The organism is Gammaproteobacteria bacterium (genome assembly GCA_035501935.1).
Classification (GTDB): Bacteria; Pseudomonadota; Gammaproteobacteria; order JAJPIJ01; family JAJPIJ01; genus JAJPIJ01.
Genome location: DATJVC010000025.1, coordinates 111,956 through 169,626, shown reverse-complemented (window position 1 = coordinate 169,626; position 57,671 = coordinate 111,956). Strand labels below are relative to the sequence as shown.

Here is a 57,671-nt window from a genome sequence, read left to right as displayed (position 1 = left end):
CGTCTCATGCGGATGGTCTCCCCGCGCTGCGATTCATCCATACGTAGACGTCATTCAAGTCCGGCTGGCGCAGGGCCAGCGCGCGCACCGGCGCCGGCAATTGCCGCTGCCAGTCAGCGAGCGCGGTCATGCCGTCCCGCACCCGGAACTGGAGATGATTGCCGTCCTGGATGAAATCGCCGAGGAGGGGTTGGAGGTGCGCGATGATGGGTTCCGGCTCGTCGGCGGTGATTTCGAGGATCGAGGTCGCCAGGGATTGTGTGAGTTCCGCGGGCTTGCCGCTGCCGATGATTTCCCCGTGGCTCATGAACACCACGCGATCGCAATCCACGGCCTCTTCCAGATAGTGCGTGGTCAGCACGACGGTCACGCCCTGCTCCTGCCGCAGGCGGGCGAGGAAACGCCAGATGGCACGGCGGTTGATGACGTCCAGTCCTATGGTCGGTTCGTCGAGGAACAGCACGCGCGGGCGGTGCAGAACGCCGCGGGCGATGTCGAGCGCGCGGCGCATGCCGCCGGACAGCGCCGCCACGAGCACGCGGCGCTTGGGGCCGAGATCGAACAATTTCAGCAATTCATCCATGCGCTGCCGCACCAGATCAGGCGGCAGGTCATACATGGCGCCGGCAAATTGCAGGTTCTCCTCGACGCTCAAGCTGCGATCCAGCGCCGATTCCTGAAACACCAGGCCGATGCGGGCGCGCACCGCCACCGGACGGGCAAGGATGTCCCGGCCGGCGACGATGGCCGTGCCGTTGCTGGGGCGGATGAGCGTGGACAGCATGTGCAGGGTGGTGGTCTTGCCGGAACCGTTGCGGCCGAGCAGGCCGAAAAATTCGCCTTCCGCAATCTCCAAATCCAGTCCGGCGACGGCGACCTGGCCGCCATAGCATTTGCGCAGGTTGCGGGTCTGGATGGCCGGTGCCTTGGGAGCGGCGGTGTTCATATCTCCGCCATTCTAACAAACAGTAGCGGCCGGCCGTCACCGTTAAGCCGCTGCGGTATACTTTGCACACATGCGCTGGCTGTCCTCGCTTAAAAGTGTGTTGCTGGCCCAGGAACTGGCCTTCCTGTTCCTGGTGGCCGTGACGGGCGCACTGGGCGGCACCTGGGCGTATTTCTGGCAGAAAAACTCCGCTGAATTGGTGCGCTTGAATGAGCTGACCTATCTCTCGCAGCAGATCCGCGGCGACCTGTTCCGCCAGATCAAGGAGGTCCTCTATGCCCGGATGGTGGAGAATCCGGAGGCCTTCGAACTTTACGGCAGCTATTCGCGTTTGATGGACCGGCACTTCATCGATTTGCGCCAGCAGGCCGATCGGCAGGATGAGCGGCAGGCCATCGATGGACTGCAGCAGGCCTACCGCGTCTTGCAGAGCGATATGAACCACATTTTTTCCGATCCCTATCTGCCCACGCAGACCGTGCGCATCAAGGTGCTCGATCCGCGTTACGAGGAGGAACTGGTCGGAGGTTTCGAGGCGGCATTGTCGAAATTCGCGAGTGTCATCCACGGTGAGCATCAGGTGATTGATCAGACGCTGCAGCGCTGGACGCAAATCGCCCCCATTGTCCTTCCGCTGCCGATCCTGCTGGCACTGACCTTGATTGTGATGGCGCGCCGCTGGCTCCAGCGCGGATTCGTGGGACCCATGGCCGCAGTGATGGCGGGCGCGCAGCGAATCAGCCGCGACGAATTGCAACAACCCATTCCGGAGCAGGGCGTGGATGAGATGGTGGATTTGGCGCGCACCGTCAACCACATGGCCGGTGAATTGCTGCGCAGCCGCGATGCATTGGTGGAGAGTGAGAAGAACAGCGCCCTGGGCGCCCTGGTGCCGGTCGTCGCGCATAACATCCGTAATCCACTGGCGAGCATCCGCGCCAGCGCCCAGCTGCTGGATCATGCCGACCAACCCGGTGAGATCGCCGAGATCAAGCACGCCATCGTGGATACCGTGGATCGGCTGGGGCGCTGGGTCAGCGCGCTGGTGTCGTATCTGCATCCGCTCAAGCCCGCCCCGGCACGGCGGCATCCCACGCAACTCCTCGAGGCCGCGCTGACCTTGCTGCAGCCGCGCCTGACCGAGAAAAAGATATTGATCGAGAGGGGGGCATGGGACACGGGGGCGATGGTCATCGTGGATGCCGATCTGATGGAGCAGGCCTTCTATGGGTTATTATCGAACGCCGTGGACGCCTCGCCGGTGGCGGGCACGCTTACACTGGCCGCGGCGATGCGCGGCGCTGATTATGAAATCATCATTGCCGATCAGGGGGCGGGCATGCCGTTCCTTCCGGAACCCAGGGGACTGAAGCCGGGTCCCAGCACCAAACGCTTCGGCACGGGATTGGGGATACCGGTGGCCTTCAAGGTCTGCAAGGCACATGGGTGGCAGCTGGAATTCCAGCGCAACGAACCCACGGGCACACGGGTCGTCATCACCGCCCCATTGGCGCCCGTTCACTGAGATGAAGAGGATTGGGAGCGATGCAAGTCCTGATTGTTGAAGACGAGGAGTTGTTCGCCAGAGCGGTGCTGAAGCGGCTCACCAAGGAGGGTTATCAATGCCATCATGCCAACACGCTGGAGCGCGCCAGTGCGTACTGCAAGGATAATCAACCCGATTTGATTCTGCTCGACATGCGGCTGCCGGACGGTTCCGGGCTCGATTTCCTGGCCAAGCTGCGCAACGGACTGGGGCCGGAGGTGCCGGTGCTGGTCTTGTCCGCTTATGGCGAGCTTGAGGACGCCGTGGCGGCGATGAAACTGAACGCCCTGGATTATCTCAAGAAGCCGATAGACCTCGATGAATTGGTGGTCAACGTTCAGAAGGTGTTGTCGAAGGCCGAACTGACCCGCAGTCTGGTCTATTCGCGCAAGCGCGAACGCAGCGCCAAGGCGGAAAATCCGGGGCAGTTTTTTCTCGGTGATTGCGAACCCATCCGTGATTTCCGCAGGCAGGCCGAGCGTATCGGCGCGCTGGTGGCCACTCCCGACGTCGTGCCGCCGACCGTGCTCATCCAGGGCGAGACCGGCACCGGCAAGGACGTGGCCGCACGCCTGCTGCACAGCCTGAGCGCGCGCCGCGATCGGCCCTTCGTGCACATGGACTGCGCCGCGCTGCCGAAGGATTTGATCGAAGCGGAGTTGTTCGGCCATGAGAAGGGCGCCTTCACCAGCGCCCACGTCGAGCGCACCGGCCTCATCGAGGCGGCCGAGGATGGCACGCTGTTTCTGGATGAGATCGGCGAGATCCCGCCGGAGTTGCAGGTCAAGCTGCTGGCGGTGCTGGAGCGGCGCACGCTGCGTCGAGTGGGCAGCACCCATGAGCGTCCGGTCCGTTGCTGGTTCATAGCCGCCACCAACCGCGACATGGAGACGATGGTCAAGGAGGGGCGGTTGCGCTCGGATCTTTATTTCCGTCTGAACGTGCTGACCATCAAGATGCCGCCGCTGCGCGATCGCGGCGATGATATTTTGCTGCTGGCGCGCGAGTTCGCCAAACAGACGGCGGCGCGCTATGGCCGGCGCGAACCGCAATTCGAGCCGGAGGCGCTGGAGGCGCTGCGTCGTTATCACTGGCCGGGCAACGTGCGCGAGCTCAGGCACCTCATTGAACGCGTGGTGCTGCTCTCCGGCGGCGGCCCGATCAAGGCCGCGACCTTGATGTTGAGCACGCCCGCAGCCACCACCCCATCCGTGGATGCGGCCCTGGATGGCATGAGCCTGGAGGCCGCCGAGAAATTATTGATTGAACGCGCGCTCAAGCGCACCAATAACAATGTTTCAGAAGCCGCGCGCCAACTGGGGATCACGCGCATGATCATGCGCACGCGCATGAAAAAGTACGGTTTCGCATAGCTGGCTTCTCCATGCGTCTTTCCCTCCGGTGGGGCGTTGAAATGGCGTGGCGGAGCGGGAAGTGATATGGCGGCGGATACCCAGTCGTGCGAAAATGATTTTGAAGGGGGCCCTGAATCAGCCGGAATCCTTTCAGGCCTTATTGAATTTCAATAAAATATCATCATTAACAATGGGTTATACTGCATAAGCATGAGTGCCGTACCTACCGTGGTTCTGATTTTCGGCCTGGTCTTTGGTTTTCTATCGCTTGGCTACGTGGCGTATGCCATGTGGCGGTTGAGCCAGTTCAAGGCCCTGGTGCCACAGCCCGGTGTCACTGCCTTGCCGCCCGTCACGATTTTAAAGCCCGTCTGCGGATTGGACACGGGGCTTTATGAAAACCTGCGTTCGTTCTGCGAACAGGATTATCCGCAATACCAAATCGTGTTCGGCGTGCGCGAAACATCCGACCCCGCGGTGGCCGTCGTACGCCGGTTGATGAAGGAATATCCGCACCGCGATCTCGGCTTGGTGGTGAACGCCACGGTAATTGGCAGCAACTACAAGGTCAGCAATCTTGCCAATATGACCCATGCCGCGAGGCACGACATCCTGGTGATCGCCGACAGCGACATGAAGGTTGAAAAAAATTACCTGCGGGCACTGGCGATCGAGTTCGCCGATCCCGGTGTGGGGGCGGTGACCTGCCTGTACCGTGGCGTGGCCGCAGGGGGCCTGGCCTCGCGCTTGAGCGCGATGGCAATCAATGAATGGTTCCTGCCGTCGGTGCTGGTGGCCCTGCGTTTCAGGAAACTTGATTTCTGTTTCGGCTCCACGATGGCGGTACGCCGCGAGGCGCTCGCGGCCACCGGCGGATTCGCGCCCCTGGCGTCGCTGCTGGCCGATGATCACATGCTCGGCAAGCGCATCAGCGGCGCCGGATACAAGGTGGTTTTGTGTCCGTATATCGTGGACAACATCGTTTCCGAACCCGATTTCAAATCGGCCTTCAGGCACGAATTGCGCTGGGCCCGCACAATACTGTCTCTGGAACCGGTGGGTTACGCCTGCTCCGCGATTACTTATGCCGTGCCCGTCACGCTTTTTTGCGCGGTCTTGAGCACCTGGGCGGGGCGTCTGGAAACCTCGGCCTGGGGCCTCGCCGGCGCCGCCGTCTGCCTGCGGATGCTCATGCACTTCATCGCGCGGTGGCGGCTCCACATCCGCGAGCCGGCCACACCGTGGCTGTCGCCGGTGCGCGATCTGCTGGGATTTTTTGTCTGGGCGATGAGTTTCCTCGGACGCGGCGTCTCCTGGCGCGGCCGGCGGTTTTCCATTGACAAAGGCGGTCAACTTTTTTCTCAACAAGGGGTGTAAAGCCCATGATGAAGACACTCTTCCTGAATCCGCCCTCCTATGAGGGTTTTGACGGCGGCGCCGGGTCGCGCTATCAGGCCAAGCGCGAGATCCGTTCCTTCTGGTATCCGACCTGGCTGGCGCAGCCGGCGGCGCTGATTCCGGGCAGCAAACTGATCGATGCCCCCGCACGCGGACTGTCCCTGGAGCAAATCATCCCGATGGCCCGCAATTTCGAGATGGTGGTGCTGCACACCAGCACGCCCTCATTCGGCAACGACATCAAGGTGGCCGAGGCGCTCAAGGCGGCAAATCCGGAACTCAAGGTGGGGTTTGTCGGCGCTCACGTGGCGATGGCGCCGGAGCAATCGCTGCTGGCCTCGCCGGCCATTGATTACGTGGGCCATGCGGAATTCGATTTCACCATCAAGGAAATCGCCGAAGGCAGGCCGATGGCCGAGGTGCAGGGCGTCACTTACCGCAAGGACGGGCAGGCCGTGCGCAATCCGGAGCGGCCCATCCTCCATGACATGAACCAGCTGCCGTGGGTGGTGGACGTCTATCATCGCGATTTGGTCATCGAGGATTACTTCATCGGCTACCTGCTGCATCCCTATGTGTCGTTGTACACCGGCAGGGGCTGCAAGTCGCGCTGCACCTTCTGCCTCTGGCCGCAGACCATCGGCGGACACAAATACCGCACCCGCAGCGCCGGCAACGTGGTGGCGGAAATCGCGCACGCCAAAAAGCTCTTCCCCCAGGTCAGGGAATTTTTCTTCGATGACGACACCTTCACCGACGACCTGAAGCGCGCCGAGGAAATCGCCCGCGGGCTCGGCAAGCTGGGCGTCACATGGTCGTGCAACGCCAAGGCCAATGTTCCCTACGAGACCCTCAAGGTCATGCATGACAATGGTCTGCGTCTTTTGCTCGTTGGCTACGAAACCGGCAACCAGCAGATCCTTTTCAACATCAAGAAGGGCATGCGCGTGGAATTCGCGCGCCGCTTCACGGCCGATTGCAACAAACTCGGCATCACCATCCACGGCACCTTCATCATGGGCCTGCCGGGCGAGACGCGAGAGACGATCGAAGAAACCATCCGCTTCGCGCAGGAGATCAACCCGCATACCATTCAGGTGTCCATCGCCGCGCCCTATCCAGGCACGGCACTCTACAAACAGGCGGTGGAAAACGGCTGGCTGCTGGAGCAGGGCAAGCACCTGGTGCAGACCGAGGGCTTTCAGATCAGCTCGCTGAATTACCCGCATCTCAGCAAGGAGGAGATTTTCGAGGCGGTCGCCGAGTTCTACAAGCGGTTTTATTTCCGGCCGCGCAAGATTGCCGCCATCACGTGGGAGATGCTGAAGAGCTGGGAAATGATGAAGCGCCGCCTGCGCGAAGGCGTGGAATTCATGCACTTCCTGCGCGCGCGTGGAGGCGAGGCCTGAACAAGCCGCCATTACCTGTGAAGTCCTCTTGAGTTTTCAGATCGGTCGCCGGCCGCGGGTCTTGCGAAATCTTCCGTGATGAAACGCAGCCTGTACCTTGTTGCCCTGCTGGGATTGTTGCTCGCGCTGGCGTTGATTGCCCACCACGGCTTTAACAACGTGGCGCAGGCTTTTCTTGCCGTCGGTTGGGGCGTATTCGCGGTCGCGGCATTCCATTTCATTCCGCTGTTTTTTTCCGTGTGCGCCTGGCAGCGGGTCATGCACCGTGTGTGGCCGGCAGATTACACGTATTTTCTGCAGGCGCGGCTGGTGCGCGAGGCCGTCAACAACCTGCTGCCGGCCGGACAGGTGGGCGGCGATCTCGTGGGCGCGCGGTTGCTCACTTTTAATGGTGCACCGGCGGCGTCCGCCACTGCCGGTGTGGTCATCGACATGACGCTGGAGTTGCTGACGCAGTTAATCTTCACCTTCATGGGATTGTTTCTGGTAATGGTGCGGGGCGGTCATGACGGCGAGCTTTTACGGCTCTCGGCCGGCGTGGGGGTGGCGGTGCTGGCGATTGGCGGCTATGTCATCGCGCAGCGTTATGGCCTGTTCAAAATCATCGAACGCCTGCTGCAGATCACCGCGGCGCAGCTCAACCAGCCGGCGCTGGGGGTATTTTCCAATCTGCACGAGGAGGTGCAGGGGTTTTACCGCGATCGGCGCACATGGCTCTCCGCCGCGCCTTATCACTTCGTGTCCTGGCTGGTCGGCGTCGGTGAGATCTGGCTGGCTCTGCATTTGATGGGCGTCGAACCGGGCTGGGCCGCCTGCATGGTCATTGAGAGCCTGGGACAGGCGGTGCGCAGCGCGGGTTTCATCGTGCCCGGCGCACTGGGCGTGCAGGAGGGCGGACTGATTTTCATCGGCGGCTGGTATGGGCTGGATCCCAGCCATGCCCTGGCGTTGTCGCTCGTCAAACGCGTGCGCGAATTCCTGCTGGGTTTGCCCATGTTGATATTCTGGCATCATCTGGAAAGCCGCCGCTGGCTGGCGCGCCGGCTGGAAATGGTCGGCGGTTGAATATGCAGTGGCCATCTCTGAAAACCACCGCGCCCTATACCTCATGGACGCACCGGCTGGCCCGTTATTTCGTCCAGCCCCTCGTCCACACCCCCGTGACTCCCAATCACCTGACCACGTTGCGTTTCCTGAGCGGACTTTTGGCCTGCGTCGCATTCGGATACGGTACTCGCAGCGGCGAAATATGGGGCGGCGTGTGGTGGGTGGTTTCCGCCTTTATGGATCGCGCCGATGGCGAACTGGCGCGCCTGTCAGGCAGGAGCAGCCCGGCCGGTCATGCCTACGACTATTTCACCGACGTCATCCTGAACGCGCTGCTGTTTCTTTCCATAGGGTTGGGGCTGCGCCACTCCCATCTTGGCGCATGGGCCGTGCTGTTGGGGCTGGTGGCCGGGATCGCGGTTGCCGTCGCCTCGGTGTGGTCGGAGCGGCTGGAGAAATTCGACGGCAGCGGGAGGAAGGCCTACACGGGCGTGGCCGGATTCGATTTCGACGATGCGCTGTATCTATTCGGGCCGCTGGCCTGGCTGGAATGGCTTGAACCGGTGCTGATTGCCGCCGCCATCTGCTCGCCGGTGATCGCGCTCCTGACCTGGCGGCGGCTCTCGCACCTGCGGCTGCTCAATGCAGCTTCAGGCGGGGTTTAGTGCGCCGGCTGAGGAGATTAGCCAGCGTCTTCAAGGTGACGGGCCACCAGCCCTGTATGGCCAGCAGGTGCATCTTGTACAGGGATAAATACGCCAGCCTCGCCAGCAGGCCCTCCATGTAGAAGGTCCCCGCGCGCCCCATCAGATTGCCCATGAGATTGCCGATGGTGCTGTGGTGGCTCAGATTGATGAGCGAGCCGAAGTCATGATAGCGGTATTCCGGCAGGCGGGCCCCGCCGCGCAGGCGGAGTTCGATGGATTTCACCAACAGTGAGGCCTGCTGATGCGCGGCCTGTGCGCGCGGCGGCACCAGGGATTTGCCGTCACCAAGCGGGCAGGCGGCGCAGTCGCCCAGGGCAAATATGTTTTCATCGCGGGTGGTCTGCAGCGTGGGACGGACCGATAGTTGATTGATGTGGTTCGTCTCGAGTCCATCCAGGTTCTTCAGCACCTCCGGTGCCTTGATGCCGGCGGCCCAGATTTTGATTTCGGCGGGGATGAATTTGCCGCTCTGGGTGTGGAAGCCCTCGGCGGTGGCGCGCGTCACCCGTTCGCCGGTCATGACTTGAATGTTGATGTCCTTGAGAAGTCTCTCGGTCTCCGCCGATATCCGCTCAGGCAGGCCGGGCAGCACGCGCGTCGCACCCTCGACCAGATTGATGCGTATGTCGCGCTCCGGATCGATGCGCTCAAGCCCGAAGGAGACCAGCTGCCGCACGGCGCTATGGAGTTCGGCGGCCAACTCGACGCCGGTCGCGCCGGCGCCGGCGATGGCGATGTGCAATTGACCGGGCCGCAGCGGTGCTTCCTGGGCGTTGGCCTGATAGCAGCGGTACAGCAGATGGCGGTGGAAGTGGTCCGCCTGCTCGCGGGTGTCCAGCGTCTGGCAATGTTCGCGCACGCCGGGGACACTGTAGTCATGGGTCAGGCTGCCGATGCAGACCACCAGTGTGTCGTAGTGGAACTTGCGGCGGGGAATGAATTCCTGGCCCTGCTCGTCGAACGAGGGGGACAGGATCAGGGCCTTGCCGGCGCGATCGATGGTCTCCAGCGACCCCAGACGGAAGCGAAAGTGGTTCCAGTGCGCGTAGGCGAGGTAATTGAGTTCATCCTCGTTGGCATTCAAGGTGCCGGCCGCAACCTCGTGCAGCAGCGGCTTCCAGATGTGCACGGGCGTGCGATCAACCAGCGTCACGTCCGCCAGGCCCCGGCGGCCGAGGCGACGGCCCAGTCGCACGGCCAATTCAAAGCCGCCCGCGCCACCGCCTACCACGATGATTTGATGCCGTGTCCCGGCCGCGGGCTGATCCCTGCTCCGGTCGGAATCCATGAGAAATATCCCGTGAAAAAAGAGGCGCGTATAATAACCAATCCCATCCCGCACCGCGAGAAGAAGAGGGCCTTGTGGACGAAAAATCGCAGGTCGAATTGGAGGCGGCGGCCTTCCGGCATCTGCTGGAGCATTTGCGCAGGCGCACGGACGTCCAGAACATCGATCTCATGAATCTGGCCGGTTTCTGCCGCAATTGCCTGTCGAACTGGTATCTCGCCGCCGCCGAGGAGCGCGGAGTGAAGCTGACGAAGGACGAGGCCAGGACCGCGGTCTATGGCATGCCCTACGAAGAATGGAAGGCGAAATACCAGAAAGAGGCCACGCCGGAACAGATGGCTGTGCGTACCGGTTTGAATCACGAACACTGAAAACGATCCGAAGTCGACGGGACGCACACGCATGCGTGGGCGGGCCTGTTTGCGGATGTCTGAGCATGCGGACCGAAACAACAAGAAAAAAAGCAATCGGCGCTCGCGAGCTGCCGCTCATCATTCTTGCCGGCATGATGGCCGCCTGCGCGCTGCAAACCTATCAGCCCAAGCCGCTTGATCCGGAGGCCCTGCCCTCGGCATATGCCGCGCGCAATCTTGCCCGCAGCGACCTGCGTGATTTCCTCCGGCAGCGGGGCGTTCCCGTCTCCCGGTGGCCTTTGCCCGCATGGGATCGGCGGGCGCTGGCCGCGGCTGCGCTGTATTACCGCCCGGAGCCCGCGGAGGCGCGCGCCGGCGTGGCCGTGGCCGAGGCGCAGGTGCAGACGGCCCGCGGACTCCCCAACCCTGAAGTGAATCCACAGTTGGAGCATCACAGCGACACCAACGGGCAACCCACGCTATGGAGCGCCGGCGCGGCATTCAGCTGGCTATTCGAACGCCCGGCCAAGCGGGCCGCGAGGATCGCGCAAGCCGAGGCCGCCGTCGAAACGGCCAGGCTGGCCGAGGTCGCGCAGTCATGGCCTGTCAGGCGTGAGGTGAGTGAACAACTGTTGGATTATTTCGATGCTGCGACACGGCAGACGCTGCTGCAGGACCAGGCGCGGGTGCAGGAGGAGGCCGTGCGGCTGCTTGAACGCCGCGCCGAATTTGGCGAAGCCAACCAATTTGAGGTCAGCGCCACGCGCCTGGATCTGCAGCGGACACGGCTCACGCTCGGCGCCGCCGGCGCCCAGATGCGGAATGCCAGGGTGGCGCTCGCGGGCGCGCTGGCAGTGCCCGGGAGCGCGATCGACGGGTTGAATCTTTCCCTGGATATTTTCCGGCATCTGCCACCGGAGAATGCGATTCCGCAACCCGCGCTGCAAAAGCAGGCCCTGACCGGACGCGCCGACATCCGGCGGCAATTGCAGCAGTACCTGGTGGCCGAGGCGGCGTTGCGCACGGAAATCGAGAAACAATACCCGGACGTGACGTTGAATCCCGGATATCTGTTTGATCAAACCGACAACATCTGGACACTGGCCGCCACCCTGGCGTTGCCGCTCCTCAACCGCAACGAGGGGCCGATCGCAGAGGCCCAGGCCCAACGTGAACAGGAGGCGCGCCGGTTCGAATCCCTGCAATCACAGGTAATCACCCAATTGGAACGGGAACACAGCGCCTACCTCGCGGCGCGCGCGGCGGCCGAGACCGCCACGCCGCTGCTCACGGAACTGGCGGCGCAAGAAGACAAGATCAAACATCAAATTCAACTGGAGGAGGCCGATCAGTTGGTGCTGATCCGGGCCCGGCTGGAGACGCTGGGCACGGCATTGGCGGATCATGAACTGCGCATACAGGCATGGCGCAGCTTTCTGAACATGGAGGATGCGGTGCAGGATTATTTGCTTGAACATATCGACCACGTCGGATCATCGCCATGAAAAAACCATCTTCTTGGCCGCTGCTTTTTATTATTGCGCTCGTAATGGGGATATGGGCGTGGCATGGGCGGATCTCGCGAACCGTGGGAGATGTCTGGCCCGACAAGGGCTCCAAGGAGGCCGCTGAGGGCCGCCCGACGAGCGGGGCGGCGGAGCCTGAACCGGCGTCGCGCGTCCGGCGGGTGGATGGATTGCCCGCAATCCAGATAACGGCGGATGAGCAGCAGCAGACGGGCGTGCAACTGGTGGAACTCACGGCGCAAACGCGCGCCATCGAGTCAAAGGCCTCGGCTAAAGTCGTCGACATTCAACCGCTGGTGGAGGCCCAGGCCAATCATCATGCCGCGCTTTTGGAGCGGGAGACTTTGCGCGACAGTGTCAGCATGGAAGTCGGCAACGTCGGGCGTCTGCGCGTGTTGCACGGCGAGGACGCGGCGGTGTCCGGCCGTCAATTGCGGGAAGCCGAGGCGCAGTTGATCGCTGATCAAGGCCGGCTCGCGAGCGTGGAGCAGCGCCTGCAGGACCTGCATAATCAGCTCGAACAGCAGTGGGGCGGGACAGTGGCGGCCATGGCCCTGGCGGATTCCGGCGACCCGTTGGAAAATTTCATCACGCATCGTGAACTGCTGTTGCTGGTGACCCTCAGGCCCGGCGAGACATTACCCGCCGGCGTCAGTGATATCTGGGTGGATGCCGGTGGGGAACGTGCACATGCCCGGCCAGCGCAATTGATTTCGCCCGCCACGCAGACGGACAGCGGGGCCCAGGGGGTGACTTACTTTTTCAAAACCGCAAGCGGCGGTCTGCGCGTCGGGATGCGGCTCGATACGTGGATCCCCAGCGGCGCCGGTATGCGCCAAGGCGTGGAAGTGCCCGGCTCGGCGGTGATCTGGTACGCCGACCGGCTCTGGGTGTACAAGCAGGCCGCCGACGATTTGTTCATACGCGTACCGCTGCTGGTACATGAGGAGACCGGCGCAGGCTGGTTCGTGGCCGAGGGACTCAAGGCCGGCGATCGCGTCGTGGTGCGCGGGGCGCAAATGCTGTTCGCCGAGGAGTTCCGCGGGCGCATACCCAGCGAAGACGACGGCCGCGACTGATCGCAAGACGGCCGCGCAATTTCTGATTTTATGTTAGCCGCCATCGTTCATTTCGCCATCCGTTTTCGCGGCGTGGTGGTGAGTTTGATGATGTTGCTGCTGGCCTATGGCGTTTATGACCTGTCCAGGACGGGGCTGGACATCTTCCCGGAATTCTCGCCCAAGCTGGTCATCGTGCAGACCGAGTCCCCTGGCCTGGCGGCGGAGCAGGTTGAAATACTTGTCACCCAGCCGGTGGAAAACGCCCTGAGCGGGTTGATCGGCCTCAAATACGTCCGTTCCGAATCGATACAGGGATTGTCCATCGTCACCGCCATATTCGACGACAATACCAACGTCCACCTCAACCGGCAGCAGGTGAGCGAGCGGCTGGCGGCGCTGGCGGGCAACCTGCCGGAGGGTGTCAAGCCCCCCACAATAGTCCCCTTGGAATCATCCTCGGCCACCATCCTGACGATGGGCATGACCTCGGACCGGCTCAGTCTCATGGAATTACGCAGCCTGGCCGACTACACGGTCGTACCGCGCCTTTTGAGCGTGCAGGGCGTCGCCGACGTCAATGTCTTTGGTGGCGAGGTCCGGCAGTTGCAGATCCAGGTGCTTCCGGAAAAATTGCGCCGTTACGGTCTGGGGCTGGAGGACGTATTACAGGCCGCGCGCCAGGCCACCGGCGTGAGTGCCGGCGGCTTTATAGAAAACGACAACCAGCGCATCGCGCTGCGCACCGTGGGTCTGCCGATCACGCCGGCGGAATTGCAATCAGTCGTGCTCACGCGCGCCGATGGCAATAATGTAACTCTGCGGGACGTGGCGAATATCGCCTATGGCAAGGCGCCGCCCATTGGCGCGGCCGCGATCAATGGCAAACCCGGCGTGCTGTTGATGGTCATCGGCCAATACGGCGCCAACACGCTGTCGGTCTCGCGGCGCGTAGAGGCGGCCATCAAGGATTTCCAGCAGACGCTGGCCGCGCAGGGCGTGCAATTGACACCCGATCTATTCCGTCCGGCGAATTACATCGAGACTTCCGTGCACAACCTCTCCGGCCATCTGCTGGTGGGCGGCGTGTTTGTCACGCTGGTGCTCTTCGTATTTCTTTTCGATCTGCGCACGGCCTTCATCTCGGCGCTGGCGATCCCGTTATCGCTGCTGGGCGCGGCGCTGATCCTGAGACAATGGGGGGTCAATCTGAACGTGATGGTGCTGGGCGGGCTTGCCATCGCGCTCGGCGAGGTCGTCGATGATGCCATCATCGATACCGAGAACATCTTCCGCCGGCTGCGCGAAAATCACGCCCGGCCCGAACCGCTGCCCGCGACCGAGGTGGTATTCAACGCCTCCATGGAGGTGCGGGGATCGGTGGTCTATGCCAGCTTCATCGTGGCATTGGTATTCGTGCCGTTGCTGACGCTGGGGGGCGTGGCCGGGCGGCTGTTTTCGCCGCTGGGTTTCTCCTACATCCTCTCGATTCTGGTGTCCCTGGGCGTGGCCTTGACGGTGACGCCGGCCCTTTGCTACCTGCTGCTGGGGCGCGCCCGGCTGTCGAGACAGGACCCGCCGGTGGTGCAGTTTCTCAAGCCCTTGTATGCCCGTATACTGCGCTTCATCGCGCGCAAGCCGCGATTCACGGTCCTCGGTACATTGGCCGTATGTTTATTGGGGGTTTCGGTGATCCCCACGCTGGGCGGACGTTTCCTGCCGGAGTTGCGCGAGGGTCATTACATCGTCCACACCACCAGCCAGCCGGGCACTTCGCTCGCGGAAACTCTGCGGCTTGGCGGCGAGCTGACCCGGCATTTCCTGGAAATTCCCGGCGTGCGGTCGGTGTCGCAGTGGGCCGGACGCGCGGAGCGTAGCGCCGATACCTACGGCAGCCATTATGCCGAGTACGAGGTGGATCTGATCCCGCTGTCCGGCCGTGAACAGCAGCGAGTCCTGGATCAACTTCGCGCAGTTCTGAGCCGCTTTCCCGGCATTCTGTATGAGGTCAACACCTTTCTCACCGAGCGCGTGGATGAGACCGTTTCCGGCTACAGCGCGCCGGTGGTGGTGAACATCTACGGCAAGGATCTGGAGGTTCTGGATGCCAAGGCGCGGGAAATCGCGGCCATCTTCCAGCGGCTTCCGGGCGCCACCGACGTGGAGGTGCGCGCCCGTTCCGGCACACCGCTGCTGCAAATCCGCCCGCGGCTGGACCGATTGTCGAGCTTCGGTCTTCGACCCCTGCAGGTGGTTGAAGCAATGCAAACAGCCTTCGAGGGCCGGGCGGTGGGTAAAATCTACGAGGGCAACCAGGCGTATGATGTCGCCGTCGTTCTTGACCGCGGGGCGCGGGATGACCCGGAGGATGTCGGACATCTGCCGTTGCGCACTCTCGACGGCGCCGTGATCACGCTGGCTCAAGTCGCCGACATCACCCAGACCGACGGCCGTTACAACATCCTTCATCGCGGAGCGCAGCGGGTGCAGACCGTGACCGGCAACGTCACCGGGCGCGATGTGCAGTCCTTGATGAAGGAATTGCGCACGAAAGTGCATCAACAAGTGGCGTTCGACGCCAGCACCTACCCGGAATTCACCGGCTCCGCCATCGAACAGGCACAGGCCCGCGAGGAGCTCATTCTGCATTCATTGCTGGCGGGGATAGGCGTGTTGATGTTGATTTACATGGCCGTCGGCCGTTTCCGCCTGGTGCTGATCATGCTGCTGAACCTGCCGTTCTCGCTGCTGGGCGGCGTGGCGGCGGCTGTGGTGACCGGCGCCTCCCTGTCGGTCGGCTCCATGGTCGGTTTCGTCACCCTGTTCGGCATTACCGTGCGCAATTCCATCATGCTGGTATGTCACTACCGTCATCTGGTGGAGGAGGAGGGCCGGCCGTGGGATCTCGACACCCTCGTGCGCGGCGGCGAGGAACGGCTGCCGTCAATTTTGATGACCGCGCTGGTGACGGCACTGGCGATGCTGCCCATCGCCTTCAACAGTGATAACCCGGGGCGCGAGATCATGGGGCCGATGGCCGCCATCATCGTCGGCGGACTGGTGTCTTCGACGCTGCTGAATCTGCTGATTTTGCCGACGGTGCTGATGCGCTACGGGCGCTTTGGTCACTCAAGAACGGAAAGCTAGATCTGGTCGAGAATTTGTTTGCGCCTGGCGGCGTATTCCTCGTCCGTGATGAGTCCCTTCTTTTTCATTTTTTCGAGAGTGGCCAGGCGGTCTTCGGGGGATTGACCTCCAGCACCCGAACCACTACTTGCGCGCGCCTGATCCATCTCCTTGCGCATGCGCGCCATTTCCTCCCGCATCTGCCGTCGCTCCAGATTGGCCTTGGCTGCCTCCGCCTGCGCGCGCTCCTGCTGTTTCTGCAATGCGGGCGGCAGTTTGTTCTTGATTCTTTCGGCGGCGGCCACCATTTTGCCGACGTCAAGGACCAGCCAATCGGGGCGCAGCTTGCCATCATGGGTCTTGAACTCCAGTCCCTCGGTTATCGCCACTGGATCGTCCAGTTTTCCGGCGTCCGACCGGGAGGCGATTCTGAATGGATTGATGCGTTCGTCGACAGGGCAATCGCCACAGCCCGCCGCCAGATTTCTGGCCTTTTCATCGCTGACGCCGCTTAACGATTTGACTTCGCCGAAGATCAGATTAAGCCTGCCGTCTTCATAGAATACCCGCCCGGATATGCCGAGTTGTTCTTTCGCGATGAGGCCTTCGTGCATGCCGATCACGACAAAAATCAGATCTTCATCCGATTTTGCCTGCTCCAGACCGCGGGAAATGGCGGTGCTGAGCGTGCTGATTTCCGAAGCCACGAACACCGGCACGTCTTCGTTGGTCTCCGAGATCAATCCGGTGTCTTTGCGGAACTTGACGCCTTCGAGGACCGTGCGTACCTGTTGGGGGGGCAACTGAACGGGTTGGGCATTACTGCCAGTTTCTTTCTCGCGCTTGACGATCTTGACGAACTCCTGGCCCGCTTGGAAGACGTAGGTGCCTTCCGGTTCCTTTTTACCGAAGAAATCCGGCAGGAAATCGAAGGCACTGACGGGCGTGGAAAAGGCCACCAACATGATGGCCAACTGACGGAATATTTTTAAAAAAGCGAATTGAGACATTAAGTTACACCATGGAAACTGATTTAAAATGCATCCATTAACAGCTTGCGGGCGCATGTTAACCCAGTAGTTATTATTTATCCAGCAATGTGCCCCTTATAGGCACCGCCTGCGATGAGAAGTTCCTTGAGTGGATGAAGATATGGCTCGTAATTTCTCCAACGTTCCTTTGAATGCTTATATATCGGCTGCCGGACTTGCCATTTACTGGCGGTTCTTATATTCCCCTTGCGCGCATAAAAGGCCAGACAACGGCTATCCCATTCCAAGCCGAAGAAATGGATCATTCTTTTACTTTCAACCTCTGTATTGTCCACCACATCCTCATATTGAATGTCTAGTATTTGTCCGGGCATGACGGCATGCCAGTGGCGCATGATTTTTTCATAGAATAAATATTGCCGGCCCATTGCCAATAAATCGTAGGCGTAGGAGTGCTCATTCACGTCATAAGTCTGGAAGTAGTTTGATAGGCAGACATCCAGCGGATTTCGCAGGCAATTGACGATTCTGACATTGGGAAAAAGCATCTTAATCAGACCAAGATATAAATAATTCCCCGGCATTTTGTCAACGACGTACTTGGCAACAAGAGAATGTTTGCCCAACAACTCCAGATAATGATTTGTAATCTTACGCATGTGTTCGTTGCTTAACAGACAACAAGCTTTCGGATACTTTTCTTGGCAGCCTGTAATCACGTCTAATTTATTTGCGATATTATGAAAGTATTCCAACTCACCTGCTCCATGAATATCGGGATGGCTGGACAGAATCTGCTCGACCAGTGTTGTTCCTGATCGCAGCATACCTATCACGAATAGCGGGCGCGTGCTTGGATTCCCCTGAGAGGACTGAAGAAACCCCCGCGTAAAGACTGATTGAATGGCGTGGAAATACCCGTCATTTTCCTCTTGCGTGGGCGGTGGCGGCAGGCTTTTTAAGCGAATACGGTTGGCTTCGCTATAGTGGCTGAATGCCTGTGCATATTCGTTCAGATCATCGTGAATTTTGCCGGAAGCGAAATGCAAAGCACTGCGAATTTTGTCCGTCTGCCCGGGCTGGGCGAGAAGTTGGTCGATTTTTTTTGCCAGCCATTGATCTGCAGATGTTATTTTCTTGATTAAGACCAGATCGAAACAAGCGTCCACGCTGTTGCCATCTCGTTCCAAAGCCGCGAGATATTCCTGTTCCGCCGCATGGATATCACCGCAATCCCGCAATATCTTGGCCAAACTGATCCGGGCCTTGACGTTGGTGGGATCGACAGCCAGCAATTCCCTGAGTTTTGCAATGGCCTCGTCAGTCCTGCCAGTCCTATACAGCATTCGGATAAGGTTGATGTTTAGCGTGGCATCCTTGCGATCATGGGTCACAGCCAGTCTCAGGGCCTCAACGGCCGCCTCATGCCTGCCTTGTTTCTCGTAGATGTAGGCGAGGCGGTTATGCACCTCGGACCTCTGTGGCATCAGCCGTGCCGCGGTGACGAGGCACTGTTCCGCGCGGCCGAATTGTTCCAAACTCACATACGCCAAGCCAAGATTAAAAATTGCCTCAAAATAATCCGGACGCAGGGCGATAGCCCGTTCAAATGATTCAATGGTGAGTTCGGTCTTTTGTTGTTGCGACAATACGGTCGCGAGATTGTAATGTGCGGTCGCCATGTCGGGCATGGCAGACACCACTCTGCGATAGCATGATTCCGCCTCGACCAATCTGCCGGCGGAGAAATAAAGCCTGCCGAGGTCGTTGATGTAACCGATGAAAGTCGGCCTTAATGCAATGGCCTTTTTGAGTGTTTGGATCGCCTCAGGAATCCGGCCACGCTGGTATTCCAAGCCCGCCAACGCATGCCATCGCTCGGCGTCTCCCGGGGTTTCACGTAAATAATCACGGTAACATTTAGCCGCGTTTGCTAAATCGCCACACCGACGATACTCCTCGGCCTGCTGCAAGGATTTTAAACTCATGGGCAATTGTCGTAATTATGTACTGCTGACGCTATCGGGTACTACGTGGAATAATGCCAATTATTTTCATCATAAGAGTTGATTGAAATCAAAGAACCAGCCATTTTGGCTATCTCAAATCTTCAGCCAGAAAATTCCGCAACGGCTCAAGCTGCCTGGCATAGTGCCGCCAGCGCCTGGCAGAAGTTTTGTAAATGGGTTGCCGTACCTGCCAGATGCTCGCGGTTTTGACTTCACGCGTCGTTTCGTAGAAACGGAGACATCGATCGTCCCAGGGTAATCCACAGTATTCAATCAATCGCCGGCTGGTGCTTTCCGGTTCAGCTATAAGATCCTCGTAATTCAGGTCCAGAAAGCGATCCGGCATGACGGTACGCCAGTGTCGCATCAATCGCGCATACAATTGGTAAAAATGACCTATATCGAGAAGGTCCCACGAGTACGCATGACCTTCTTTAAAGGACTGGAAATAAATGGACAGACAAACATCCATCGGGTCGCGCACGCAATGAACGATTTTCGAATCAGGGAATAGCCCCGCGATGAAGCCGAGGAACATGAAATTGCCCGGTGTCTTGTTGACTATCCGAAGGGCTGCAGCCGAATGCCGTTTGAGCAGTGCCAGATAGTTGCCGGCTATTCTGGTCGCTGCTTCAGGCGTCATTGTGGAAATGCAGTTCAAGCTGGACTGGTTGGAACGCAGCAGTTGTGGCAGCCGGTTGTAAATGCTGGCGAAATAGAGCAGCTCTCCCGCGCCATGCGCCTGTGGATGCGAAGCGATGATCTGCTCCGTTAAAGTGGTGCCAGAGCGCGGCATACCCACCACGAACACCGGCAAATCTGAGTTCGATCCCATTGATGCCAATTTTCCAACGAATTCGCCCGTAAAAAGTTGGATGATGCTGTCGATGGAGTTTTCTGCCGTCTGACGATCATAATAAGTCGTTCTTTTAACTGTATTGTTTGCAGTTTCGAAGTGAGCAAATGCAATGTCGTAATTGCCCACGTCATCGTGCATTTTCCCAAGTGCAAAATGCAATGAAGATCGCTGCAAATCAGAGATATTCGCTTCGTTCAGATGTTGTTCGAGAAAGCCAAGGAGGATGTCATCTGTTTTTGTGTAGCGTCGGACCTGCGCCTTGCCAAAGATGGCGCCTGTATCGAGCGGATTGATTTTGAGTGCCAGGTCAAACCAGTATTCGGCGCGCGATACGTTGCCAATGCGATGGCTCAGCGTGCCCAGGGTTACCGGAATGGCGGCAATGCCTGGATGGCGCATACGTACTGCTTCCAGCAATTGAATCGCCCCATCGATTTTATCGTCATCAGCCAGCAGGTTGGCGAGGTCGATAATGGCGTCAACGTTATCAGGTTCGATTTCCAAACCCTTGCGAAAATGTTCGATGGCGGATTTGGAGAAGGCCAGTTCGCGCAGGGTTCGTGCCAGACTGATATGACCGGCGGCGAAATAAGGTTCCAAATGCACCGCCATTTTGAACGCTGGTAATGCAGCTTCATGGTCGCCCAATTCCGCCAGGGCTACGCCCAGATTGTAATGCGCCGCCGCCCAATCCGGCTTACGATTAATAATTTCGCGCAATAGCTGTATGCATTCAGGAAGTCGCCCTTGCTGTGAGCTGATCAGTGCAAGATTATAAGCAGCCGGCAGATAATCCGGGTTGATTCTTAACAACTCGCGGCATGCCTGCTCGGCCTCTGGAAGGCGTTTGTCGGCCAGATACAACCCGGCCAGATCATTGAGATAATCATTGTCTGCTGGTCGCAACGTAACGGCTTTTTTAAGTGCCTTTATCGCGTCTGCGATCTGGCCGCGCTGGAACTCAACGCCGCCAAGCGCATGCCAGATTTCCGCATCCGTGGGTACCGCACGCAGGTATTCATGATAATGCCTCACTGCCCCAGCGAGATCTCCAGACTCCTGACACTTTGTCGCACGGGCAAGCGCAGGAATGGCTTTGGGATATGATTCCATGAAAGGAAATGATAACAGGAACAAAAAAAAAGGCGCATCCGAAGATGCGCCTTTTAGAACTACCAGAACTTCTTTTAAGACTTACCAGGTCAGGAAGGCGCCGACGCTGAAGCTGTCGTACCCGCCCTTGGTATGTGTCTTGATACCGCCGGTTCCGGTCAGGTCCAGAGTGTTCTCCTGATCGACATTGTTGTATTCGGCGATTAGTTTCAGCCAAGAGGTCATGTCGTGATACACGCCGATAGACCACATGCTGTTTTCAACATCGGCAAATGGAACACCAGTACCGACGGTCGGATTACTGCCATTCTGGTTGGCCTCGCCGTAGCTGAAGCCGACCTTGGTTTTGCCGCCGAAGGTGTAGGTGCCCTGGACATACCACTCGTTTTGATCCGAGGTTTTGCAGTTGGCGCCCGTTCCAACGCCTCCATTCACTCCAACAGCCCCTGCGGTATCGCAATTAAAGGAACTGCCGAGGATTGATGCGCCGGTACCAAAGCCGGGGAACTTGAACAACAGACCGGTACCGTCATCCTGCTGGTAATAACCTGTCAGACCGAAGTTATTCCAGTTTAGGTTTGCGCCGCCACCCACGCCGGTAAGATCCTCACTGAACGTTGCGCCGGCATTGTTGGGGATTTTCTGCACTGACTGCCACATGCCATCGACCCACAGCAGGACGTCACCACCCGTGAAGGTGGTCGCATAGGTCAATTCACCTTCGAACCGCGGCGTGTCGGTCTCCTGAGTCGATGCGCCACCAGCCAAGCCTCCCGGCTCAGTCGGGTCATAGGCGCCCACTTCCAACTTGAAGCCGTTGACGGCCGGCGATGCCCAGGCAAAACGAGCCTCGAAATCCGGATACAGGTAACCGATGCCGATGCGGCCGGCGGTCACTGTGCCGAAGTCCGGGTTGTTGGTGTTGTTGCCGACACCGAACAGGGTCATGTCATGCAGAATCGCCTGGCGGCCATAAATGGACAGCGTACGGCCGAAGCTGACTTCACCGAAGCTGCCATCGACTGCGGCCAGCACTTCACGAGTGTCGATCGTAGCGCCAGTCAGGCCGGTGAGGCCGGAGGTGTCGGAATTGATGCCGTTGCTGGACTTGTTACGCTGAATGGTCGGGGCGAAGCTGAAACGGGCCTTACCGGTCAATCCGTTCACCGTCGGGCTCTTCACGTTGAAGCTGAAGAAGGCCGGCAGGAACCCGGAATGGACACGTGAGGAAGTTTCACCCTTTGCGGTGAGATGCGAACCTAAACTTACGCCGCAAGCCGTCCCAACACCAGCAGCATTTGTACACTGGGTCGTGGTGTTGTCCTGATCCATGTAGGTATAGAAGGCGTTGACGTTGCCGTCAAAGCTGACTTCCCAGCCGTTGTCACCACCCACCACGACGACCGCATTGGCTGCGGAAGCCATGGTCGCGGCGGCGATGGCGGCTGCGAGTTTGGTCTTGGCAAATTTCATTGTGTTTCCTCCTAACGGAAGTGATTAATTTCTAACCTCTAAAAACTTAAGCTTAAGTTGTCTCATCCGCTTAAGATCCCCCAAGCGCATGTGACAGTACGAATCCTCCGATTCGCGGTGCTTAGATTAATACATTCATAAGCGACATTGCAACTATTTTTGAATCACTACCACCACATAACTACATTATGGCCAGTATAAATTGTTGCATATACGCAACATATAAAGAGCTTATTGTTTCGTGATATTGAGGCGGGCTACATCCGCAATGTCCTGCGGTCGACCTACCGCCCGTTTGTTGATGATCAAATCGCTGCGATGAATGACCGGCAGGCGCAGTCCATCCAGTGTAATTTCGATACGATTATTCCAAGCCGCTCCAAATTCCACGGCGTCAATCGAAGTCAATATATCAATCCGGCGTGGGGCAATGCCAACTTGGAACACCAGTTTCTCGGTCTGAAGGTCATTCTCGGTCAAACCGGACAGCGGCGCGCCGAATTTAAGCAACGCCCGCCAAACCCGCCTGGCATTATCCGGCGATCTGCGAATCCACAGATCAATGTCCCCGGTAGCACGGGGGATGCCGTGCGCGGCTAGCGCGTAGGCCCCAACAATGAGGTATTCAACGCCCTCCGCGTTGAATATGGACAATATGTCGCGGAAATCCGGATTCAATGACAGGCTCCCCTTTGAAGGCCCATGCCTCGATCGCCAACGGCCACATCATTTGCAGCCGCTCTTCGGCGGTGGTCGAGGCCATCAACACAGAATCCGGGTTGTCCTGAAGCGGCAGGACGCGCATCTGACGATCTGGCGGTCTCATCCAATCATTATATCAATTTATGGCCCATGGCCGGCGCCGCTATCTGACGCTGCAATCGCCGTAAATCGGGAAAATATCTCGGCACTTTATTTCAACGACGCCATTCAAAGGTGGTATGGGAATTTATCCTTAATGCTCGGGTACGGACTTTTTCTGCCTGGCGCCCTCCAGTACAGTTGGCTTTGGAGTCCGCGCTCATGAAGGAGGTTGTTGCATGAAAGGAATGAGACTGTTTATTGCGCTGTGGGCGCTCCTGCCCGTTGCCATCATGGTAGTTGACGGACAGACTGACGCTTCAGCCACGTCCAAGGGCGTGGTCACGGTGATGTATTACGGCGCCAAGGGCGATTCGGCCTGGAAGGGCGCCACGCAGGGTTTGAAGGAGGCCAATCAGCAGGGCGAGTTTCTGGGCCAGTCTTTCAAGCTGGAGAGGGCGGCGGATGTCCAGGCGCTCAAGAAGGCGCATCCGGTGGCGGTTATCGCCGCGACCGATGCAAGCGGCCTGCACCAATTGGCTGATGCACTGCCCGGCGTGGCGGTCCTCAATGTTGCCTTGGATGACGATGACTTGCGGGCGCAGTGCAGCGCCAATTTGCTGCATGTATTGCCGAGCCAGGCGATGAAACGCGATGCCGAGGCGCAATGGCGGCGGAAAAATCCGGACTCCAGAGCCGTGGCGCAGGCCTGGCACCATACGGCGGAGAAATATTCGGCAACCCAGCTCAATGATCGTTTCGAGAAGACCTACCACAAGGCGATGGACGATACGGCCTGGGCGGGGTGGGCGGCGATGAAGATGCTGGGAGATACCGTCATCCGGGTGCAGAGCGCCGATCCGGCGGCGGTGCTGGATTACTTGAAAACCCAACTCAAATTCGATGGCCAAAAAGGCATCGAGATGAATTTTCGTCCCAATGGCCAGTTGCGCCAGCCACTGATGCTGGTGGAGGGCGACAAACTGATGGGCGAGGCGCCGGTCAAGGGCGTGGCCAGGGGCGTGGAGGATTTGGACAGTCTGGGCAATGTCGAGTGCAAGAAATAACTTCATTGAAATTTTGAGAGGAGCGCGAATGAAAAAGCAGGTGATGCGTTGCGTGATGACGATAATACTGGCGTGGCCGCTGTTCGCCGCGGCAGCGGAGCCGGCGGGCCAGGTATGGGTCAGCAATGAAAATGGCAATTCCATATCCGTAATCAACGCCGCCACCAATCAGGTGGAGAACACCATCGCCGTGGGCAAGCGGCCGCGTGGCATCGGCAAGTCCCCGGACGGCAAGTGGGTTTACGTGGCGCTGGGGGATGAAGGCAAAATCGCGGTGATCGATGCCCAAAAGATGAAGGTCGTCCGTAAATTCAGTTCCGGCCCCGATCCGGAGGCGTTTGCCGTCCATCCCAACGGGACGATGTACATCTCCATGGAGAATGACGGCAAGGCCGCCGTCTATGACCCCAAGACCGGCAAACGCAAGGCGCTGGTGCCGGTGGGCCTCGAACCGGAAGGTGTCGCGGTCTCGCCCGACGGCACCCGCGTGATCGTGACCAGCGAGTCCACCAACATGCTGCACGTCATTGCCGTGCCGGAGCATAAAATTATCGCCAACATCCTGGTGGGCGCCCGGCCGCGTTCGGTCACATTTTCAGCGGATGGCAAATACGCCTATGCCTCCACTGAAGTGGGGGGCGAGATCAAGCGCGTGGATATGAGCACGCTCAAGGTGGACCGGACCGGCAATACCGGTGAGAAGGAGGCCAAGCCCAAGGACGTGCTGTTGAGTCGTGATCAAAAACTGCTGTACGTGGCCGGCGGCCGCGCCAACAAGGTCTTCGTGCTCGATGCGGACACGTTGCAAGTCAAGGGGGAAATCCCGGTCGGACCGCGGGTATGGGGACTGGCGCTGAATCGCGATGGCAGCCGGTTGTACACCACCAATGGCGCCAATAACACCGTGTCCGTGATCGACACCGCCAAGGGCGAAGTCATTACCAATGTCGAGGTAGGCAAGGGCCCTTGGGGCGTCATCGTCCTCAACTGACGCTTTTGGCTCCTTGTTAAAGAGGGTTGAGAAATAACTTTAGCTTATAAAATAAATATATCATTTATTAGTGGGTTATAAGCTAATCTTAATGCCAACCCACCCACCGCGTGGCGCACCAGGACTCAGAAAACGCGGGTTGGTGAAACTGGGGAAAACCGGGGTCGGATCACCCAGAATGCCGAAGTTTTCGTAATCGGTGTCGAACAGATTCTCGATGTCCGCGAAGACGGTCAGGTGTTTGTTGAATTCATACTGACCGCGGAGATTGACGATCGCGTAACCATCGATGGGACTCAACAGGTTGGCCTCGTCGCCACGCAGAAACTGATTGGAGTTGTATATCAAGTCCGCGCCCAGCGTGAGTTGCGGTGTGAATGAGTAATCGCCCCCCAGCTTGAGCGAATGTTCAGGTATTCCGGGAATCCGATCACCGCGCTTGACCTGAATTTCGGCGGCGACGCCATCGCCATTCAAGTCCTGTGCCTTGGGGTTGAATGGGCTGCTGGCGATGAACGGTGTTTCAAAGGTCGCTTCGACAAAGCTGTAATTGGCAAACCAACGCAGTTGCCGGTATTTGCCGCTCAGATTGAGTTCCATGCCCTGACGTTGCGTGTCGCCGACATTGGAGAAGAACCCCTGGCTCGCATTGGCCCCCCCGGTGGTCTGGAAGATGATATCGTTGCCGTTGGTGGTGCTGAATGCGTCGACGTTCCAATCCACGGCATTCATTAATTTACCGCGCAGACCGCCTTCGAAACTTTTGGCAACCACTTGTTTCAGCGGCGGGTCGGAAAGGAAGCTGTTGGGCAGCAGGCAGGGCGCGGTGGAATCCGCGCATTCCAATTCCACCTGCGTGGGCGCACGCGAGGACTCGCTGTAGCCGCCGTACACGTTTAGCGCCGGCAGGGCCTGCCATGTCAGTCCTGCAGCCGGATTGAAACGTGTGAAATCGTGCTGTCCGTTGATTTGAGGGTCGGTGCCCAACGCGTCGGCCAATACGATGTGGGTGTTGTTGTAACGGCCGGAGACGGTCAGATTGAGTTTGTCGGTGAGCGACAGCGTGTCGGTGAAATAGCCCGAGACGGTGCGGCTGCGGCCGCTCAAGCCCGAAGCCTGAATGGGAAAGAAGATGTTGGCGTCCGTGGTGGTGAAAAGCGTGGGCAACAGTTGCGCGGCCTGCGACTTTGAATTGAAATCAACCAACCCCTGGTTCCAGGCGGCGCCGGCGATGAATTGATTGCCGCGCTGGAACAGCGATTGCAAAAAAGTGAATTGCAGCGCGCCGCCGTAGCTTTGCTGTTGTGTTTTTGTAATGACGTTGCTGGCATTAAAGGTGTCGGGTACCGGGGCGCCATTCTGGTCGAGCACGGGATTGCCATCGTCGTCCACCAGGAAGCCGGCGCCGTCCGACGTAAACGGCGCGACATTGCTATTGAAACCATTGGTGTCGACCGAACGGTAATAGACGTTGCCGGACACTTCCGTTTTTTCGTTGAACCAGTGCGCCCCTTCCAGATTCACCATTGCCAGGGTGTTCCCGGTGTTGTCCGTGGCGGTGAAGAAGGCTCTGCGATCCTGCGCCAGTTGTTGCACGGGAATGGGTTGCAAACCGGTGAGCGAGGTGTCGCCACTGTAAACGTGCAAATCCAGCGTGTTCCCGGAAGTATGCCAGCCCACGCTGCCATAGACATTGACTGCATTGGAGGGCGAGGCCTTGCGCCAGCCGTCCTCGTCGAAATAGCGCACATTCAGGAAATAACCCAGCGTGCCATTGTTGCCGCCGGCCTCGAATGAATTGGTGACGCGGCCGAACGAACCACCGGAAACTTCATTGCTGATCCCCGGATCGGTGAACCCGTTCTTGGTCTGTATGGACAACGCGCCGCCCAGCGTGTTCTGGCCAAACAGGGGATTGGCGCCGCCGATCAAATTGATGCTGGAAATGATCGAATCCGGTATGAGATCCCAATTGACGATGTCGCCGAAGACCTCATTGACGCGAACGCCGTCCACGTACACCGCCAGTCCCTGTGGCGTGCCCAACAGCGGCGAGGAGGTGAATCCACGGAATTGCACGTCAGGTTGCAAAGGGTTGCCCGTGACTTCGTTGATGTTGACGCTGCCAAGGTTGGTGTTGAGATAGCGCGCCAGGTCCATGCTCTGCGCTCTTTCCAAGTCCGTGCTGGTCGCGGACTGGACGTTGACCGGTATTTGCTCTTTCGGCAGGCCCACGCCATGGGTGGGCGTGACGCCAATGACCTCGACTTCCTGCAGGGTTTCCGGCGCGGGTTCTTCCGCGGCCGCCTGTACGCCCATCCCCAGCAGCGATGTCGTGAGGCACGCCACAGGCAAAACAGCAGACCTTCGCTTCATAAAGCGCTCCCCCAGGAAATTGATGACAGCTTATTTAAGGAACCAACGGCAGTAATTGTGCAGTAATATCAAACGCGATTCAGTAAGTTGTTTCCCGTCATATACAGGGAAATTTTCCCGATCAGGCCTTCACCAGGCCATGGCGTATGGCGAGACGGGTGAGTTCCGCATTGGTGTCGACATTGAGCTTGTTCCTGATCTGCGTGCTGTAATTGGCCACCGTTTTGTAGCTCAGCGAAAGACGCCTGGAGATGTCCTGCGCGCTCAGGCCCTCGGCAAGGAGGCAGAAGATCTCGAATTCGCGCGTGGACAGGTGGGCGAACGGGGTGTCGCGGCCGCGGACCTTCTGAAAGGCCATGCGCTGCGCGATTTCTCCATCCATGTAGATGTCTCCCGCGGCGATGCGCCGCACCGCCTCCACAAGGACGTGCGGCGCGCTGCTCTTGGTGATGTAACCACACGCGCCGGCCTGCAGCGCCTGCTCCACGAAGGCGATATCCTCGTGCATGCTGAACACCAGGATGCGGGCGTGGGGATCGCGGGCCAGGATGCGGCGCATGGCATCCAGACCGCCGATACCGGGCAGCGACAGATCCATGATGACCACGTCCGGATGCACATCGGTGAAAATCTTTATCGCCGAGTTGCCGTTTTCCGCCTCGGCCACGACCTCGATGCAGTCGGTGTTTTTCAACAGCGCGGAGTAACCGGCGCGAACCACGGCGTGATCGTCCACCAGCAGCACCCGGATTTTTTTATTGTTGCCGTCGTCAGGATCGATCATTCAATGTTATCCCGTCATGGGGATCCGTATTCGCACACGAACGCCGCCTTCCGGCGCATTGTGCAATTCGAATGTTCCGCCAAGTGCCTCCGCGCGCTCCCGCATGCCGCGCAAGCCCAGCCCTCCCGTCACTGCTTCGGGCATGCCGATGCCGTTGTCCTTGATTTGCAGCTCCAGACCGTCGCCTTCTCGGACAGGACAGGAATTCAGCGTGACGGCGACTTCGCCCGCGCGCGCATGTTTGGCCACATTCGTCAACGCCTCCTGCACGATGCGGTACAGGTTGATTTTGACATCCTCTTTGAGCGCGGGAAGTTCACCAGACACATCAAGCCGGCAGAAGGCGTCACCGTGATGCTCATTCCAGTCATCCACCAGATTTTGCAGCGCCGGCAGCAGACCCAATTCATCGAGTATCACCGGCCGCAGCCGGCTCATCAACCCCCGTACGGTGTCATAGATGCGTTGTGAGACCTCGGTGATGGTGCGGGCGCTGTCGTTCGCCCGTCGAGTATTGTCACCCGCCTGTAGTATGGATACGGCGAGCGCCTTGATGGCGCTGATGGATTGTCCCAGTTCATCGTGCAGTTCCTGAGCCAGGTAACGCCGCTCCTGTTCCTGGATGGCCAGCGACTTCTGCGTGAGCAGGCGGTTTTGCTCGCGGCTGCGCTCGAGTCCTCCGGCCATGAGATTGAACTTGCGCGCGATCACGTCCAGTTCCGGCAGGCCGGTGTCGGGCAGGCGGGCGCGGAAATCGCCGCGCTCGACGTCGCCGATCGCGCGCAGGATGCCGTCGATGGGCTTGAGCGCGCGTCCAAGAAAAATGTATACCAGGCCGTTCGAGAGCAGGCAGAGGATAAACAGCAGACCGAAGAGGGTGCGCGCCGCCCGCCAGACCTCGCGGATTTCATCCGCCGGATCGGCGGAAATGATGATCCGTGTTACATCACCGCCGGAACGTATGACCGTGCGCTCCAGTTGCAGCGGTGGCGGTGCGACCAGACGCACGAACCAGTCCGGCGCCCCGAACTCGTGATGGGTTTGTGCCTGTGGCAGCCCCACGTCCATGGCGCCATTCGGGGACACAAAGTCAATGTGCAGATGCCGCGTTTTCTCGAACTGACCGAGATGAACGAGGATTTGTTGCAGCGGATCGATGCTTGGTGGAATGTTGGTGAAGGCCACTTCCAGCAACCGCATGGTGAGCTGGGCGGTGGATTGTGTCTCCTCGGCGACCGAACTGCGGGCATTCTGGATGATGAGGGCCGTTCCAGTGAACAGCATGATCACGAAACTTAGCGTGATAAGCAGATTCAAACGAAAACGCAGGCTCACAGATTCATTTCCCCGGTGACTTGAACATGAGGTTGTCTACGCATACCATGCCACGCTTTTTGAATTTTCGATATGGTGCTGCGTCTTGCACGCAAAGCGGAATGAATAACAAATATCGGGAATATTTCCCGGGATAAACCATGAAGAAATCCCATCAAGGTCTGGTGCTGGCAGCGGCGCTGCTGTCTTCAACCACGCTCGGCGCCGTGGATGGCGAAGCCGCGCTTGATGCCGCCGTGCAGCAGAACAAGGAAGCCGCCCAGGTCCAGCAGCACATCGACTCGCTCGCCGGCCAGGCCGATGCCGCGCTGAATGAGTACCGCCAGATCCTGGCGAGGACCGACGACCTGCATGCTTACAACGATCAAATCGAACGCCTGGGCAGGGAGCAGCAGCACGAATTGGAATCACTGACGCGACAGGCCGCGAGCGCGCAGGTCATCCAGCAGCAAATCGTGCCGTTGCTGAAGAAGATGGTCGATACGCTGGACAGCTTCGTCAAACTCGACACGCCATTCTTGAAATCCGAACGCGAGGCACGGCTGCAAAGCCTGCAGGCACTGCTCGACCGGCCGGATGTCAGCCTGCCGGAAAAATACCGCCGGGTGATGGAGGCCTATCAGGTCGAGGCCGAATACGGGCGCACCATCGAGGCCTACACCAGTGCGCTGGATCAAGATCTGAAAGAGGACGAAAAAGATCGCACGGTGAATTTTCTGCGCGTCGGCCGCGTGGCGTTGTTTTATGTCACGCTCGACGGCAGCGAGGCGGGTTACTGGGACCCTATCAGCAAAAAGTTGCAGCCATTGCCCGGTGAATACCGTGATTCCATCGCGCAGGGCCTGCGCATCGCGCGCAAGGAAATCACGCCGGATCTGATCAAAATCCCGCTGCCGCCTCCGGAGGGCGCGCCATGAGCCGCGCGATCCCGCTGCTGCTGGCATTGCTGCCGTTGCTGGCACAGGCACAGACGCCACCGGCGCCGCGCAGTCTGGACGAGCTGCTGCAAATGGTGCTGCAACAGCATAACGCGCAGCGGCAGGAGGATGCCGAGCGCGAGCAGAGTTTCCTGAAACAGCGCGATCAGCAGCAGGCCCTGTTGGAACAGGCCAAGGCCGCGCTTGCCGCCGAGGAAGCGCGGGGCACTGCGCTCAAGGCGGCTTACGACAAGAACGAACAGGCCATTGCCCAGCAGCGCGAGGCACTCAAGACCGCCATGGGCGAACTGGGGGAATTACAGGGCGTGGTGCGGCAGGTGGCGGGAGACATCAAATCGCTGCTCGACGGCTCGCTCGTATCCGCGCAATTTCCGGGACGCGACGAACTGCCGGCCAAGCTGGCTCGATCGGAGGAATTGCCCACCATCGAGGAAATCGAAAAACTCTGGCAACTGCTGTTGCAGGAAATCGTTGAGTCCGGCAAGGTCGTGCGCTTCAAGGCCAAGGTCATCGGCGTCAACGGCAAGGAGGAGGAACGCACGGTGACGCGGATTGGCGTGTTCAATGCGACCGAGGACGGCCACTTCCTCCGCTATGCCAACGACATTCAGCGCCTGGTCGCGCCCGTCGAACAGCCGGAGTCGATCTATCAGCACATGGCCCGCAATCTGGAGCAGAGCAAGGAGGGGCTGACGGCGGTTGCCTTCGATCCCACGCGCGGCGCCATGCTGGCACTTCTGGCGCAGGCCCCCAGTTTCTGGCAGCGCATCCAGCAGGGCCGCGCGATAGGTATGTTCACCATCGGGCTTGGCCTGCTCGCGCTGGTGATCGCGGCGCAGCGTTTTGTGGTGCTGTCCCGGATACAGCGGGGCATCGATCGTCAGTTGAAAAATCCCCGACCCAATCCGGACAATCCGCTGGGCCGCGTGATGAAGGTGTATTTCGATCATCAGAAGCTGGACGTGGAGGCGCTGGGCCTGCAACTGGAGGAGGCCATCCTGCGTGAACTCCCGGCCCTGCAGCGCGGGCTGGGGGCGCTCGTGATCATCGCCGAGGCGTCGCCGCTGCTGGGGTTGCTCGGCACGGTGAGTGGCATGATCTCGACCTTTCAGGCGCTGAGCCTGTTCGGCGCCGGCGACGCCAAGGTCGTGGCCGGCGGCATTTCCGAGGCACTGGTCACCACGGTCATCGGCATGAGCGTCGCCATACCCTGTCTTTTGATACACAGTGTGCTGCGGGGACGCAGCGAACAACTCATCCAGGTGCTTGACGAGCAGAGCGCGGGCATCGTCGCCCGTGTGGCGGAGCAGGGCCGGGGCTGACCGTGAACATGCTGTTGACTTATTACGAACAATTCCTGCGCTTCATGGATCGCGGCGGGCCGGTGGTGTGGGCCATTCTCATCGCTTCGACGCTGATGTGGACCTTGATCATCGAGCGTTACTACTTCTTGCATCGGATTTATCCATGGCATTTACGGGCCATGATCAGGACGTGGCGCGCGCGCGCGGATCATCGTTCCTGGCACGCCCATCGCATCCGCGAGCAGATGCTCTCGGAATTGACTGTGCTGCTGCGGCGTCATTTGGTCCTCATCCGCAGCCTGACCACGGTGCTGCCGCTCCTGGGCCTGCTCGGCACCGTGACCGGCATGGTGACCAGTTTCGAAGTGTTGCGGGTCTTCGGCACCGGCAATGCCCGCGGCCTCACCGCCGGCATCTCGCAGGCGCTTTTCACCACTTTGGCGGGACTGCTGACCGCCCTCTCGGGGCTTTATTTCAGCCTGCATTTGCAACGGCGCAGCCGTACTGCGGCGCACGAAGCAGAGCAATCCCTGCCCACAGTCTGAGGAAATGACCGTGAGGCGCAGACATCTACAGCATCAGGACACGATGGCCCGCATCAACGTGACGCCGATGGTGGACGTCATGGTGTTTCTGCTGATCTTCTTTGTGGCCACCGCCTCCTTCGTCAAGGAGTCCGGCATAGAGATCAACCGCCCCAACGCCCAGACGGTGACGCGCAAGGACAAGGACAACATCATCATCGCCATCAGCAAGACCGGCGAAATCTGGATGGAGAAGCGGCGGCTGGACATCCGCATGGTGAGGCCGCAGATCGAGCGCCTGCACGCCGAGAATCCGGAAGGGGCGGTGATTATCCTCGCTGATCGCGACGCCAGCACGGGCTCGACCGTGCAGGTGCTGGATCAAGTGCGGCTGGCGGGCGTGGTCAACGTATCCATCGCCGCAACCAAGCCGGAGACGACGCGTTGAATTTCGTCGGCGCACGCTATCCCTTGAGCGTACTGCTGGCGATTGCCGTCAACGCGTTGCTGTTTCTGTTCGTCATCCACATGGTTGGCGGTGGCCGCCCGGCGCACAAGCTGCAGGACGACATCAGCCAGATCGAATTCATCCGGCTGGAGCGCGCGCCGGAACCATTGTCCGTAACGCGGCCGCAGAAACTGCCCGACCGTCCACCGCCCAAAGAGCCTCCACCGCCGCCGCAAAGCGCTGCGCAAAAGCTGGCGCCGCCGACCGCGCCGGCGTTGCAAGTCCCGCAGCCCGCCTTGAGCGACATTCCGCTGCAGATCACAGGCGTGCCGCAGATCGGCGCAGCCGGAGTACCGGCGGTGCCCGTTGAGCAGCCGGCCGCCGCAATAGCGCCGGCGACGGGCGCGCCGGAGATCGACGTCACCGCCGTGCCCACCTACCGTTCGCCGCCCTTGTATCCGCCGCGCGCCCAGCGCGCCGGCATCGAGGGCAGCGTCACCGTCGAATTCACCATTACCACCGACGGTGGCGTCAAGGATCCACGCGTGGTGACCGCCGACCCGCCGGAGGTTTTCAATGAAGCGGTGCTGAATGCCATATTGAAATGGAAGTTCAATCCGAAGGTGGTGGACGGCAGGCCGGTCGAACGCCGCGCCCGCCAGGTCGTCAAATTCACGCTGCGCGGGCGTTAGCGATGCGTTGGGCAGTTTTTTTGTTGCTTTGGGGTGTCGCCGCGCTGGCCGCGGAGGACAAGCCGGCGCTGTCGCAGAATACCCATGACGTGCTCATTGAGGCGCAAGGCCTGATCAAGGAGAAGAAGTCCGCCGCCGCCATCGACAAGATCAAGGCGCTGCTGCCTTCGATTCAGGACAAGTCCTATGACGCCGCGGTGAGCTATCAGGTGCTGGGCTACGCCTACAGCGCGGCGGAGGATTACTCCGGCGCCGCGCAGGCCTTCAGGGAGGCCTTGCAGCGCAATGCGTTGCCGGCGGCCGCGACCCATGACCTTGATTACAATCTGGCGCAAATCCTGATCCACGATGGCAAGTATCGCGACGGACTCAATTACCTGGAGACGTGGCTCAAGACGGAGCCCGCGCCGCCGCAGAATGCCCACGCGCTGGCGGCGGTTGGGTACTACCATGCCGGCGATTGCAAATCGGCGATCCCGCACGCCGAATCGCTGGCCAAGGATACGGGAAACGCCGGCGAACAATGGCTTCAACTGCTGGCGGCCTGCCATATCCAGCTCAAGGACTACACCGCCGCGGCGCGTGTGCTGGAACAGCTGGCCCGCCTCTTCCCCGACAAAAACGATTACTGGCTGCAACTGGCGGCGGCGTACCAGCAGGCCGGGCAGGACGGCAAGGCGGTGGTAACGTTGGAACTGCTGCACGCGCGCGGCGGACTCGATGAGGCGGGCATCGAAAATCTCGCGCGGCTGTACCTGGCGCAGCAACTGCCACAGCGTGCCGCCACGCTGCTGGAGCAGGCAATGAATGCAGGTCATTTGACGCAGAATGCCGAACGACTGAATCTGCTGGCGGACAGCTGGCTGCTGGCGCAGGAAAAGGCCAAGGCGGCGGAGGCGCTGCAAAAACTGATCGCGATCAATGCCGATGCAGAAGCCTGTTTCCGTCTGGGGCAGATTTATTTCGATCTGGAACAGTGGCCGAAGGCCGCGGAGATGTTCCGGGAGGCGACGCGCCTGCCCGGCTTGAAAGAATCAGGGACGGCTTACCTACAGTGGGGTATCGCCGCCGTGCATATCCGGGATCAGGCTGCGGCCGAGCACGCCTTGAGTCAGGCGCTAAAGGACAAAAGCAGCCGCGAGCAGGCGCAGTGGTGGCTGGACAAGCTGCGCACCGCGGGCAATGACGAAGACAAACACGCCCCGATGTGACGGGCTTCACGGATTGGCGTCTTCAATAGCACCGGTCGTATTCTGCCTGCGTATCTAAGGCATCCAGTCATCTCTGAAAGTGAAACGGAGGGGGAATATGCGCCGGTGGTTGATGTTTGTGGTTTTGGCCCTGCTGCCGTCAATATTATTGGCGGCGCCCGCGGCGGTGGTCGAAGGATTGCAGATGCCGGCCTGGCTGGAGCGTGATGGTGCGCGCTCAGCTCTGCGACCCGGCATGGAGTTGAAGGGCAGCGATCAGCTGCACACCGGCGCCGGCGCGCGCGTTCTGCTGTCGCTCGAGGAAGGCAGCCACGTCAAGCTGGGCGAAAACGCCGATCTGCAGTTGGGCACGTTGCAACCGCCTGCGGATGCGCAGGGCATATACAAGGGCGTGCTGGAGGTTTTGAAGGGCGCGTTCCGCTTTACCACCTCCGCACTGGGCAAGCACCGCCAGCGCGACATTACCGCCCGCATCGCCACGATCACCATCGGCATACGCGGCACGGACGTCTGGGGCAAGGCCCAGCCGGATCGGGACTTCGCCGTGCTGCTCGAAGGTAAAATCACCATCCAGCGCGAGGGCGAGCCGGAGCAGACCATGTCCGCTCCGATGAGCCTGTTCATGGCGCCCAGGGGGCAGCCGGCGTTGCCGATCGGTCCGGTCAATCCGGATGACCTGAAGCGATGGGCGCAAGAGACCGAGTTGCAGAAAGGTCAGGGCATCTTGCTCGCCGGCGGTCATTACGCGTTGCGCGTGGCGCAATATCGATATGCGGCCTCGGCAGAGGCCATCGTCAGGCAATTGACGGAAGCCGGTTACACCTCGGCCGCGCAGCCACGCCGTCGCGGCGGCGCAGACTGGCGCGAAGTCGTGATGCCGGGCTTCGCCACACGGCCCGATGCGGAGCACGTGGCCGGCCAGTTGAAGGAAGCCTTCCATTTCACCCATATCGAAATCATCGAGAATACCCCGCAGTAAATCGAAATCCCCCCGCCGGACGCTTCGCCCCTGCCGGCCCCCTTTATCGAGGGGGCGGCGCAAAAGCGCGGGGGATTTTTCCGTTTATAATCACGCAACGGCCCGCTCACGCGGGCCTTTGCGGATTGAATGGGGGGAAGGGGAATGCGCACGTTGTACCCGGAGATCGCGGATCCGCGGGTCTATTCGTTGCCCGTGGACGACGAGCACGTTTTATACGTCGAGGAGTGTGGCACGCCGGAGGGGATCCCGGTCGTATTCCTGCATGGCGGTCCCGGTTCGGGCTGCAAGGCCTATCACCGCCAGTTCTTCGATCCGGCGCGCTATCGCATCGTACTTTTCGATCAGCGCGGGTGCGGCCGTTCAAGGCCGCAGGGCCGCACGGAAGCCAACACCACCCACGATCTAGTGGTCGATCTGGAGCGCATACGCACTCATCTGGGCATAGGCCGCTGGGTGTTGTTCGGCGGCTCCTGGGGTTCCACGCTGGCGCTCATCTACGCGCAGACGCATCCGGATCGCGTGCTGGCAATGATCCTGCGCGGAACCTTTCTTGCGAGGCAGGCGGATATGGACTGGTTTTTCAAGAACGGCCTCAATCTGATTTTTCCGGACTACTGGCAGGAGGTGATGCGCGCCTTCCCGCCGGACGGACAGTCCGACATGATCGAAACCTGCTACCGGCGCGTGCGCAGCAATGACCCCGCCGTGCGGCTGGCAGCGGCGCGTGCCTGGACGGAATGGACGGGGCGGGTCGTGACCTATCGCCTGCCGGAAGGGCCGACCCTGCCGAAGACGCCGGAGGACGAGCAGCGCATGCTGAACGACGTGCTGATTGAAAGCCACTATGCGCGGCATCGCTACTTCATTGAGCCCAATCAGATCCTGCGCGATGCGAACAAACTTCCGCGCGTGCAGACAACGCTGATCCACGGCCGCGCCGACCTCACCTGCACGGTGGAGGCATCGTGGTCGCTGCACCGGGTGCTGCCGCATTCCGAACTGGTCATCCTGCGCGACGCCGGCCACCTCGCCAGTGAACCGCCGGTGATCGACGCGCTGGTCACGGCCACCGACAAACTTGCGGCGGCATTGTGACGATACTGCCCGAGCGGCTGCGCGACCCCCGCCCATTGATCATGGGCATACTCAACGTTACGCCGGACAGTTTTTCGGATGGCGGAAGCTTTGCCTCGCCGGACAGCGCGCTGGCACAGGCGCGGCGGATGGCGGTGGAGGGCGCGGACATCATCGACGTGGGCGGCGAGTCCACCCGTCCGGGCGCGGAGCGCGTGGGCGCGCACGAGCAAATCAATCGCACGCAGGAAATCATCCGCAGCATCCGCAGGGAACTGCCGTCGATGATCGTCAGCATCGACACCACCCTGCCCGAAGTCGCGCAGACGGCGCTGGAGGCCGGTGCCAGCATGATTAACGACATAGAGGCGGGCGCGGAGCCGGGGATGCTGGAGCTGGCCGCCGCGCGGCATGCGCCCATCGTGCTCATGCACATGCAGGGAACGCCGGAGACCATGCAGGACAATCCGCGCTACGGCAACGTGGTCGAGGAAGTGAGGATTATTTTGCTGGAGCGGGCGGCCGAGGCGAAACGGCGCGGCGTGCCCAAGGACATGATCATCCTCGATCCGGGCATCGGCTTCGGCAAAACCAAGGAGCACAACCTGACATTGCTGAAACATCTCGATCGTTTCACCGCCAGCGGACATCCGATCCTGCTCGGCGCCAGCCGGAAGAAGTTCATGGGTTCCATCTGTGCCGGCGCGGAGCCGTGCGATCTGGTGGCCGCCACCTGCGCCACGACCGCACTCGGCGTCGTCGCCGGCGTGCGCATCTTCCGCGTCCATGACGTCAAGGCCAACCGCCAGGCCGCTGATGTAACATGGGCCACATTACACGCAGCATCATGAGAATGCGTTTTCAGGAATCTGGAGGTTCGCATGGAATATCGACGGCTTGGTAATTCCGGTTTTACGGTCCCCATCCTGAGCTTCGGTACCGGCACCTTCGGCGGCAAGGGCGAGCTCTTCGCCGCCTGGGGCAATACCGACGTCGCCGGGGCGCGGCGTCTGGTCGATATCTGCCTCGATGCCGGGCTCACGATGTTCGACAGCGCCGACATCTATTCCGCCGGCGCCGCTGAATCGATCCTGGGCGAGGCCATCAAGGGCCGGCGCGACCGCGTGCTCATTTCGACCAAGGCGACTTTCCGCTCCGGCGAGGCGTCGAACGAAGTCGGCTCCTCGCGCCATCACCTGATCGCAGCTTGCGAAGGGGCGCTGAAGCGGCTGGGCACCGACTACATCGATCTCTTCCAGTTGCATGGTTTTGACGCCATGACGCCGGTCGAGGAAACGCTGTCCACGCTGGACGACCTCGTGCGCGCCGGCAAGATCCGCTACCTCGGCGTTTCCAACTTCTCCGGCTGGCACCTGATGAAATCGCTGGGCGTCGCCGAGCGCTACGGCTACGCACGTTACGTCGCCAACCAGACCTACTACTCATTGATAGGCCGCGACTACGAGTGGGAGCTGATGCCGCTCGGCCTCGATCAGGGCGTGGGCGCGGTGGTCTGGAGTCCGCTCGGTTGGGGCCGGCTCACCGGCAAGGTCCGCCGCGGCCGGCCGCTGCCGAAGGTCAGCCGCCTGCACAAGACCGCCGACATCGGGCCGCACGTCGACGACGAGTACCTGTTCCGGGTCGTTGACGCGATGGACGGGATCGCGAAGGAGACCGGCAAGACCATCCCGCAGATTGCCCTCAACTGGCTGTTGCAACGGCCAACCGTGTCCACGGTCGTGATCGGCGCGCGCAACGAGGAGCAACTGCGGCAGAATCTGGGCGCGATCGGCTGGAACCTGACGGCCGATCATGTGGCGCGTCTCGATGCGGCGAGCGCGGTCACGCTGCCATATCCGTACTGGCACCAGCGGTCCACCTTCACCGAACGCAATCCGCCGCCGGTGTAATCATATGCAGCCGGATAGCGCCGTTTCCACCATCTCCCACGTCATCCAGCTTTCCGTGGCGCCGGTGTTCCTGCTGGCGGGCGTGGCCGGCATGCTGAACGTCGTCACCAATCGCCTCGGGAGAATCGTCGATCGCTTTCGCGTGCTGGAGTCCACCTTGCCCGAGGCCGATGAAGATAGAAAAGCGCAGCTTCATGTGGAGCTGGCGAGGCTCTCGCAGCGGGCGCGGCTGGTGCACTGGGCCATCATTCTCTGCACGCTGTGCGCGCTGCTCATCAGCAGCGTGGTCGCCGTGTTGTTTCTCGATTCCTTTTTGACCGTCAATATCTCCAGCATCATCGCGGGACTCTTCATCGCCGCCATGCTGGCCTTGATCGGCGGCCTGCTGTGCTTCCTGCGGGAGGTTGCCGTCGCCACCCGCACCCTGCCGACCGTGCCCAAGAGGTAATGAATGGCCCCAGCCCCCGCTTGGTTACCACACGAACAATGACCACGGCCACCGCTGCATTGCCAATATCCGCGGGTGATGATCGACACATATTGTGGGTGCCGGCGCTGCTGATCGCGCTGTTCGCATCACTGACACTGTTCCCACGCATTGCCGGCAGCACGGAACTGTCCGCCGTGTTTGCCGATATCACCGCCATCCTGGCGGCGCTGTACGGCATTGTGGTCACGCTCGTCCTCAGCGGGCGCCGCACCCCCAGATTCAGTGTGCTGTTGCGACCGTCGCACTATGTCCAGGCGATGGTTCATTCAAGCATTTTCATTTACTGGGGCTGGTATTGGCACCCAGTGTACGAAGAATTTGTACTTATTGTTTCGCAAATCGTGTTTGTGTACGTTCTCGAGGCCCTTATCGCCTGGCTGCGCGGCAAGGACTGGCAGCTGGGATTCGGGGCCTTCCCCATCATCTTCAGTACCAATCTGTTTCTTTGGTTCAAAGACGACTGGTATGCATGGCAGTTTGTCATGGTGGCGGTTGGCGTGCTGGGCAAACAATTCGTGACGTGGAGACGGGATGGCCGCCCGGCGCATATTTTCAATCCGTCGGCTTTATCGCTGTTCATTGCCTCCACCATTCTCATCTTCACCCGCCATACCGGCGTCAGCTGGGGCAACGACATCGCCAACACGCTCAACTACCCGGAACATATTTATCTTTGGATTTTCCTCGTCGGGCTCATCGTGCAGCATCTGTTCGGAGTGACGCTGGTGACGGTATCGGCGGCGATATCGTTGTTGCTGCTCGGTGCTGTCTGGTACGCGGCAACGGGGGTGTATTTCTTTTTCACCTCCGATATCCCGATTGCGGTATTTCTCGGCATGCATCTCCTGGTCACCGATCCGGCCACGTCCCCGCGCACCGATGTCGGCAAGGTGATATTCGGCGCCCTGTACGGCGCGAGTGTGATGGCCCTGTTCTGGCTGCTCGACGTGACGAATGTGCCGCCGTTTTATGACAAGCTGTTGCCGGTCCCGTTTTTGAATCTCAGTGTGCGCATGCTGGACCGTGTGGCGCGCGGCCATCCGCTGGCGTCGCTATCGGAGTGGCTGGTGGGGTACGCGCCGAAGCAACGCAATGCGGCCTACATGGGGGTGTGGATGGCGGTCTTTGCCGGGCTTCTGTCGACACACCATCTCGGCGCAATGCACCCCGGGCGCAGCTTCGCATTCTGGGAACAGGCGTGCAAAAGGGGGCTCAGGAATGGATGCCGGAATCTCCATGACCTGACGGATGCCGAATGTCTCAACGGCCAGCCGCTTGCCTGCGCCAAGATGGCGGTGATGTATCGGGATGGCACGGGCGTCGAAGCAAACGAGCGCAGGGCCTACAGATACATCCTCCGCGCGTGCAGCCTGGGCTACAAGGAAGCCTGCGATCGCATCGATCAATTTATTCCGCCACCGGATATTTCACTGTTTCCTGGCAAGGGTTAGGGCGGTACGTTCCTTCTGGTATTGATAGGGGGCACGCCATGAAGATCTCGCGTTAGAACTTGAAAAAGAATATGGCGAAGATGACGGCGCAGATATAGTAGAACACCTGCTGTAATCTGAACAACATGGGGTGCGCATCAGAATCGTATAGATCGAAGGTTGCCCGATTGCGGTTCCAGTAATAGAGTCCATCACCGAAGGTGCTGGAGATCGCCGGCACCATACACATGAAGAAGGGCACCAGCAGCAGGACATTGGTGATGAAGATGGATTTCCGCATTCCCTGGATCACCAGCATTACCAGCAGGATCCCGACGCAAATCAGGATGACGTCATTGAGCGTCAATCTCCGCGTCGTTTTTTGTTCGACCGTGACCGGAGGATTTACAGGCGCGTCTTCCAGACGTGCCTGATATTTCGCGTAGGCGATGCCGCATTTCGGACACTGCCAGTCCGGGACATTATCGGCGGTCGATCGGACATGGCCGCATTTTGGACAGGTCGTGGGCATGGCTCGGGTTATTCGGCGGCGGTATGGGCGCCTTTTTCCGCCACCGAGCGGGTCATGGGCAGGATCAAGAGGACCAGCAGCACCGCCAGCACGGCTGAAATACCGAAGATGTCGAAGTAGGCAAGCGATGCAGCCTGCGTGTCCCGCAGATTTGCCAGCGCTTGCAGGGTCATCTGTTTCGACTGGGGCGTATCAGCAGTGTATTGCTGAAAGAAGGTCTGGCCCTGGTTGATGAGCTGGTTGACTGCCGGATTGAATGAATCAAGGTGTTCATTGAGCCGCAGCGTGTGGAATTGCTCGCGGCGCTCGTGTATGGTCTGGGCGACCGAAGTACCCACGCTCCCGCCCTCGTTGCGCAAAAGGGCGAGCAGGCCGACGGCAGCGCCGCGCATTTCCTTGGGAATGTGCAGGAACGCGGCCACGTTCAGCGGGGCGAATATCATCGACAGGCCCATGATCACGAGCACCCGCGGCCAGACGACGTATTGCGGGCTGATTTCCAGATTCATCCGCGACATCCAGAAGTTTCCGAAGGCTAGGGTGAGCAGCCCCGCCGTCATCAAATAACGCGCATCAGTGCCGCGTCCCAATAGCGCGCCGGCGCAGGCCATCACGATAACCGCGAAAACGCCCGATGGCGACAGCACCAGTCCCGAGGTCGTGGCGTCGTAGCCGAACAGCGTTTGCAGCAGCGCCGGGAGCGTGGTGCTGTTGGCGTAGAGCAGGCCATAGGCGCAGAAAATGATGATGCAACAGGAGCGGAAGTTGCCGTCGGCCAGCGTGCGGAAATTGATGAGCGGATCGGCTATCCGCATCTCGCGGTGGATCAGCGCCGACAGGCAGAGCGCGAACAGGATCATGAGAGTCTGCACGCGGAAGAACGGATCACCCAGCCAGTCCCATTCCTGTCCCTTGCTCAGCACGATCTCCCAGCAGACCATGGTTACGCTCAGCAGGCACAGGCCCAGCGTATCGAAAGGCTGGTGCCGTTTACGCATGCCGGCGCGCTCGGCCTTGAGGTAGTCCGGATCCTTCACCGTGGCGCGGCACATAAGGAAGGCCAGCAATCCAATCGGCACATTGATGTAGAAGATCCAGCGCCAGCCGACGTTATCGGTGAGGTAACCACCCAAGGTCGGACCCACCACGGGCGCGAGCAACGCCGCGATGCCGAAGATGGTCATCGCCGTTCCTTGTTTCTCCTGCGGGAACGCATCCAGCAGGATGCCCTGGCTCGACGGCTGCAATCCGCCGCCTGCCAGTCCCTGAAGTATGCGGGACAGGATCAGCATGGAAAGGCTCGCGGCCATGCCGCACAGCGCGGAGGCGATGGTGAAGACGGCGATCGACAGCAGGAAATAATTTCTGCGACCCAGCCGCTTCCCCAGCCATCCGGAAATCGGCAGGATGATCGCGTTGGCCGCCAGATAACTGGTGATGACCCACTCGCTGTCGCTGGCCGGTGACGACAGGCCGCCGGCGATGTAGCGCAGCGCGACGTTGGCGATGGTGGTGTCCAGCACCTCCATGAAGGTGGGTATGACCACCGCCACCGCGACCAGCCAGGGACTGACCGCGCGGCGTTCCAAAGGAAGCGCGGCTACAGCGGAAGTTATGGGTGCGTCTCCTGCACGGCGGTTGGGGGCGCCGACGGTGGGTAGGACTGCAACATCCTGCCTGCATCCGGGCCGGTCGGTTCCTCCTGGGTGTGAACATAAGGCGTAACGGACAGGCCGATGAACAGCGGCAGTTTATCCGGGTCGTAATCCAGCAGGTCAATGCGTACCGGCAGCCGCTGCACCACTTTGACGAAATTGCCGGTGGCGTTTTCAGCGGGCAACAGTGCCAGCGTCGAGCCCGTGCCCATGGTGAAGCCGGAGACGCGGCCCTTGAAGTGCTGCCGGCCGCCGTACATGTCCACGTCCAGGTCCACCGGCTGGCCGATGCGCAAATCCCCCAGCTGGGTCTCCTTGAAATTGGCATCGACCCAGATTTCCTTGAGCGAGCGGACCGCCATCAGGGTCTGGCCGGCGACGACGTTATTGCCGGGATTCACGTTGCGCCGCGTGACGACGCCGTCGATCTCCGCCGTCACGTCGCAGTAGCGCAGGTTCAGTCTGGCTTGGTCCAGGTTGCGCTGCGCCTCGGCCAGCTTGGCTTCGGCCTGCTTCATGGGCGGCGCGTCCTTGAGCAGCTGCGCGTAGATGCGATCGATGTCGCCCTGCGGGTCGCGTTTGTAGAAATCAGCGACCATTTGCCTGGGGGATTTGCTGAATGAATCGGTGACGCCCATCTTCGCAGCCGCCTCTACCAGGCTCATTTGCGCCTGCCGGACCGAGGAAAAGGTCTGGTCCAGATCGGGGGGCACCTGGGCGAGGTCATCGCCCGATTCCGGTTTCGCCGGCAGGCCGAGTGCAGCACGCACCTGATACACGCCTTGCAGGGCCTCCTCCAGCTTCGCCTTCGCCACTTCCAGTGCTTCCTTGTGAACGTCGAATTCCTGTTTCGACATGACCCCGGTTTTGGTGAGCGGCTGCGCGCGATCAAAATCGGCCTGGGCCTTGGCCAACGAGGCCTTCTGCGACTGCATGACCGCGATTTTTGAACGCAGCAACGCCACCTGGTTGTCCACATCTTCTATGGCGTGCTCCAGACTGAAACGCAAGCTTCGCATTTCACCGGCAATGCCACGGGTCTGGGCCTGGGCGGCGACGAGATCCGCCTGCGCCGCCTCGACGGCGGCCTCGGCGACATGGACCTGCACCTGGTAGGGTTCGGGATCGAGCTGGACGAGCAGGTCTCCCTGATGCACATGATTGTTGTCGTCCACCAGCACGCGCTGGACCTGTCCGGCAACGCGCGGGGCGACGAAGGTCACATGGCCATTGACGTAGGCATCGTCCGTGGAGATCGTGTGCCATGAACGGGCCAGGCCCAGCAGGCTCGCGGCCAGGGCGGAAAGGACGACCACGGCCCCAACGGGCCTCAGCCAACGCGGCCGGGCACCGTGGCTGGTCTCCGCCGACGGCGCGGCGGGTTCCGGTGTCATGGCCTCTGATTCTGGCATGGTGGTCGCGTCGTGGATGTGCGAACCGATTATATCGCCAGTCCCATGATGTAAACATTACGCGGAAACAAGCAATGCCGACTGGTTGAAGGCGTGGACCATGCTTAATACCGGGTGATGGGGATAAAACGTTCCGGACACCGGGGAATTTGGTGAATTTCCTGTGGAAGTCCGCCTGATTTGACCAAAAATTTGGGCGGGCCGCGGATAAATCCGGCCTGCGCACGCAACGCACCCCTATGTTTTTATTTTCGAACCGGCGCCTCTCTTGGCCCGGTACATTTTAACGTCGGCCTGATTCAGCAGGTCGTCAATATCCTGATAGCTCTCGGGTCCGGTCTGCATGATCCCGATGCTGACGGTCACATTGCCCGCTTGCAGGGTGAAATCCGCGGAGATGCGTTTTAACACCTGTTCGGCATCCGCGGCATCGCAATTGGGCAGGATGACGCAGAACTCATCACCGCCGTAACGGCAGGCCACGTCGCCTTCCCGCAGGTTTGCGGTGATGGAGCGGGCCATTTGTCTCAGAACTTCATCGCCACCGCCGTGTCCGCGCTCATCGTTGATGCGCTTGAAATTGTCTATGTCCATGAAGCCGACCGAGAGGGGCTGGTGATTGCGTTTCGCCAGGCTCAAGTCGCGTTTCAGGAAGTCGTACAACGAGCGCATGTTGTACAGATTGGTCAGGCTGTCGCGCCTCGACAACTCCTCAAATTCGCGCGTCTTGGCTTCCAGTTCGTGGGCGTAGTGCCTCAACGCGTGGTGGGTGCTTTCCACTTCGCTGACCAGGCCGCGTATGTAGGTGTCGAATATCAGCGTGGTGTCGAAGAAGATCACCTTCTCCAGCGCCTCGACCGCGCGTGCCGCGCCGGCGGCGTCTTGATTCTCATGGATGGCCCGGGCCAGCAGGGATTGCAGGGTGATGACGGCCGCCAGGTAGAGTTTGGGTTCCACGCCCACGTGCTTGTGCACGAAACCGATCCGCAGGCGGTTGTTCACGTAATCACGGTCATAGCGGCCCGCGAAGAGCGCGAGGATGTAAGCGCGCTGGGCGCGCTTCAATCGCCGCAGGATGTCGGGTTTGTCGATGATCCGGGCCACCTCCTTGTGCGACAGCTGCATTTTGTAGAATTGGTCGACGATGCGGCCGGCGTTTTTGCGGATGCACGGTTCGCACTTCACCAGCAGCTTGATGTCCTTGGGGCCGAAGCCCAGCAATTTCTTGCGACGGGCCATTTCCTCGTCTGTGAATCGCATTTGCGCGGTCATGAGGTCGATTTCATTTCTCATGCCGGCACCCTGCTTTTTATCTTTAATCAGAGGACTTCTCTGCGGAATTTCCGCATCATTCGTTTCACGTGTCAGGTGCGATGTTAGTGGTATAAGTCCGCGCGCGTCCACGGCAGGGTGAACGTGGCGGGGTTTGAATTCTTTGTTGCCAGGACCTGATGAATGGAAATCCACCGCCGCTCGAAGGCATGCGCGCAGCCGGCGAGGTACAGCTGCCAGATGCGATAGCGTTTCTGGCCGGCATGGAGCAGCGCCGCCTCGCGCCGGGCCTCCAGCCGTTCCGTCCACTGCGTGAGGGTCCGCGCGTAATGCCGGCGTAGCGATTCCACGTCCACAACCTCGAAGCCCTGCCGCGACATGATGTCGACGGCCAGGGTCAGGTGCGGCAATTCGCCGTGAGGGAAGACGTAGCGCTCGATGAAGTCGCCAGCGCCGAGTCCCACGGCACGGCTATCGGGGTCCATGGCCGTGATGCCGTGGTTGAGGAAGATGCCGCCGTCGGCCAGCAGGCGGTGGGCCGTGGCGAAATACAGCGGCAGGTTTTTCAAGCCCACGTGCTCGAACATGCCCACGCTGACAATCTTGTCGAAGCGCGCTTCACCCTCTATGTCGCGGTAATCCTGCTTTAGAACCGTGCAATGCCCGCTCAGGCCTTCCCGCTCAATCCGTTCGCGGGCATAGCTGAACTGATTTTCGCTCAGGGTAATCCCGGTGGCTTGCACGCCGTGATGTTTTGCCGCCCAGCGAATCAACCCGCCCCAGCCACAACCGATGTCCAGCAACCGATCGCCGGGCTTCAACCGCAGTTTGCGGCAGATGTGCTCCAGCTTTTGCTCCTGTGCGGTATGGATGTCTTCCTCACCGGTCTGATAATAGGCACAGGAATAAACCATGTTCCGGTCGAGCCACAGCGCATAAAAATCGTTGGAAACGTCGTAGTGATAACTGACCACTTCGCTGTCGCTGTTGCGGGTGTGCGGGTACAGATGGCGCAATACGTTCCGCCACTGCCTGTTGTCCACGCCGCGCGCCATCTGCTCGCCGGCGCGGATGATGTCGCACAACGCGCCTTCGATGTCGATATATCCCTCGACGAAGGCCTCGCCCAACGTGCTCAAGCTGGGCTTGAGCACATAGCGCAGCGCCGCGGGAGACGTGAGCTTGAATACGACTGCAGGATTATTGGAGAGGGGGATTCGGTCGCCGTCCCAAAGTTCGAGGATGACCGGCGCAGAAATTCTGTTTGCCAGCCGCAGCAATAAGTGTTTGCCTGTGTTGGCTGCCAGCATATGCACACCCCTTCACCAGCATTATGAACCGTGTATTTCTTATAGCAAAAAGCACCTGTCGAGAATTGATCCGAATCAATAAATATATTAGCGCATCAGGCCGGCACCGTGGGTTTTTCGGCGGGCTTGCCGGCTGAAAGGGCCTTGGAAGTCCTGGGGTTGCGGAAAACGATCGGTCTTGGTGCAGCTTCCTTGCCGGCGGCGATCCGCTCCACCCGGTCAATGACTTCGGTGATCAGATGATGGTGGTAGGACTTGTCGCACACCGGGTCGGCATTGGCGGCATCGCCGGTCAGCATATAGGCCTGGCAGCGGCAGCCGCCGAAATCCTTGGTCTTCTCCGGACAGGACCGGCAGGGTTCCTTCATCCACTCGAAACCCCGGAACTTGTTGAAGTCCGGCGACTGGTTCCAGATCCACTCGATGCTGTGGTTGCGAACATTCGGGAACTCCATGCCGGGCAGTTGCCGCGCGGCGTGGCAGGGCAGGGCGGTGCCGTCCGGGGCGATGGTGAGAAATACAGCACCCCAGCCGTTCATGCACGCCTTCGGGCGCACTTCGTAGTAGTCGGGCACGACGTAGAAAATGCGCATCTTGCCCTTCAGCCTTTCCTGATATTCGTGAGCGATGGGTTCGGCGCGCGCCAATTGTTCGCGCGTCGGCAGCAGTTGCTCGCGGTTGTGGAAGGCCCAGCCGTAGTACTGGGTGGTCGCCAGTTCGACGTAATCGGCATCCAGCTTGATGGCGAGATCGAGCACGCCACTGATTTGATCGATGTTCTGGCGGTGCAGCACGAAGCAGAGCACCATGGGGTACTCGTATTTCTTCACCAGTCGCGCCATTTCAATCTTGTGCTGGAAGGCGTCGGTGCCGGCGATGTAGTTGTTCATCTCCTCGGTACTGGCTTGGAAACTCACTTGAATATGATCGAGTCCGGCTTCGCGGAAGGCCTTGATGCGTTTTTCGTCCATGCCGAGGCCGGAGGTGATGAGGTTGGTGTAAAAGCCCAGTTGCCGCGCCTCGGCGATGATTTCCTCCAGGTCCTGACGCACCAGCGGCTCGCCGCCGGAAAGACCCAGTTGCGCCGCGCCCATCTTGCGCGCCTCGCGCAGCACCCGCTTCCAGTCATCGGTCGACAATTCGTTCTTGATCTTGGCGAACTCGATGGGATTCGAGCAGTAGGGACACTGCAACGGACAGGCGTAGGTCAGCTCGGCCAGCAGCCAGAGCGGTTTATTGGGCAGGTTTGGGACGAATCCACTGTTGCTCATGAGCAACCTCCATAAAGGCATACACGTCGTTGTCGAGTTCGACGCCGGGGTATGCCTTTTTCAGATCAGCAATAATTTCGGCAATACTACGTTTGCCGTCGATGCGCTTCATAATCTCGGCGGAACTGCTGTTCAGCTTGATCATGCCCTCCGGGTAGAGGATGACCCAGCAATTCTGCGCCTCCTCCCACTGCAAGCGTTTGGTCGGTGCAACCTGCGGGACGGTGGCGGCACTGTAAATCCTGGTGGTGGCTTTAATCTCCATCTCAATCCTTTACATTGTGGTAAGGCGGCTTCTTTTCAAGATACGCCATCCACATGCAGTCGAGCATGGTCCACAATACGTCCAGTTTCAACTGCAAAATGTTCAATGCCTTTTCCTGCAACTCGCGGGTATTGAAGTAATCCAGAGTGATTTGCAGGCCATGCTCGACGTCGCGGCGGGCCTCTGACAGGCGCTTGCGGAAGTAGGCGTAGCCCTTGGGTTCGATCCAGGGGTAATACTCCGGCCATTTGTCGAGGCGCTTCTGGTGGATCTTCGGCGCGAACAATTCCGTAAGCGATGAGCAGGCGGCCTCCTGCCAGGACGCCTGGCGGGCGAAGTTGATATAGGCGTCGATGGCAAACCGCACGCCCGGAAGCACATGCTCCTGCGAATACAATTCCTCGCGGGTCAGGCCCACCGCCTCGCCCAGTTGCAGCCAGGCCTCGATGCCGCCTTCATTCCCCTGCGTGCCGTCGTGATCGATGATGCGCTGCACCCACGAGCGGCGTATGTCGCGGTGCGGGCAGTTGGCCATGATGGCGGCGTCCTTCACCGGGATGATGATCTGATAGTAGAAGCGGTTGGCGGTCCAACCCTGAATGGCGGCTTTATCGAGCTTTCCCGAATTCATCAGCAGATGGAATTCGTGGTTGATGTGGTAATACTTCTCCTTGTCGCGCAGCTTCTGTTCGAACTCCGCGCGCGACCAGGGCTTGCTGTCCTTGGGTCTGGGAAGCAGATAGGCGGGTTTATAGGTAGTGACCGTCATAAGTTGATGTCCATTCCGTCGTAGGCGACTTCCCAGCCGGCCGCGGCGCAGGCCTTACGTTCCGCGCTGTCTTCGAGCAGGATGGGATTGGTTGTATTGATATGGATGAAAATTTTACGCTTGACGCCGAGGTCCTTGAAGGCGGCGATGGTGCCATCGGGTTCATTCACGCTCATGTGGCCCATGCGTTTGCCGGTCTTGGTGCCGACCCTGCCCTTGATCATTTCATCGTCCGTCCACAACGTACCGTCGAAAAGCACGAGCGGCGCGCCCCGCAGGCGTTTGGAAAGTTCCGGCGGCATGGAGGCGCAGCCGGGGATGTAGAAGAACCGGGTTTGTCCCTTGGTGTCGCGCACCTCCAGCGCAATGGTGTCTTCCTCCACCGAACCGAAGTTGGCGCCTTTGGTGGCGTCCTCCAGCCACAAGGCAATCTTGCCAGGCACGGAGAAGGGGACGACCACGATGCCGGAGGTCCTGCCGTCCGGGTGCTGGAGTTCCGTGGGTTGATTCAAGGTGATCGTTTCACGTTTCACGAATTCTGGATTGAGAACATTGAAGACCGCATTGGTCCCCAGAATACCCATGACCCGGCGGGTGCCGTAGAGACGCAGCGGTTGCGATTCGCGCAAGGTGAGCAGGCCGGTGATGTGGTCCACGTCGGCGTTGGTGACCACCACGCCCTTGATCGGGCTGTGCCGCGGACCTTGTTTGGGATCGGGATGCAAAATGGCGTTGTCGTTGATTTGCTGTCGCAGATCGGGCGAGGCATTGAACAGAAACCAGTCACGGCCGTCGGCGCTGACCGCGATCGACGACTGCGTGCGCGGGTTGGCGTTGGTCTCCTTGTTGCGGGCGCGACGGCTGATGGGGTGATTGCAGTTCCACTGCGGGAACCCACCACCGGCGCCTGAACCGAGTACGTGTATGTGCATGATCTGCCCGAATCGTGACCGTAGGTTCTGATTTTACTCCGTGTCCAAAACTTAAGCCCCGTAACGGCGGTCAAATGACACCACCCTTACAGGGCTTGAGTTTAAAACCAGGGACCGTCGTTTGACGGTCCCCGACTGCGACCGAATTAACGGTTGCTGATGTACATCGTCACTTCGAAGCCGAAGCGGACATCACTGAAAGCAGGGGTTTCCCATTTCATGATCTGTCTCCTTAGTTAAGGTTGTCGATATCAACGGAAACAAGGCTTGTTGACCTAGGCACCTCATTTCCACCCTTGTGTCCCAAGATACTACTTTGGACACGCTCTAAACTATGCATCGCGTGTGCCAATAAAAATAAATAAATATATTTCAGTAAGTTAATTAATTTTCTGGCGAATAATCGTATTTGTGGCCAAGTGTTATGGATGATCAGAATCATATCAGATGGTTATTTATAACCGATCCATGACTACCCGGCTGCCCTCGCTGCCTGTTTCTTTGTGGCCAGCGTCTGCCGGAGCGTCCGTGCGCACTCGACCATGTTGGTGAGCGCGGCTTCGACTTCTTCCCAAGTTCGCGTCTTCAAGCCGCAATCAGGGTTGATCCAGAGATCCTCGGCAGCGATATGCGCCAATGCGCGCCCAGCCAGTTCCTGCATCTCGCCGCTCGGCACGGCGCGCGGCGAATGGATGTCGTAAACCCCGGGACCGATGCCGCGCGCATAGCGGCGATCGGCAAAGGCGTTGAGCAGTTCCATGCGCGAGCGGGCCGTTTCGATGGTGATGACGTCGGCATCCAGGTCGACAATCGCGTGCAGAATGTCGTTGAACTCGCTGTAGCACATGTGGGTGTGGATCTGCGTGTCATCGCTGGCGCCGCCACTGGCCACGCGGAAGGCGAAGACGGCCCATGAGAGGTAGGCCTTTTGCTCGCGATGACGCAGGGGCAATCCTTCCCGGAACGCCGGTTCATCGATCTGAATGATGGGCAGCCCGGCCTGCTCCAGGTCATGCACCTCGTCACGCAGCGTCAATGCCAGTTGCAATACGGTCTCCGCTCGCGGCTGATCGTCGCGAACGAACGACCATTGCAACAGTGTCACCGGCCCGGTGAGCATTCCCTTCATTGGCTTCGAAGTAAGCGATTGCGCGTAGGCCGACCATGCCACGGTCATGGGACGCGGCCGGCTGATGTCGCCATGGATGATTGGCGGTTTGACGCAGCGCGAACCGTAACTCTGCACCCAACCCTGCGCGGTCACGGCAATACCGTCGAATTGTCCGCCAAAATATTCCACCATGTCGCCGCGTTCCGGTTCGCCATGCACCAGCACGTCAAGTCCATAGCGTTCCTGCGCGGCCACAACTTTGCGTATTTCTTCGCGCAAGCGCTGACGATAATCGTTTTCGCTCAACAAGCCTTCCCGATGCCGCTTCCGCCAGCCGCGGATCTCGGCGGTCTGCGGGAATGATCCGATCGTGGTCGTCGGAAACAGCGGCAGTCGCAAGCGCGCCTGCTGGCGCCTGCGGCGTGTGGCGTATGTGCCATGACGCTGGCCCCACCCGGCATCCATACGGGCCATTTTGGCCCGCACCTCCGGGTTGCGGGTCTTGATCGAGTCGCGACGTGATTTTATTGCATCCGCGGCTGCGTCAAATTCAGCGGAAACAGTTTGCCGGTCTTCATCAATGGCGCGTTTTATGGCTGTCACTTCCTTTAGTTTTTGCCGCGCGAAGGCAATCCATGAGCGTATTTCCGGGTCAAGTCCAGATTCCGGATTTACATCCAGCGGCACATGCAATAACGAACAGCTGGACGCCAGCCACAAACGCTCGCCCAAACGCTCTTGCGCCTGGCGGGCGAGGTCAAGCGCCGCATTGAGATCTGCTCGCCACACATTGCGGCCGTCGATCAAGCCCAGCGACAGAATTTTGTAATCGCCGATGCGATCGAGGATGGGGATCAATTGAAGCGGCGCTCTGACCAGATCAATGTGCAGGCCGGCGACCGGCAGGGCGGTGGCGACGCTGGTGTTGTCATCCAGGGCGCCGAAATAGGTGGCAAGCAGAATCTTGACGGGCGTCGAACGCAGGACGTGATAGCCGCGTTCGAAGGCGTTGAGCCATGCAGGCGGCAGATCCAGCGCCAGGATGGGCTCATCAAGCTGCACCCACTCAGCGCCGGCCGCGGCCAGCCGCTGCAGAATTTCCCGATATGCGGGCAGCAGGTTTTCGAGCAGGGGCAGCCTGTCGCCGCCCGTCGCCAGCTTGCCGAGCCAGAGATAGGTCAGCGGCCCGACCAGCACCGGTTTGGGACGATGACCCAGTTCACAGGCTTCGCGCACCTCATCGAACAGCCGCGTGTTACCGATATGAAAGGTCCGATCGGCACGAAATTCCGGGACGATGTAGTGGTAATTCGTGTCGAACCATTTGGTCATTTCGCAGGCGGCGACATCCGGGCGGCCCTGCGCGCGGCCGCGCGCCATGTGGAATACCGTGTCCAGGCCGATTTCGCCTGTTTCCCGGCCAAAACGCTCCGGCACCACGCCAAGCAGCGCGGACATATCGAGGACATGATCGTAATAGGAGAAATCGCCGACGCAGACGAAATCAAGGCCGGCCTCGCGCTGCCATTGCCATGACAGGCGCCGCAAGTTGCGCCCCACCGCCAGTAAATCCTCAATGCCGCCTTCGCCCCGCCAATAGGATTCCAGCGCCCATTTCAGTTCCCGCCCCGGCCCGATGCGGGGAAAGCCCAGAATATGTCCCGTGCTCATGTTCGATTCTCCATCTGCTTGAATATGCGGGCGGGAAGTATCGGGTGGCTCTGTACATGAATCAAATGATTTGTATTTTTATTTAAGATGAATTATTTTCATACACCATGTTTCTCGAAATCCGTCACTTGCAGAGCCTTGCTGCCATCCGCGACAGCGGCGGGGTGGCGCAGGCCGCAGAACGGCTGCATCTCACCCAGTCGGCGCTGTCGCATCAAATCAAGGCGCTGGAAGACCGTTGCGGCGGCACGCTCTTCGTCCGCAAGAGCCGGCCGGTGATGTTCACTCCACTGGGCAGGCATTTCCTGGCGCTGGCCGAACGGGTGCTGCCGGAGGTGGAGCGCGCCGAACGCGAAGGCAAGCGCCTGGCGGGCGGCGCCGCCGGCCGGCTGTACATCGCCATCGACTGTCACAGTTGCATCGATTGGCTGCTGCCGTCGATGGACGCCTACCGGGAGCGCTGGCCCGAGGTTGAGCTGGACTTGTCGCTTTCGCACAGCTTCAATCCGCTGCCCGCCCTGCTCGACGGCAGCGTCGATCTCGTCATTACTTCCGACCCGGAAAATCATCCGCGCCTGCGCTTTGTCCGCCTGTTTCGCTATCAGTCGGTGCTGATCATGGCCAACAATCACCCGCTTGCCGCGCGCAAGTTCATCGAGCCCGCGGACCTGCGCGATGAAACGGTCATTACTTATCCTGTGAACGAGGACAGGCTCGATCTCTACCGCGCCTTCCTCAATCCCGCGCGCGTGCGGCCGGCGGCGCGGCGCACGGCCGAACTGACCTCTGTGATCGTGCAACTGGTCGCCAGCGGCCGCGGCGTAGCCGCCCTGCCCAGCTGGGCGGTGGATAAATATTTGCAGGCCGGATATGTGAGCAGCAGCCGGCTCAGCCGCAAGGGCGTATGGGCGACGCTGCATGCCGGCTGTCGGCGGGAGGATGCGGATATCCCTTACGTGAAGGGCTTCGTCGCGCAGGCGCGCAGCATATCGGCAAAGACCTTGACCGGTATTCGTCCCGTCTTGTAGGAGCGCCCTGAATAAGTCCATCCTGGACTTCTCAGAGTTCGGCCGGCAAAAAGCGCGGTTTTTGCCGGCCTCCGATTTTCAACGGCTTACCGCCGTTGAAAACGGTGGCACATCCCTGTGCCACGGCAATCTCCGCCTTTCGCGGAGATTCCTGATCGGGTGCAGCCGCGCGGACCTATGCTAACGTGTGCCGGAATATGGCCGACCATTTGCTATTTCTGACCGGCAAGCTCGCTGAAAACAGCCTGCGGCGGGTGATGCAAGGCCTCGCGCCGACGCCCTTCACTTATGAGATTCTCAACATCGGCGTCAGCGTGGCGGCGTTGATGACGGCGGACATGATCCTGCGGCGCCTTACCGACATCCGCGGCGCCACGAAGATCATGGTGCCGGGCCTGTGCACCGGCGACTTGGGAAAAGTCAGCGCCATGCTGGGCGTGCCGGTCGAACGCGGGCCGGTTGACCTCAAGGATTTGCCGGCTTACTTTGGGAGTGGCGGCAAACCCCGCGATTTGAGCCGCCACGATATGCAGATATTCGCCGAGATCGTCGATGCGCCGCAAATCAGCGTTGATGAAATATTAAGACGCGCCGAGAGTTATTGCAGCGATGGCGCGGACATCATCGACATCGGCTGCCTGCCCAGCACGCCGTTTCCACATCTGGAGGACGCCGTGCGCGCCCTGCGCGGGGCCGGCCATCGGGTCAGCGTCGATTCCATCGAGCCGGACGAGTTGCGGCGCGGCGGCGGCGCAGGCGCGGATTATCTGTTGAGCCTCAAGGAAAGCACGCTGGCGCTGACCGATGAGGTGGAATCGACGCCCGTGCTGATCCCCGAGCAGATGGGTGACATGGACTCCCTCTATCGCGCCATGGACGCGTTGGAGGCGAAGGGCCGCCGCTACATCGTCGACAGCATTCTCGACCCCATCCATTTTGGATTGACCGCGTCCATTGTGCGCTACCACGCCCTGCGCGAACGTTATCCCGATACCGAGATCATGATGGGCGTGGGCAATCTGTCGGAGCTCACGGATGCCGATACCTCCGGCATCAATGCGGTGCTGCTCGGGATCATGTCCGAGCTGCGCATCACGCACCTGTTGACGACTCAGGTCAGCCCGCATGCCCGCGCCTGTGTGCGCGAGCTGGATCACATGCGGCGGATTCTGTTCGCCGCGCGCGAAGACGGCAGCCTGCCGCGCGGCTACGATGCGGCATTGCTGGCGGTGCATGAGCGCAAGCCCTTTCCGTACACGACGGAGGAGATCAACGAGATGGCGGCGCTGGTGCGCGATCCCAGTTACCGCGTGCAGGTCACGGAGGCGGGCATCCACGTATATAATCGCGATGGGCTGGAAGTGGCCGGCGATCCGTTTGCCTTGTTTTCGCGATTGCAGCTGCTGAAGGATGATGCGCCGCATGCGTTTTACATGGGCGTGGAACTGGCCAAGGCGCAAATCGCCTGGCAACTGGGCAAACGTTACACGCAGGATGAAGAGCTGTCGTGGGGTTGCGCGGTGCCGCCCGAGAAGAAGGCCGCGCCGAGCGATCTGCATGCCTACAAACCGGAAGGCGAGACCTTGAAGAAGCGGGTCAAAAAATCGCGAGTTAAAAAGAGTACGGCCAAATGATCTACGAAACCGTGGTCATCACCCGTAGTCCGCAGGGCATTCCGCACATCGCTCCCATGGGCATGCGCGAGAACGAGGGGCTGGTTGTGCTCGCGCCCTTTCGTCCTTCGGCGACGCTGGACAATCTCGAAGCCACGCGCTGTGTCGTCGTCAATATGACGGATGACGTCTCCATCATTGCCGGCTGCCTCACCGGCCGGCGGGACTGGCCCACCATACCGGTGGAACGTGTCCAGGGCACGCGGCTGGCCAATGCGCTGGCGCATCTGGAGTGTGAAGTGGAGAGAATAAAAGAAGACCCCGAGCGCCCGCGTTTTTATTGCCGGGTGGTGCACCAGGAAACGCACGCGCCGTTCAAGGGATTCAACCGTGCGCAGGCGGCGGTGCTGGAGGCGGCCATACTGGTCAGCCGGTTGCACATGCTGCCGCAAAAAAAGATCGATCAGGAATTGCAATACCTCGCCATCGCCATTGAGAAGACCGCGGGCGAGCGGGAAAAGCTCGCGTGGGGCTGGCTGCTGGAGGCCATAGACGCGCATCGTAAAAACAACAGCGATACATGGGAGACCACGGCATGACGGCCTTGCTTGCCAGCGTGCGTTCCCTGTTCGAGGCGCGCATCGCGCTCGAACACGGCGCCGACATCATCGATCTCAAGGAACCGGATGCCGGCGCCTTGGGAGCGGTATCCGAAGAGGTCGCGCGCTCGGTGGTCAAGTTCATCGACGGACGGGTGCCGATAAGCGCAACCATTGGCGATGAGTTGGACACTACACACGCCGTCGCGGCGGTGCAGCGGCTGGCAGAATTGGGTGCGAATATCATCAAGGTTGGATTGTTCAATCTCGAACAACGCATGCATCTATTATCGGCACTGCGGGATTTGTCGGGTGACGGTTTACGAATTGTGGCGGTGATATTTGCCGATGTGGATTCCTTTCTTTATATCAACGATGTAGCCGAAGCGGGTTTGCACGGAGTGATGGTGGATACCGCTGCCAAGGAACGCGGGAGTCTCCGCCAGCTTATTCCCGATCGCGCACTGGCCGGCTTTGTGGCGCGGGCGCGCGAAGCGGGTTTATATTGCGGTCTGGCAGGCAGTTTGCGGTTGGAGGATATTCAATCGTTACTGGCTCTGGCGCCGGACTACTTGGGGTTTCGTGGTGCGCTATGTGGTGATGGGCGCAGAACCGAAACCCTGGATGCGGAAAAAATCAGACAAATTCGCGACAGCTTAAATGTTGAAACGCCAACAGATCGAAGAATGCTGGCAGGAGGGTAACGATATGACACAGTGGCGGAAGAAAACAGCGGACGAAGTGTATAGCGAGGATGAAATCAAGGCGCGGCTCAAGGAAGAATTGCCGCACTGGTATTACGAGGACGGCTGGATCCGCCGCAAATACAAAACCCACAGTTGGAAGGGCACGCTGATGGTGGTCAACACCGTCGGTCATCTTTGCGAGGCCGCGTTTCATCATCCCGATATGACAGTCTCGTATGCCTTCGTGATCGTAAAGCTGATGAACCACGCCGCCAAGGGCGTGACCGAAAAGGACTTCCAACTCGCAAAGAAGATCGAGGAAGTGATCCAGTGGCAGCCGGGCAAGGAGGAGGGCACGGCACTCGAAGGCACGCCCGACGACCCGCGCTTCAAATACCTCAAATACGACTAAGCAGACCGTGCCGTGGTCGACGGCAATGGGTCATGTTATGGAGCAAATCCGCACCCTATAACAAGTTTGGTAGCCTATGGTGGTCCGTGTTCCCGTATGGGAAGGACCTTCAGGAGCAGTACCTGGTCGCGACGATGGTACATGTTGATGAACGAATACTCCAGGTCTCTGACCTGAGGGTGACCGTTGAGGATCAGGTAGTCCTCACGAATCTATCCTTCACTGTGCGACGGGGAGAGGTTGTGACGATTCTCGGTCCGAACGGCGCGGGAAAGACCATGCTCCTCCGCGCCCTTCTCGGGACATTGCCGTACGAGGGAGTGATCACATGGAAGAAGGGCATGCGCATCGGTTATGTCCCTCAGCGTTTACCCTATATCAGGAACATCCCCCTCAGCGTGGCGGATTTTTTCGCACTGAGGCAGAACGGTGGGTCCGATGTCGGCGCAATGCTCCATACTGTCGGGCTCGGGGCGGAGCTAGGAAAAAAACGGATCAGCGACTTCTCTTCCGGTCAATTCCAGCGGATCCTCATTGCCTGGGCCCTCGCCAAAGACCCTGAAGTCCTCCT

52 protein-coding genes (2 of these 52 running past the window's edge) are annotated in these 57,671 nt (G+C 59.9%); 30 read left to right on the top strand and 22 right to left on the bottom strand.

Going from position 1 to position 57,671, the window contains the following annotated elements; translation table 11 throughout:
* Both VMH34_07440 and VMH34_07435 read right to left on the bottom strand, forming a co-directional pair.
* Positions 1–8, bottom strand: part of the annotated coding region (locus tag VMH34_07440; GenBank protein HTT08608.1) for an ABC transporter permease (this coding region is incomplete at its 3' end). Its footprint begins 669 nt before the window's first position; 8 of its 677 annotated nt are in view.
* Complete coding sequence (locus tag VMH34_07435) at positions 5–946, bottom strand: ABC transporter ATP-binding protein (protein ID HTT08607.1); 942 nt, start codon at positions 944–946, stop codon at positions 5–7. The genes VMH34_07440 and VMH34_07435, both read right to left, overlap by 4 nt.
* Before the next feature lie 70 nt (positions 947–1,016).
* On the opposite strand from VMH34_07435, the gene VMH34_07430 reads away from it, so the two are divergent.
* The 6 genes from VMH34_07430 (at position 1,017) to VMH34_07405 (ending at position 8,366) form a co-directional block, all read left to right on the top strand.
* Complete coding sequence (locus tag VMH34_07430) at positions 1,017–2,471, top strand: HAMP domain-containing sensor histidine kinase (GenBank protein ID HTT08606.1); 1,455 nt, start codon at positions 1,017–1,019, stop codon at positions 2,469–2,471.
* Between the two features lie 20 nt (positions 2,472–2,491).
* Positions 2,492–3,865, top strand: coding sequence for a sigma-54 dependent transcriptional regulator (locus VMH34_07425; protein HTT08605.1), 1,374 nt, complete (start codon positions 2,492–2,494; stop codon positions 3,863–3,865).
* Between the two features lie 192 nt (positions 3,866–4,057).
* Positions 4,058–5,224, top strand: coding sequence for a bacteriohopanetetrol glucosamine biosynthesis glycosyltransferase HpnI (gene hpnI, locus VMH34_07420; protein HTT08604.1), 1,167 nt, complete (start codon positions 4,058–4,060; stop codon positions 5,222–5,224).
* Positions 5,225–5,229: 5 nt separating this feature from the next.
* On the top strand, positions 5,230–6,654 hold the full coding sequence (gene hpnJ / locus VMH34_07415; GenBank protein HTT08603.1) for a hopanoid biosynthesis associated radical SAM protein HpnJ: 1,425 nt from the start codon (positions 5,230–5,232) through the stop codon (positions 6,652–6,654).
* Between the two features lie 78 nt (positions 6,655–6,732).
* A complete protein-coding gene (locus tag VMH34_07410) occupies positions 6,733–7,719 on the top strand; it encodes a flippase-like domain-containing protein (GenBank protein HTT08602.1) in 987 nt (328 codons plus the stop codon).
* Positions 7,720–7,721: 2 nt separating this feature from the next.
* Entirely contained in the window at positions 7,722–8,366 is a 645-nt protein-coding gene (locus VMH34_07405; protein HTT08601.1) for a CDP-alcohol phosphatidyltransferase family protein, read from the top strand.
* Here VMH34_07405 and VMH34_07400 read toward each other — a convergent pair.
* Positions 8,341–9,696 (bottom strand): NAD(P)/FAD-dependent oxidoreductase, encoded by a 1,356-nt coding sequence (locus tag VMH34_07400; protein ID HTT08600.1) that lies wholly within the window; start codon positions 9,694–9,696, stop codon positions 8,341–8,343. The genes VMH34_07405 and VMH34_07400 overlap by 26 nt on opposite strands.
* Positions 9,697–9,770: 74 nt before the next feature.
* On the opposite strand from VMH34_07400, the gene VMH34_07395 reads away from it, so the two are divergent.
* The 4 genes from VMH34_07395 to VMH34_07380 all read left to right on the top strand — a co-directional run bounded on the left by VMH34_07395 (position 9,771) and on the right by VMH34_07380 (position 15,780).
* Positions 9,771–10,067, top strand: a complete 297-nt coding sequence (locus tag VMH34_07395; GenBank protein HTT08599.1) for a DUF1244 domain-containing protein — start codon at positions 9,771–9,773, stop codon at positions 10,065–10,067.
* Positions 10,068–10,132: 65 nt separating this feature from the next.
* On the top strand, positions 10,133–11,554 hold the full coding sequence (locus tag VMH34_07390) for a TolC family protein (GenBank protein HTT08598.1): 1,422 nt from the start codon (positions 10,133–10,135) through the stop codon (positions 11,552–11,554).
* A gap of 83 nt (positions 11,555–11,637) precedes the next feature.
* Complete coding sequence (locus tag VMH34_07385) at positions 11,638–12,654, top strand: efflux RND transporter periplasmic adaptor subunit (GenBank protein ID HTT08597.1); 1,017 nt, start codon at positions 11,638–11,640, stop codon at positions 12,652–12,654.
* Positions 12,655–12,684: 30 nt separating this feature from the next.
* Positions 12,685–15,780: an efflux RND transporter permease subunit gene (locus tag VMH34_07380; protein ID HTT08596.1), complete on the top strand. Its 3,096-nt coding sequence runs from the start codon at positions 12,685–12,687 to the stop codon at positions 15,778–15,780.
* Here VMH34_07380 and VMH34_07375 read toward each other — a convergent pair.
* The 5 genes from VMH34_07375 to VMH34_07355 form a co-directional block, all read right to left on the bottom strand.
* Entirely contained in the window at positions 15,777–16,769 is a 993-nt protein-coding gene (locus VMH34_07375) for an SHOCT domain-containing protein (GenBank protein HTT08595.1), read from the bottom strand. The genes VMH34_07380 and VMH34_07375 overlap by 4 nt on opposite strands.
* A gap of 77 nt (positions 16,770–16,846) precedes the next feature.
* Complete coding sequence (locus VMH34_07370) at positions 16,847–18,739, bottom strand: sulfotransferase (GenBank protein ID HTT08594.1); 1,893 nt, start codon at positions 18,737–18,739, stop codon at positions 16,847–16,849.
* Positions 18,740–18,848: 109 nt separating this feature from the next.
* Entirely contained in the window at positions 18,849–20,732 is a 1,884-nt protein-coding gene (locus tag VMH34_07365) for a sulfotransferase (protein HTT08593.1), read from the bottom strand.
* 81 nt (positions 20,733–20,813) lie between these two features.
* Positions 20,814–22,205 carry a porin gene (locus VMH34_07360; protein HTT08592.1) on the bottom strand — a complete coding sequence of 464 codons (1,392 nt, stop codon included), beginning with the start codon at positions 22,203–22,205 and terminating at the stop codon, positions 20,814–20,816.
* 231 nt (positions 22,206–22,436) lie between these two features.
* Positions 22,437–22,883: a DUF6036 family nucleotidyltransferase gene (locus VMH34_07355; GenBank protein ID HTT08591.1), complete on the bottom strand. Its 447-nt coding sequence runs from the start codon at positions 22,881–22,883 to the stop codon at positions 22,437–22,439.
* A gap of 362 nt (positions 22,884–23,245) precedes the next feature.
* On the opposite strand from VMH34_07355, the gene VMH34_07350 reads away from it, so the two are divergent.
* Positions 23,246–24,073, top strand: a complete 828-nt coding sequence (locus VMH34_07350; protein HTT08590.1) for an ABC transporter substrate-binding protein — start codon at positions 23,246–23,248, stop codon at positions 24,071–24,073.
* A 28-nt stretch (positions 24,074–24,101) separates the two neighbouring features.
* Positions 24,102–25,064: a PQQ-dependent catabolism-associated beta-propeller protein gene (locus VMH34_07345; protein HTT08589.1), complete on the top strand. Its 963-nt coding sequence runs from the start codon at positions 24,102–24,104 to the stop codon at positions 25,062–25,064.
* A 75-nt stretch (positions 25,065–25,139) separates the two neighbouring features.
* Here VMH34_07345 and VMH34_07340 read toward each other — a convergent pair whose 3' ends face one another.
* From VMH34_07340 to VMH34_07330, 3 genes are all read right to left on the bottom strand, one after another.
* Positions 25,140–27,440, bottom strand: coding sequence for a TonB-dependent receptor (locus tag VMH34_07340; GenBank protein HTT08588.1), 2,301 nt, complete (start codon positions 27,438–27,440; stop codon positions 25,140–25,142).
* A gap of 121 nt (positions 27,441–27,561) precedes the next feature.
* Positions 27,562–28,224 (bottom strand): response regulator transcription factor, encoded by a 663-nt coding sequence (locus tag VMH34_07335; GenBank protein HTT08587.1) that lies wholly within the window; start codon positions 28,222–28,224, stop codon positions 27,562–27,564.
* A gap of 6 nt (positions 28,225–28,230) precedes the next feature.
* On the bottom strand, positions 28,231–29,559 hold the full coding sequence (locus VMH34_07330; GenBank protein ID HTT08586.1) for an ATP-binding protein: 1,329 nt from the start codon (positions 29,557–29,559) through the stop codon (positions 28,231–28,233).
* 140 nt (positions 29,560–29,699) lie between these two features.
* Between VMH34_07330 and VMH34_07325 the strand changes: the two genes are divergently transcribed.
* The 12 genes from VMH34_07325 to VMH34_07270 all read left to right on the top strand — a co-directional run bounded on the left by VMH34_07325 (position 29,700) and on the right by VMH34_07270 (position 40,583).
* On the top strand, positions 29,700–30,476 hold the full coding sequence (locus tag VMH34_07325; GenBank protein ID HTT08585.1) for a DUF3450 domain-containing protein: 777 nt from the start codon (positions 29,700–29,702) through the stop codon (positions 30,474–30,476).
* Positions 30,473–31,819: a MotA/TolQ/ExbB proton channel family protein gene (locus VMH34_07320; protein HTT08584.1), complete on the top strand. Its 1,347-nt coding sequence runs from the start codon at positions 30,473–30,475 to the stop codon at positions 31,817–31,819. The genes VMH34_07325 and VMH34_07320 overlap by 4 nt, the downstream gene beginning before the upstream one ends.
* 8 nt (positions 31,820–31,827) lie before the next feature.
* On the top strand, positions 31,828–32,346 hold the full coding sequence (locus tag VMH34_07315; GenBank protein HTT08583.1) for a MotA/TolQ/ExbB proton channel family protein: 519 nt from the start codon (positions 31,828–31,830) through the stop codon (positions 32,344–32,346).
* A gap of 43 nt (positions 32,347–32,389) precedes the next feature.
* Positions 32,390–32,773, top strand: coding sequence for a biopolymer transporter ExbD (locus tag VMH34_07310; GenBank protein ID HTT08582.1), 384 nt, complete (start codon positions 32,390–32,392; stop codon positions 32,771–32,773).
* Complete coding sequence (locus VMH34_07305) at positions 32,770–33,465, top strand: TonB family protein (GenBank protein HTT08581.1); 696 nt, start codon at positions 32,770–32,772, stop codon at positions 33,463–33,465. The genes VMH34_07310 and VMH34_07305 overlap by 4 nt, the downstream gene beginning before the upstream one ends.
* 2 nt (positions 33,466–33,467) lie before the next feature.
* The gene (locus tag VMH34_07300) at positions 33,468–34,676 is read left to right on the top strand and encodes a tetratricopeptide repeat protein (GenBank protein ID HTT08580.1); all 1,209 of its coding nucleotides are present in this window, start codon (positions 33,468–33,470) and stop codon (positions 34,674–34,676) included.
* 97 nt (positions 34,677–34,773) lie between these two features.
* Positions 34,774–35,655, top strand: coding sequence for an SPOR domain-containing protein (locus VMH34_07295; protein ID HTT08579.1), 882 nt, complete (start codon positions 34,774–34,776; stop codon positions 35,653–35,655).
* Positions 35,656–35,799: 144 nt separating this feature from the next.
* On the top strand, positions 35,800–36,753 hold the full coding sequence (gene pip / locus VMH34_07290; protein HTT08578.1) for a prolyl aminopeptidase: 954 nt from the start codon (positions 35,800–35,802) through the stop codon (positions 36,751–36,753).
* Entirely contained in the window at positions 36,750–37,583 is an 834-nt protein-coding gene (gene folP, locus VMH34_07285; GenBank protein ID HTT08577.1) for a dihydropteroate synthase, read from the top strand. The genes pip and folP overlap by 4 nt, the downstream gene beginning before the upstream one ends.
* A gap of 30 nt (positions 37,584–37,613) precedes the next feature.
* A complete protein-coding gene (locus VMH34_07280; GenBank protein HTT08576.1) occupies positions 37,614–38,642 on the top strand; it encodes an aldo/keto reductase in 1,029 nt (342 codons plus the stop codon).
* A gap of 4 nt (positions 38,643–38,646) precedes the next feature.
* Positions 38,647–39,090, top strand: a complete 444-nt coding sequence (locus VMH34_07275; GenBank protein HTT08575.1) for a DUF2721 domain-containing protein — start codon at positions 38,647–38,649, stop codon at positions 39,088–39,090.
* Positions 39,091–39,128: 38 nt separating this feature from the next.
* Positions 39,129–40,583 carry a hypothetical protein gene (locus tag VMH34_07270; protein ID HTT08574.1) on the top strand — a complete coding sequence of 485 codons (1,455 nt, stop codon included), beginning with the start codon at positions 39,129–39,131 and terminating at the stop codon, positions 40,581–40,583.
* A gap of 52 nt (positions 40,584–40,635) precedes the next feature.
* Here the strand turns inward: VMH34_07270 and VMH34_07265 are convergent, their stop codons facing one another.
* The 11 genes from VMH34_07265 to metE all read right to left on the bottom strand — a co-directional run bounded on the left by VMH34_07265 (position 40,636) and on the right by metE (position 52,762).
* Positions 40,636–41,094 carry a hypothetical protein gene (locus tag VMH34_07265; protein HTT08573.1) on the bottom strand — a complete coding sequence of 153 codons (459 nt, stop codon included), beginning with the start codon at positions 41,092–41,094 and terminating at the stop codon, positions 40,636–40,638.
* Between the two features lie 8 nt (positions 41,095–41,102).
* Positions 41,103–42,683 carry a DHA2 family efflux MFS transporter permease subunit gene (locus VMH34_07260; protein ID HTT08572.1) on the bottom strand — a complete coding sequence of 527 codons (1,581 nt, stop codon included), beginning with the start codon at positions 42,681–42,683 and terminating at the stop codon, positions 41,103–41,105.
* A gap of 23 nt (positions 42,684–42,706) precedes the next feature.
* Positions 42,707–44,161, bottom strand: coding sequence for an HlyD family secretion protein (locus tag VMH34_07255; protein ID HTT08571.1), 1,455 nt, complete (start codon positions 44,159–44,161; stop codon positions 42,707–42,709).
* 237 nt (positions 44,162–44,398) lie between these two features.
* Positions 44,399–45,454, bottom strand: coding sequence for a GGDEF domain-containing protein (locus VMH34_07250; protein ID HTT08570.1), 1,056 nt, complete (start codon positions 45,452–45,454; stop codon positions 44,399–44,401).
* An 83-nt stretch (positions 45,455–45,537) separates the two neighbouring features.
* On the bottom strand, positions 45,538–46,743 hold the full coding sequence (locus tag VMH34_07245) for a cyclopropane-fatty-acyl-phospholipid synthase family protein (protein HTT08569.1): 1,206 nt from the start codon (positions 46,741–46,743) through the stop codon (positions 45,538–45,540).
* A 95-nt stretch (positions 46,744–46,838) separates the two neighbouring features.
* The gene (gene pqqE / locus VMH34_07240; protein HTT08568.1) at positions 46,839–48,014 is read right to left on the bottom strand and encodes a pyrroloquinoline quinone biosynthesis protein PqqE; all 1,176 of its coding nucleotides are present in this window, start codon (positions 48,012–48,014) and stop codon (positions 46,839–46,841) included.
* Positions 47,977–48,279, bottom strand: coding sequence for a pyrroloquinoline quinone biosynthesis peptide chaperone PqqD (gene pqqD / locus VMH34_07235; protein HTT08567.1), 303 nt, complete (start codon positions 48,277–48,279; stop codon positions 47,977–47,979). Before pqqD ends, pqqE begins: the two co-directional genes overlap by 38 nt.
* A 1-nt stretch (position 48,280) precedes the next feature.
* Positions 48,281–49,048 (bottom strand): pyrroloquinoline-quinone synthase PqqC, encoded by a 768-nt coding sequence (pqqC, locus tag VMH34_07230; protein ID HTT08566.1) that lies wholly within the window; start codon positions 49,046–49,048, stop codon positions 48,281–48,283.
* Entirely contained in the window at positions 49,045–49,980 is a 936-nt protein-coding gene (gene pqqB / locus VMH34_07225) for a pyrroloquinoline quinone biosynthesis protein PqqB (protein ID HTT08565.1), read from the bottom strand. Before pqqB ends, pqqC begins: the two co-directional genes overlap by 4 nt.
* 146 nt (positions 49,981–50,126) lie before the next feature.
* Positions 50,127–50,201, bottom strand: a complete 75-nt coding sequence (pqqA, locus tag VMH34_07220) for a pyrroloquinoline quinone precursor peptide PqqA (GenBank protein HTT08564.1) — start codon at positions 50,199–50,201, stop codon at positions 50,127–50,129.
* Between the two features lie 251 nt (positions 50,202–50,452).
* Entirely contained in the window at positions 50,453–52,762 is a 2,310-nt protein-coding gene (gene metE / locus VMH34_07215) for a 5-methyltetrahydropteroyltriglutamate--homocysteine S-methyltransferase (GenBank protein HTT08563.1), read from the bottom strand.
* 107 nt (positions 52,763–52,869) lie between these two features.
* Here metE and VMH34_07210 point away from each other — a divergent pair, with 107 nt between their 5' ends.
* From VMH34_07210 to VMH34_07185, 6 genes are all read left to right on the top strand, one after another.
* Positions 52,870–53,790 carry a LysR family transcriptional regulator gene (locus VMH34_07210; GenBank protein ID HTT08562.1) on the top strand — a complete coding sequence of 307 codons (921 nt, stop codon included), beginning with the start codon at positions 52,870–52,872 and terminating at the stop codon, positions 53,788–53,790.
* A gap of 197 nt (positions 53,791–53,987) precedes the next feature.
* Complete coding sequence (locus VMH34_07205; protein ID HTT08561.1) at positions 53,988–55,424, top strand: DUF6513 domain-containing protein; 1,437 nt, start codon at positions 53,988–53,990, stop codon at positions 55,422–55,424.
* Positions 55,421–56,002 carry a DUF447 domain-containing protein gene (locus VMH34_07200; GenBank protein HTT08560.1) on the top strand — a complete coding sequence of 194 codons (582 nt, stop codon included), beginning with the start codon at positions 55,421–55,423 and terminating at the stop codon, positions 56,000–56,002. The genes VMH34_07205 and VMH34_07200 overlap by 4 nt, the downstream gene beginning before the upstream one ends.
* Positions 55,999–56,706, top strand: a complete 708-nt coding sequence (locus VMH34_07195; GenBank protein ID HTT08559.1) for a (5-formylfuran-3-yl)methyl phosphate synthase — start codon at positions 55,999–56,001, stop codon at positions 56,704–56,706. Before VMH34_07200 ends, VMH34_07195 begins: the two co-directional genes overlap by 4 nt.
* A gap of 4 nt (positions 56,707–56,710) precedes the next feature.
* Positions 56,711–57,100, top strand: a complete 390-nt coding sequence (locus VMH34_07190; GenBank protein ID HTT08558.1) for a 4a-hydroxytetrahydrobiopterin dehydratase — start codon at positions 56,711–56,713, stop codon at positions 57,098–57,100.
* Positions 57,101–57,132: 32 nt separating this feature from the next.
* Positions 57,133–57,671: the 5' portion of a metal ABC transporter ATP-binding protein gene (locus VMH34_07185; GenBank protein HTT08557.1), read on the top strand. Its footprint extends 262 nt past the window's final position; only the first 539 of its 801 coding nucleotides appear in the window; its start codon is at positions 57,133–57,135; the stop codon falls past the right edge of the window.

What these genes read in the sequence shown, in the direction of transcription:
- VMH34_07280 (HTT08576.1), top strand. Translation starts at nt 37,614, where the DNA reads ATGGAATATCGACGGCTTGGTAATTCCGGTTTTACGGTCCCCATCCTG.
- VMH34_07245 (HTT08569.1), bottom strand. Translation starts at nt 46,743, where the DNA reads ATGCTGGCAGCCAACACAGGCAAACACTTATTGCTGCGGCTGGCAAAC.
- hpnJ (HTT08603.1), top strand. Translation starts at nt 5,230, where the DNA reads ATGATGAAGACACTCTTCCTGAATCCGCCCTCCTATGAGGGTTTTGAC.
- VMH34_07205 (HTT08561.1), top strand. Translation starts at nt 53,988, where the DNA reads ATGGCCGACCATTTGCTATTTCTGACCGGCAAGCTCGCTGAAAACAGC.
- VMH34_07405 (HTT08601.1), top strand. Translation starts at nt 7,722, where the DNA reads ATGCAGTGGCCATCTCTGAAAACCACCGCGCCCTATACCTCATGGACG.
- VMH34_07310 (HTT08582.1), top strand. Translation starts at nt 32,390, where the DNA reads ATGGCCCGCATCAACGTGACGCCGATGGTGGACGTCATGGTGTTTCTG.
- VMH34_07270 (HTT08574.1), top strand. Translation starts at nt 39,129, where the DNA reads ATGACCACGGCCACCGCTGCATTGCCAATATCCGCGGGTGATGATCGA.
- VMH34_07190 (HTT08558.1), top strand. Translation starts at nt 56,711, where the DNA reads ATGACACAGTGGCGGAAGAAAACAGCGGACGAAGTGTATAGCGAGGAT.
- VMH34_07315 (HTT08583.1), top strand. Translation starts at nt 31,828, where the DNA reads ATGCTGTTGACTTATTACGAACAATTCCTGCGCTTCATGGATCGCGGC.
- VMH34_07295 (HTT08579.1), top strand. Translation starts at nt 34,774, where the DNA reads ATGCGCCGGTGGTTGATGTTTGTGGTTTTGGCCCTGCTGCCGTCAATA.
- VMH34_07360 (HTT08592.1), bottom strand. Translation starts at nt 22,205, where the DNA reads ATGAAATTTGCCAAGACCAAACTCGCAGCCGCCATCGCCGCCGCGACC.
- VMH34_07200 (HTT08560.1), top strand. Translation starts at nt 55,421, where the DNA reads ATGATCTACGAAACCGTGGTCATCACCCGTAGTCCGCAGGGCATTCCG.
- metE (HTT08563.1), bottom strand. Translation starts at nt 52,762, where the DNA reads ATGAGCACGGGACATATTCTGGGCTTTCCCCGCATCGGGCCGGGGCGG.
- VMH34_07390 (HTT08598.1), top strand. Translation starts at nt 10,133, where the DNA reads ATGCGGACCGAAACAACAAGAAAAAAAGCAATCGGCGCTCGCGAGCTG.
- VMH34_07300 (HTT08580.1), top strand. Translation starts at nt 33,468, where the DNA reads ATGCGTTGGGCAGTTTTTTTGTTGCTTTGGGGTGTCGCCGCGCTGGCC.
- VMH34_07430 (HTT08606.1), top strand. Translation starts at nt 1,017, where the DNA reads ATGCGCTGGCTGTCCTCGCTTAAAAGTGTGTTGCTGGCCCAGGAACTG.
- VMH34_07250 (HTT08570.1), bottom strand. Translation starts at nt 45,454, where the DNA reads ATGAGAAATGAAATCGACCTCATGACCGCGCAAATGCGATTCACAGAC.
- pip (HTT08578.1), top strand. Translation starts at nt 35,800, where the DNA reads ATGCGCACGTTGTACCCGGAGATCGCGGATCCGCGGGTCTATTCGTTG.
- VMH34_07195 (HTT08559.1), top strand. Translation starts at nt 55,999, where the DNA reads ATGACGGCCTTGCTTGCCAGCGTGCGTTCCCTGTTCGAGGCGCGCATC.
- VMH34_07370 (HTT08594.1), bottom strand. Translation starts at nt 18,739, where the DNA reads ATGAGTTTAAAATCCTTGCAGCAGGCCGAGGAGTATCGTCGGTGTGGC.
- VMH34_07375 (HTT08595.1), bottom strand. Translation starts at nt 16,769, where the DNA reads ATGTCTCAATTCGCTTTTTTAAAAATATTCCGTCAGTTGGCCATCATG.
- pqqD (HTT08567.1), bottom strand. Translation starts at nt 48,279, where the DNA reads ATGGAGATTAAAGCCACCACCAGGATTTACAGTGCCGCCACCGTCCCG.
- VMH34_07435 (HTT08607.1), bottom strand. Translation starts at nt 946, where the DNA reads ATGAACACCGCCGCTCCCAAGGCACCGGCCATCCAGACCCGCAACCTG.
- VMH34_07365 (HTT08593.1), bottom strand. Translation starts at nt 20,732, where the DNA reads ATGGAATCATATCCCAAAGCCATTCCTGCGCTTGCCCGTGCGACAAAG.
- VMH34_07335 (HTT08587.1), bottom strand. Translation starts at nt 28,224, where the DNA reads ATGATCGATCCTGACGACGGCAACAATAAAAAAATCCGGGTGCTGCTG.
- VMH34_07255 (HTT08571.1), bottom strand. Translation starts at nt 44,161, where the DNA reads ATGCCAGAATCAGAGGCCATGACACCGGAACCCGCCGCGCCGTCGGCG.
- VMH34_07265 (HTT08573.1), bottom strand. Translation starts at nt 41,094, where the DNA reads ATGCCCACGACCTGTCCAAAATGCGGCCATGTCCGATCGACCGCCGAT.
- pqqE (HTT08568.1), bottom strand. Translation starts at nt 48,014, where the DNA reads ATGAGCAACAGTGGATTCGTCCCAAACCTGCCCAATAAACCGCTCTGG.
- VMH34_07325 (HTT08585.1), top strand. Translation starts at nt 29,700, where the DNA reads ATGAAGAAATCCCATCAAGGTCTGGTGCTGGCAGCGGCGCTGCTGTCT.
- VMH34_07345 (HTT08589.1), top strand. Translation starts at nt 24,102, where the DNA reads ATGAAAAAGCAGGTGATGCGTTGCGTGATGACGATAATACTGGCGTGG.
- hpnI (HTT08604.1), top strand. Translation starts at nt 4,058, where the DNA reads ATGAGTGCCGTACCTACCGTGGTTCTGATTTTCGGCCTGGTCTTTGGT.
- VMH34_07350 (HTT08590.1), top strand. Translation starts at nt 23,246, where the DNA reads ATGAAAGGAATGAGACTGTTTATTGCGCTGTGGGCGCTCCTGCCCGTT.
- VMH34_07275 (HTT08575.1), top strand. Translation starts at nt 38,647, where the DNA reads ATGCAGCCGGATAGCGCCGTTTCCACCATCTCCCACGTCATCCAGCTT.
- VMH34_07410 (HTT08602.1), top strand. Translation starts at nt 6,733, where the DNA reads ATGAAACGCAGCCTGTACCTTGTTGCCCTGCTGGGATTGTTGCTCGCG.
- pqqC (HTT08566.1), bottom strand. Translation starts at nt 49,048, where the DNA reads ATGACGGTCACTACCTATAAACCCGCCTATCTGCTTCCCAGACCCAAG.
- VMH34_07425 (HTT08605.1), top strand. Translation starts at nt 2,492, where the DNA reads ATGCAAGTCCTGATTGTTGAAGACGAGGAGTTGTTCGCCAGAGCGGTG.
- VMH34_07210 (HTT08562.1), top strand. Translation starts at nt 52,870, where the DNA reads ATGTTTCTCGAAATCCGTCACTTGCAGAGCCTTGCTGCCATCCGCGAC.
- VMH34_07340 (HTT08588.1), bottom strand. Translation starts at nt 27,440, where the DNA reads ATGAAGCGAAGGTCTGCTGTTTTGCCTGTGGCGTGCCTCACGACATCG.
- pqqB (HTT08565.1), bottom strand. Translation starts at nt 49,980, where the DNA reads ATGCACATACACGTACTCGGTTCAGGCGCCGGTGGTGGGTTCCCGCAG.
- VMH34_07320 (HTT08584.1), top strand. Translation starts at nt 30,473, where the DNA reads ATGAGCCGCGCGATCCCGCTGCTGCTGGCATTGCTGCCGTTGCTGGCA.
- VMH34_07400 (HTT08600.1), bottom strand. Translation starts at nt 9,696, where the DNA reads ATGGATTCCGACCGGAGCAGGGATCAGCCCGCGGCCGGGACACGGCAT.
- VMH34_07380 (HTT08596.1), top strand. Translation starts at nt 12,685, where the DNA reads ATGTTAGCCGCCATCGTTCATTTCGCCATCCGTTTTCGCGGCGTGGTG.